Annotated in this window: 59 protein-coding genes, 1 other RNA gene and 1 riboswitch (2 of these 61 cut by a window edge); of the genes, 27 read left to right on the top strand and 33 right to left on the bottom strand. The window is 62.5% G+C overall.

The window, feature by feature from the left end:
* The 4 genes in view from AC1DOG_RS21595 to AC1DOG_RS21580 are tightly spaced (at most 26 nt apart) and all read left to right on the top strand, a layout consistent with a single transcriptional unit that may run on beyond the window.
* Positions 1-953, top strand: the 3' portion of a protein-coding gene (locus AC1DOG_RS21595) for a methyl-accepting chemotaxis protein (protein WP_477930941.1). It extends 856 nt beyond the left edge of the window; the window shows 953 of its 1,809 coding nt (coding positions 857-1,809); its start codon lies beyond the left edge, outside the window; the stop codon is at positions 951-953.
* A 1-nt stretch (position 954) separates the two neighbouring features.
* Complete coding sequence (locus AC1DOG_RS21590; protein WP_111563342.1) at positions 955-1,431, top strand: chemotaxis protein CheW; 477 nt, start codon at positions 955-957, stop codon at positions 1,429-1,431.
* Positions 1,432-1,457: 26 nt separating this feature from the next.
* Positions 1,458-2,312 (top strand): CheR family methyltransferase, encoded by an 855-nt coding sequence (locus AC1DOG_RS21585; RefSeq protein ID WP_477930938.1) that lies wholly within the window; start codon positions 1,458-1,460, stop codon positions 2,310-2,312.
* A 12-nt stretch (positions 2,313-2,324) separates the two neighbouring features.
* The gene (locus tag AC1DOG_RS21580) at positions 2,325-3,419 is read left to right on the top strand and encodes a protein-glutamate methylesterase/protein-glutamine glutaminase (protein ID WP_477930936.1); all 1,095 of its coding nucleotides are present in this window, start codon (positions 2,325-2,327) and stop codon (positions 3,417-3,419) included.
* A 58-nt stretch (positions 3,420-3,477) separates the two neighbouring features.
* Here the strand turns inward: AC1DOG_RS21580 and AC1DOG_RS21575 are convergent, their stop codons facing one another.
* Positions 3,478-4,218, bottom strand: coding sequence for a 3-oxoacyl-ACP reductase family protein (locus tag AC1DOG_RS21575; RefSeq protein ID WP_477930934.1), 741 nt, complete (start codon positions 4,216-4,218; stop codon positions 3,478-3,480).
* 77 nt (positions 4,219-4,295) lie between these two features.
* The gene (locus AC1DOG_RS21570) at positions 4,296-4,874 is read right to left on the bottom strand and encodes a TetR/AcrR family transcriptional regulator (RefSeq protein WP_477930932.1); all 579 of its coding nucleotides are present in this window, start codon (positions 4,872-4,874) and stop codon (positions 4,296-4,298) included.
* Between the two features lie 211 nt (positions 4,875-5,085).
* Here AC1DOG_RS21570 and AC1DOG_RS21565 point away from each other — a divergent pair, with 211 nt between their 5' ends.
* The 3 genes from AC1DOG_RS21565 to AC1DOG_RS21555 all read left to right on the top strand — a co-directional run bounded on the left by AC1DOG_RS21565 (position 5,086) and on the right by AC1DOG_RS21555 (position 8,119).
* Entirely contained in the window at positions 5,086-5,886 is an 801-nt protein-coding gene (locus AC1DOG_RS21565) for an inositol monophosphatase family protein (protein ID WP_289729805.1), read from the top strand.
* 100 nt (positions 5,887-5,986) lie between these two features.
* Positions 5,987-7,084: a flagellar motor protein MotA gene (locus tag AC1DOG_RS21560; protein WP_477930930.1), complete on the top strand. Its 1,098-nt coding sequence runs from the start codon at positions 5,987-5,989 to the stop codon at positions 7,082-7,084.
* A 3-nt stretch (positions 7,085-7,087) separates the two neighbouring features.
* Positions 7,088-8,119: a peptidoglycan -binding protein gene (locus tag AC1DOG_RS21555; RefSeq protein ID WP_113011464.1), complete on the top strand. Its 1,032-nt coding sequence runs from the start codon at positions 7,088-7,090 to the stop codon at positions 8,117-8,119.
* 104 nt (positions 8,120-8,223) lie between these two features.
* Here AC1DOG_RS21555 and AC1DOG_RS21550 read toward each other — a convergent pair whose 3' ends face one another.
* The 3 genes from AC1DOG_RS21550 to AC1DOG_RS21540 all read right to left on the bottom strand — a co-directional run bounded on the left by AC1DOG_RS21550 (position 8,224) and on the right by AC1DOG_RS21540 (position 10,910).
* Positions 8,224-8,415: a YegP family protein gene (locus AC1DOG_RS21550; protein ID WP_113200072.1), complete on the bottom strand. Its 192-nt coding sequence runs from the start codon at positions 8,413-8,415 to the stop codon at positions 8,224-8,226.
* A gap of 113 nt (positions 8,416-8,528) precedes the next feature.
* Positions 8,529-8,972, bottom strand: a complete 444-nt coding sequence (locus AC1DOG_RS21545; protein ID WP_477930927.1) for a hypothetical protein — start codon at positions 8,970-8,972, stop codon at positions 8,529-8,531.
* 147 nt (positions 8,973-9,119) lie between these two features.
* Positions 9,120-10,910 carry an ABC transporter transmembrane domain-containing protein gene (locus AC1DOG_RS21540; RefSeq protein ID WP_477930978.1) on the bottom strand — a complete coding sequence of 597 codons (1,791 nt, stop codon included), beginning with the start codon at positions 10,908-10,910 and terminating at the stop codon, positions 9,120-9,122.
* A 203-nt stretch (positions 10,911-11,113) separates the two neighbouring features.
* On the opposite strand from AC1DOG_RS21540, the gene rpmE reads away from it, so the two are divergent.
* A complete protein-coding gene (gene rpmE, locus AC1DOG_RS21535; RefSeq protein WP_018899681.1) occupies positions 11,114-11,335 on the top strand; it encodes a 50S ribosomal protein L31 in 222 nt (73 codons plus the stop codon).
* Between the two features lie 66 nt (positions 11,336-11,401).
* Here the strand turns inward: rpmE and AC1DOG_RS21530 are convergent, their stop codons facing one another.
* The 4 genes from AC1DOG_RS21530 to AC1DOG_RS21515 form a co-directional block, all read right to left on the bottom strand.
* The gene (locus AC1DOG_RS21530; RefSeq protein WP_477930924.1) at positions 11,402-12,034 is read right to left on the bottom strand and encodes a hypothetical protein; all 633 of its coding nucleotides are present in this window, start codon (positions 12,032-12,034) and stop codon (positions 11,402-11,404) included.
* A gap of 80 nt (positions 12,035-12,114) precedes the next feature.
* Entirely contained in the window at positions 12,115-12,630 is a 516-nt protein-coding gene (gene rcdA / locus AC1DOG_RS21525; RefSeq protein WP_026283232.1) for a protease adaptor protein RcdA, read from the bottom strand.
* 380 nt (positions 12,631-13,010) lie between these two features.
* Complete coding sequence (locus AC1DOG_RS21520; RefSeq protein ID WP_018899679.1) at positions 13,011-13,202, bottom strand: DUF1192 domain-containing protein; 192 nt, start codon at positions 13,200-13,202, stop codon at positions 13,011-13,013.
* A 59-nt stretch (positions 13,203-13,261) separates the two neighbouring features.
* On the bottom strand, positions 13,262-14,539 hold the full coding sequence (locus AC1DOG_RS21515) for an MFS transporter (protein WP_018899678.1): 1,278 nt from the start codon (positions 14,537-14,539) through the stop codon (positions 13,262-13,264).
* A gap of 175 nt (positions 14,540-14,714) precedes the next feature.
* Here AC1DOG_RS21515 and AC1DOG_RS21510 point away from each other — a divergent pair, with 175 nt between their 5' ends.
* On the top strand, positions 14,715-14,879 hold the full coding sequence (locus tag AC1DOG_RS21510) for a hypothetical protein (protein ID WP_018899677.1): 165 nt from the start codon (positions 14,715-14,717) through the stop codon (positions 14,877-14,879).
* Between the two features lie 114 nt (positions 14,880-14,993).
* Positions 14,994-15,392: a VOC family protein gene (locus AC1DOG_RS21505; RefSeq protein WP_477930921.1), complete on the top strand. Its 399-nt coding sequence runs from the start codon at positions 14,994-14,996 to the stop codon at positions 15,390-15,392.
* Between the two features lie 27 nt (positions 15,393-15,419).
* Here AC1DOG_RS21505 and AC1DOG_RS21500 read toward each other — a convergent pair whose 3' ends face one another.
* The gene (locus AC1DOG_RS21500) at positions 15,420-15,863 is read right to left on the bottom strand and encodes a MarR family winged helix-turn-helix transcriptional regulator (protein ID WP_289729809.1); all 444 of its coding nucleotides are present in this window, start codon (positions 15,861-15,863) and stop codon (positions 15,420-15,422) included.
* Between the two features lie 156 nt (positions 15,864-16,019).
* Between AC1DOG_RS21500 and AC1DOG_RS21495 the strand changes: the two genes are divergently transcribed.
* The gene (locus AC1DOG_RS21495) at positions 16,020-17,822 is read left to right on the top strand and encodes a chloride channel protein (RefSeq protein ID WP_477930919.1); all 1,803 of its coding nucleotides are present in this window, start codon (positions 16,020-16,022) and stop codon (positions 17,820-17,822) included.
* 55 nt (positions 17,823-17,877) lie between these two features.
* Here AC1DOG_RS21495 and AC1DOG_RS21490 read toward each other — a convergent pair whose 3' ends face one another.
* From AC1DOG_RS21490 to tkt, 9 genes are all read right to left on the bottom strand, one after another.
* Positions 17,878-19,236, bottom strand: a complete 1,359-nt coding sequence (locus AC1DOG_RS21490) for a voltage-gated chloride channel family protein (protein ID WP_477930917.1) — start codon at positions 19,234-19,236, stop codon at positions 17,878-17,880.
* Between the two features lie 90 nt (positions 19,237-19,326).
* Positions 19,327-19,407: riboswitch (Fluoride riboswitch) on the bottom strand.
* Positions 19,408-19,478: 71 nt separating this feature from the next.
* The gene (locus AC1DOG_RS21485; RefSeq protein WP_477930915.1) at positions 19,479-20,396 is read right to left on the bottom strand and encodes a PhzF family phenazine biosynthesis protein; all 918 of its coding nucleotides are present in this window, start codon (positions 20,394-20,396) and stop codon (positions 19,479-19,481) included.
* 158 nt (positions 20,397-20,554) lie between these two features.
* Positions 20,555-21,451 (bottom strand): fructose bisphosphate aldolase, encoded by an 897-nt coding sequence (locus AC1DOG_RS21480; protein ID WP_477930913.1) that lies wholly within the window; start codon positions 21,449-21,451, stop codon positions 20,555-20,557.
* Positions 21,452-21,703: 252 nt separating this feature from the next.
* Positions 21,704-22,906, bottom strand: coding sequence for a phosphoglycerate kinase (locus tag AC1DOG_RS21475; RefSeq protein WP_112944902.1), 1,203 nt, complete (start codon positions 22,904-22,906; stop codon positions 21,704-21,706).
* A gap of 72 nt (positions 22,907-22,978) precedes the next feature.
* Entirely contained in the window at positions 22,979-24,829 is a 1,851-nt protein-coding gene (locus AC1DOG_RS21470; protein ID WP_477930911.1) for a potassium/proton antiporter, read from the bottom strand.
* Positions 24,830-25,146: 317 nt separating this feature from the next.
* The gene (locus AC1DOG_RS21465) at positions 25,147-25,461 is read right to left on the bottom strand and encodes a hypothetical protein (RefSeq protein ID WP_112944904.1); all 315 of its coding nucleotides are present in this window, start codon (positions 25,459-25,461) and stop codon (positions 25,147-25,149) included.
* Positions 25,462-25,543: 82 nt separating this feature from the next.
* A complete protein-coding gene (locus AC1DOG_RS21460; protein WP_477930908.1) occupies positions 25,544-25,672 on the bottom strand; it encodes a hypothetical protein in 129 nt (42 codons plus the stop codon).
* Positions 25,673-25,860: 188 nt separating this feature from the next.
* Positions 25,861-26,871, bottom strand: a complete 1,011-nt coding sequence (gap, locus tag AC1DOG_RS21455) for a type I glyceraldehyde-3-phosphate dehydrogenase (protein ID WP_111563323.1) — start codon at positions 26,869-26,871, stop codon at positions 25,861-25,863.
* Between the two features lie 72 nt (positions 26,872-26,943).
* Positions 26,944-28,917 carry a transketolase gene (gene tkt / locus AC1DOG_RS21450; protein ID WP_477930906.1) on the bottom strand — a complete coding sequence of 658 codons (1,974 nt, stop codon included), beginning with the start codon at positions 28,915-28,917 and terminating at the stop codon, positions 26,944-26,946.
* A gap of 360 nt (positions 28,918-29,277) precedes the next feature.
* Here tkt and AC1DOG_RS21445 point away from each other — a divergent pair, with 360 nt between their 5' ends.
* From AC1DOG_RS21445 to ssrS, 3 genes are all read left to right on the top strand, one after another.
* The gene (locus AC1DOG_RS21445; protein WP_018899664.1) at positions 29,278-29,553 is read left to right on the top strand and encodes a DUF4164 domain-containing protein; all 276 of its coding nucleotides are present in this window, start codon (positions 29,278-29,280) and stop codon (positions 29,551-29,553) included.
* 15 nt (positions 29,554-29,568) lie between these two features.
* Complete coding sequence (locus tag AC1DOG_RS21440; RefSeq protein ID WP_477930903.1) at positions 29,569-29,946, top strand: cell division protein ZapA; 378 nt, start codon at positions 29,569-29,571, stop codon at positions 29,944-29,946.
* A gap of 85 nt (positions 29,947-30,031) precedes the next feature.
* Positions 30,032-30,190, top strand: a non-coding RNA gene (gene ssrS, locus AC1DOG_RS21435) — 6S RNA.
* A gap of 56 nt (positions 30,191-30,246) precedes the next feature.
* Here ssrS and AC1DOG_RS21430 read toward each other — a convergent pair.
* Complete coding sequence (locus tag AC1DOG_RS21430) at positions 30,247-30,705, bottom strand: hypothetical protein (protein WP_477930901.1); 459 nt, start codon at positions 30,703-30,705, stop codon at positions 30,247-30,249.
* Positions 30,706-31,003: 298 nt separating this feature from the next.
* On the opposite strand from AC1DOG_RS21430, the gene AC1DOG_RS21425 reads away from it, so the two are divergent.
* From AC1DOG_RS21425 to AC1DOG_RS21390, 8 genes are all read left to right on the top strand, one after another.
* Positions 31,004-31,237 carry a hypothetical protein gene (locus tag AC1DOG_RS21425; RefSeq protein ID WP_113008788.1) on the top strand — a complete coding sequence of 78 codons (234 nt, stop codon included), beginning with the start codon at positions 31,004-31,006 and terminating at the stop codon, positions 31,235-31,237.
* Positions 31,238-31,248: 11 nt separating this feature from the next.
* A complete protein-coding gene (locus AC1DOG_RS21420; protein ID WP_477930899.1) occupies positions 31,249-31,734 on the top strand; it encodes a hypothetical protein in 486 nt (161 codons plus the stop codon).
* On the top strand, positions 31,709-31,852 hold the full coding sequence (locus tag AC1DOG_RS21415; protein ID WP_018899661.1) for a DUF1127 domain-containing protein: 144 nt from the start codon (positions 31,709-31,711) through the stop codon (positions 31,850-31,852). The genes AC1DOG_RS21420 and AC1DOG_RS21415 overlap by 26 nt, the downstream gene beginning before the upstream one ends.
* Positions 31,853-32,029: 177 nt before the next feature.
* Positions 32,030-32,617, top strand: coding sequence for an IMPACT family protein (locus AC1DOG_RS21410; protein WP_477930976.1), 588 nt, complete (start codon positions 32,030-32,032; stop codon positions 32,615-32,617).
* 221 nt (positions 32,618-32,838) lie between these two features.
* Positions 32,839-33,858 carry a phosphogluconate dehydrogenase (NAD(+)-dependent, decarboxylating) gene (gnd, locus tag AC1DOG_RS21405; protein WP_018899659.1) on the top strand — a complete coding sequence of 340 codons (1,020 nt, stop codon included), beginning with the start codon at positions 32,839-32,841 and terminating at the stop codon, positions 33,856-33,858.
* Between the two features lie 107 nt (positions 33,859-33,965).
* Entirely contained in the window at positions 33,966-36,161 is a 2,196-nt protein-coding gene (locus AC1DOG_RS21400) for a mechanosensitive ion channel family protein (protein ID WP_477930896.1), read from the top strand.
* Between the two features lie 247 nt (positions 36,162-36,408).
* Positions 36,409-39,012, top strand: coding sequence for a bifunctional lysylphosphatidylglycerol flippase/synthetase MprF (gene mprF, locus AC1DOG_RS21395; protein WP_477930894.1), 2,604 nt, complete (start codon positions 36,409-36,411; stop codon positions 39,010-39,012).
* Complete coding sequence (locus AC1DOG_RS21390) at positions 39,009-40,391, top strand: virulence factor family protein (RefSeq protein ID WP_477930892.1); 1,383 nt, start codon at positions 39,009-39,011, stop codon at positions 40,389-40,391. Before mprF ends, AC1DOG_RS21390 begins: the two co-directional genes overlap by 4 nt.
* Positions 40,392-40,488: 97 nt before the next feature.
* Here the strand turns inward: AC1DOG_RS21390 and AC1DOG_RS21385 are convergent, their stop codons facing one another.
* From AC1DOG_RS21385 to ruvC, 9 genes are all read right to left on the bottom strand, one after another.
* Positions 40,489-41,052 (bottom strand): DinB family protein, encoded by a 564-nt coding sequence (locus tag AC1DOG_RS21385; protein WP_477930890.1) that lies wholly within the window; start codon positions 41,050-41,052, stop codon positions 40,489-40,491.
* A 53-nt stretch (positions 41,053-41,105) separates the two neighbouring features.
* Positions 41,106-41,324 carry a hypervirulence associated TUDOR domain-containing protein gene (locus tag AC1DOG_RS21380; protein WP_477930888.1) on the bottom strand — a complete coding sequence of 73 codons (219 nt, stop codon included), beginning with the start codon at positions 41,322-41,324 and terminating at the stop codon, positions 41,106-41,108.
* Between the two features lie 48 nt (positions 41,325-41,372).
* Positions 41,373-42,413, bottom strand: a complete 1,041-nt coding sequence (gene ruvB / locus AC1DOG_RS21375; protein ID WP_018899653.1) for a Holliday junction branch migration DNA helicase RuvB — start codon at positions 42,411-42,413, stop codon at positions 41,373-41,375.
* Entirely contained in the window at positions 42,410-42,808 is a 399-nt protein-coding gene (locus tag AC1DOG_RS21370) for a PIN domain-containing protein (RefSeq protein ID WP_477930885.1), read from the bottom strand. The genes ruvB and AC1DOG_RS21370 overlap by 4 nt, the downstream gene beginning before the upstream one ends.
* A gap of 2 nt (positions 42,809-42,810) precedes the next feature.
* Entirely contained in the window at positions 42,811-43,101 is a 291-nt protein-coding gene (locus AC1DOG_RS21365) for an AbrB/MazE/SpoVT family DNA-binding domain-containing protein (protein WP_477930883.1), read from the bottom strand.
* Between the two features lie 66 nt (positions 43,102-43,167).
* Positions 43,168-43,785, bottom strand: a complete 618-nt coding sequence (gene ruvA, locus AC1DOG_RS21360) for a Holliday junction branch migration protein RuvA (protein WP_112944919.1) — start codon at positions 43,783-43,785, stop codon at positions 43,168-43,170.
* A gap of 25 nt (positions 43,786-43,810) precedes the next feature.
* Positions 43,811-44,233 carry a type II toxin-antitoxin system VapC family toxin gene (locus tag AC1DOG_RS21355; RefSeq protein WP_477930881.1) on the bottom strand — a complete coding sequence of 141 codons (423 nt, stop codon included), beginning with the start codon at positions 44,231-44,233 and terminating at the stop codon, positions 43,811-43,813.
* Positions 44,211-44,471: an AbrB/MazE/SpoVT family DNA-binding domain-containing protein gene (locus AC1DOG_RS21350; RefSeq protein ID WP_113200094.1), complete on the bottom strand. Its 261-nt coding sequence runs from the start codon at positions 44,469-44,471 to the stop codon at positions 44,211-44,213. Before AC1DOG_RS21350 ends, AC1DOG_RS21355 begins: the two co-directional genes overlap by 23 nt.
* A 54-nt stretch (positions 44,472-44,525) precedes the next feature.
* The gene (gene ruvC / locus AC1DOG_RS21345; protein WP_037182642.1) at positions 44,526-45,038 is read right to left on the bottom strand and encodes a crossover junction endodeoxyribonuclease RuvC; all 513 of its coding nucleotides are present in this window, start codon (positions 45,036-45,038) and stop codon (positions 44,526-44,528) included.
* 242 nt (positions 45,039-45,280) lie between these two features.
* Between ruvC and AC1DOG_RS21340 the strand changes: the two genes are divergently transcribed.
* The 4 genes from AC1DOG_RS21340 to AC1DOG_RS21325 all read left to right on the top strand — a co-directional run bounded on the left by AC1DOG_RS21340 (position 45,281) and on the right by AC1DOG_RS21325 (position 51,347).
* The gene (locus tag AC1DOG_RS21340; RefSeq protein ID WP_477930877.1) at positions 45,281-47,593 is read left to right on the top strand and encodes a methyl-accepting chemotaxis protein; all 2,313 of its coding nucleotides are present in this window, start codon (positions 45,281-45,283) and stop codon (positions 47,591-47,593) included.
* Positions 47,594-48,017: 424 nt separating this feature from the next.
* Positions 48,018-49,220: a TCR/Tet family MFS transporter gene (locus AC1DOG_RS21335; RefSeq protein WP_477930974.1), complete on the top strand. Its 1,203-nt coding sequence runs from the start codon at positions 48,018-48,020 to the stop codon at positions 49,218-49,220.
* 111 nt (positions 49,221-49,331) lie between these two features.
* A complete protein-coding gene (locus tag AC1DOG_RS21330) occupies positions 49,332-50,225 on the top strand; it encodes an aldo/keto reductase family oxidoreductase (protein ID WP_477930875.1) in 894 nt (297 codons plus the stop codon).
* A 126-nt stretch (positions 50,226-50,351) separates the two neighbouring features.
* A complete protein-coding gene (locus AC1DOG_RS21325; protein WP_477930873.1) occupies positions 50,352-51,347 on the top strand; it encodes an LLM class flavin-dependent oxidoreductase in 996 nt (331 codons plus the stop codon).
* Between the two features lie 81 nt (positions 51,348-51,428).
* Here the strand turns inward: AC1DOG_RS21325 and AC1DOG_RS21320 are convergent, their stop codons facing one another.
* The 4 genes from AC1DOG_RS21320 to AC1DOG_RS21305 form a co-directional block, all read right to left on the bottom strand.
* Entirely contained in the window at positions 51,429-52,046 is a 618-nt protein-coding gene (locus AC1DOG_RS21320; RefSeq protein ID WP_477930871.1) for an SH3 domain-containing protein, read from the bottom strand.
* A gap of 45 nt (positions 52,047-52,091) precedes the next feature.
* Positions 52,092-52,598: an invasion associated locus B family protein gene (locus tag AC1DOG_RS21315; protein ID WP_018899638.1), complete on the bottom strand. Its 507-nt coding sequence runs from the start codon at positions 52,596-52,598 to the stop codon at positions 52,092-52,094.
* Between the two features lie 234 nt (positions 52,599-52,832).
* Positions 52,833-53,579: a YebC/PmpR family DNA-binding transcriptional regulator gene (locus AC1DOG_RS21310; protein WP_047509355.1), complete on the bottom strand. Its 747-nt coding sequence runs from the start codon at positions 53,577-53,579 to the stop codon at positions 52,833-52,835.
* A 112-nt stretch (positions 53,580-53,691) separates the two neighbouring features.
* A complete protein-coding gene (locus AC1DOG_RS21305) occupies positions 53,692-54,135 on the bottom strand; it encodes a DUF6636 domain-containing protein (RefSeq protein WP_477930868.1) in 444 nt (147 codons plus the stop codon).
* Between the two features lie 115 nt (positions 54,136-54,250).
* On the opposite strand from AC1DOG_RS21305, the gene AC1DOG_RS21300 reads away from it, so the two are divergent.
* Positions 54,251-54,409: the 5' portion of a pyridoxamine 5'-phosphate oxidase family protein gene (locus tag AC1DOG_RS21300; protein ID WP_477930866.1), read on the top strand. It continues 345 nt past the right edge of the window; the window shows 159 of its 504 coding nt (coding positions 1-159); it begins with the start codon at positions 54,251-54,253; the stop codon falls past the right edge of the window.

Genomic DNA, 54,409 nt, shown 5'->3' with positions numbered 1-54,409 from the left:
TCGCGCTGGAGCAGATGGTCGAGCGCCTGCGTGGCGTCGTCGCCGATGCGATCGCGGCCGCTGAAAACGTGTCGGCTGGCAGCCAGGAACTGTCGGCGAGCTCCGAGCAGGTCTCGCAGGGCGCCACCGAACAGGCAGCGTCTGCCGAAGAAGCCTCGGCTTCGATGGAAGAGATGGCCGCCAACATCAAGCAGAACGCTGATAACGCGGCACAGACCGAGAAGATTGCTCGCCAGTCCGCCAAGGATGCCGAAGCTTCCGGTGACGCTGTAACCCGCGCTGTCGAAGCCATGCGCACGATCGCCGAGAAGATCGGCATCGTCCAGGAAATCGCTCGTCAGACCGACCTGCTTGCGCTGAACGCCGCCGTCGAAGCCGCGCGTGCCGGCGAGCATGGCAAGGGCTTTGCGGTCGTTGCTTCCGAAGTTCGCAAGCTTGCGGAACGCAGCCAGTCTGCCGCCGCCGAGATCAGCGCGATGTCTGGTGATACCGTGAAGGCCGCCAGCGAAGCCGGCGACATGCTCGGTCGTCTGGTTCCCGATATCCGCAAGACGGCGGAACTGGTGTCCGAGATCAGCGCCGCTTGCCGCGAGCAGGATATCGGTGCCTCGCAGATCAACGAAGCGATCCAGCAGCTCGACAAGGTGACCCAGCAGAACGCCGGCGCATCGGAAGAGATGTCGGCGACCTCGGAAGAACTGGCGAGCCAGGCGGAAGAACTGCAGACCTCGATCGCCTTCTTCAAGGTCGACATGGCCGGCAACCGCGACAGCCGCAAGCCTGCCGCCCGCATCAGCGTGCGCAGCCCGGCACCCGCAGCTAGCCGCAAGCCTGCTTCCAAGCCGGTGGCCAATTCGGTCACGGCGCAGCAGGCACGCGCCAAGGGCTTCGCACTCGACATGGCCATGGGCGGACCCGATGACGGTGACGCCGATTTCAAGGAAAGCGCATAATATGGCAACCACCTCCCAGGAAGCGCAGTTCGTCACCTTCAGCCTCGGCGAGGAAATCTTCGCCGTGCCTGTGGAGGTGGTTCGCGAAATCCTCGACTATGCCGAGGCCTTCAAGATCCCGAATGGTCCCGACTATCTCCTTGGCCTGCGCGACGTGCGCGGCCAGGGCGTCCCGACCATCGATCTCAGGCTGAAGCTCGGCATGTCGAAGACGGTTCCGACCTCGCATACGCGGGTGCTGGTGCTTGATATCCCGATGGAGAGCCGGCTTCTCACGCTCGGCCTTGTCGCCGACCGGGTCTTCGAGGTCACGCCATTCAGGCGCGACCAGATCGAGGCGGCGCCCGATATCGGCGTGCGCTGGCGCTCGGATTACATTTCCGGCGTCGTGCGCCGGGAAACCGGCTTCGTCGTCATCGTCGATCTCGCGCGGCTTCTGTCGCGCGAGGATGCCTCCGCCCTGCAATCGGCCGCCTGAGCGGACACGCTGGAGTATTTTGACTTATGAGCATGGCTGCCGTTGAGACCCAGATGGTGGGCGACAGGATCAGCAAGCGGAATTTCGAGAAGCTTGCACAGTTCATCTATGACTATAGCGGCATCAAGATGCCGCCGACGAAGCTGACGATGCTCGAAGGCCGGCTTCGCCGCCGTCTACGGGCAACGCAGCACGCGACCTTCGACGACTATTGCGACTTCCTGTTTCACGATGACGGGCTGGAGCAGGAGACGGTCTATCTGATCGACGCGGTGACGACGAACAAGACCGACTTCTTCCGCGAGGCGCGCCACTTCGAATACATGCAGCAGGTGGCGCTTCCCGCACTCGTCTCGAGCGGCGTCCGCACGATCCGCACCTGGAGTTCGGCCTGCTCCACGGGGGCCGAGCCCTATACGATGGCCATGGTGCTCGAAGAGTTCGTCGCCGACCGGCGCGACCTCAACTACAGCATTCTCGCGACCGATCTCAGCACCGACGTTCTGGCGACGGCGCGGCGCGGCATCTATTCCGAGGATCTAGTGCATCCGGTGCCGCGCGAGCTGCAGCGGAAATATGTGATGGTGGCCAAGCAGAGGGATCGCCGCGAGGTCCGCATCTCGGCCGATCTGCGCAGCCGCGTCGGCTTCGCCCGCATGAACCTGATGGACGAAAACTATCCCGTCGGCGAGGGGATGCACATGATCTTCTGCCGCAACGTGCTGATCTACTTCGACAAGCCGACGCAATCGGGCGTGTTGAAGCGCTTGTGCGCGCGGCTTCTGCCGGGTGGCTACATGTTCATCGGCCACTCCGAATCCATCACCGGTATCGACCTGCCCCTGAAGCAGGTTTCCAACACCGTGTTCCAGCGCATCTAGGTCAAAGAGCATATGGGCAAGAAGATCCGCGTTCTCGTCATCGACGATTCCGCAAGCGTTCGCCAGACGCTCGTTCGCGTGCTGCAGGAAGATCCCGATATCGAGATCATGGGGGTCGCGACCGATCCCTTCATGGCCGCGAAGAAGATCCAGGAAGAGATCCCTGACGTCATCACGCTCGATGTCGAGATGCCGCGCATGGATGGCATCACCTTCCTGCGCAAGCTGATGTCGCAGCGGCCGATCCCCGTCGTCATGTGCTCGTCGCTGACGGAGGCGGGCTCGGAAACGCTGATGCAGGCGCTGGAGGCCGGCGCCGTCGATGTGATCCTGAAGTCGAAGATCGGCGCTGCCGACAGTCTGGCCGACGATGCCGTCCGCATCCGCGAGGCCGTGAAAAGCGCCTCGCATGCACGTCTCGGCAATGTCAGGCGTAACGTCAACAGCCTGCGGCCCGGCGCGCCGATGCCGGCGCAGAAGCTGACGGCGGATGCGATGCTGCCGCCGCCGACGGGCAAGGCTATGGCGAAGACCACCGAGATGGTGGTCTGCGTCGGCGCGTCGACTGGTGGAACGGAGGCGCTGCGCGAGTTTCTGGAGGCGCTGCCGGCCAATTCGCCCGGTATCGTCATCGTCCAGCACATGCCGGAGAAATTCACCGCAGCCTTCGCCAAGCGGCTGAACAGCCTGTGCGAGGTCGAGGTCAAGGAAGCCGTCGATGGCGATCCCGTGCTGCGCGGCCATGTGCTGATCGCGCCCGGCGACAGCCACATGCTGCTCGAGCGGCGCGGCGCGCGCTATCACGTGGCGGTCAAGAGTGGGCCACTGGTGTCACGCCACCGTCCCTCGGTCGATGTGTTGTTTCGCTCGGCGGCGCGTTCGGCAGGCTCCAACGCCATGGGCATCATCATGACCGGAATGGGCGATGATGGCGCCAAGGGCATGCTGGAGATGCACCAGGCCGGCGCCTACACGGTGGCGCAGGACGAGGCGACCTCCGTGGTCTTCGGCATGCCGAAGGAAGCGATCGCCAAGGGCGGGGTGGACCGCATCCTGCCGTTGGAGCAGATCGCCCGCGAAGTTCTGATCACGCAGCAGAAATTCTGAGGTGCTGCAATAAACAGATGAGAGCCGGCGGTGTGCGAGCACCGCCGGCTCTTTGCGTTTAGGCGAGGTAGCCGCCGTCGATGGTGAGCGCGGAGCCGGTGACGAAGGATGCCTCGGGGCTGGCGAGATAGGCTGCAAGGCTGGCGATTTCGCTGTCTTCGCCCATGCGGCCCAAGGCCATCAGCGGGGCTAGGTGCTCCTCCGTGCCCGGCGCGCCGTTCATGTCGGTGGCCGTCGGGCCCGGCTGGATGGTGTTGACGGTGATCCCGCGCGGGCCGAGATCGCGCGCCAGGCCGCGGGTCATCGAGGCGATGGCGCCCTTGGTCATGCTGTAGACCGAGGATGTTGGAAAGCCGCTTCGGTCGGCAACGACGCTGCCGATATTGATGATGCGACCGCCTGCCTGCATGTGCCTTGCCGCCGCCTGGGTGCCGACGAAGACGGCGCGGACGTTGACCGCGAACATGTGGTCGAAATCTTCCAGCGCGAATTCATCGAGTGGGGCGAGCATCAGGATGCCGGCATTGTTGACGAGGATGTCGAGCGCGCCGAAGTGGCTGATGGTCGTGGCGACGGCATTGCGCACGGCCTCGGGATCGGCGCTATCGGCCTTGATCGCCAGCGCCTTGCCGCCCTTGGCTTCGATCTCGGCGGTCAGCGCCTTCGCCCGCTCATCGCTGCTGGCATAGGTGAAGGCCACGGCCGCGCCGTCTTGCGCCAGCCTGCGGACGATCGCCGCGCCGATGCCGCGCGAGCCGCCGGTGATGAGAGCGACCTTATTGGTGAGAGAGTGAGACATTTTAAGTTTCCTTTCTTGTTTCTGGATCATTCAGTCTAGAATTGAGCGCGAAAAGACGGTGCGGCCTTGTGGTGCGCTTAGCGCAGGCTGCGGATGGCCATGCGGGCGATGCCGCGAAGGGTTTCGGGGGAGGCGCCGTTGCGGGCGCTGACTTTCATGCCTGACAGGGTTGCCCCGAGGAAGTGGACGGCCTCGTCAGGGTCGATGTCGGATGCGATGCCGCCACTCTTGCGGCCGTTTTCGATAATCGTCTTCAGCGCCGTGGACAGAGTGCGCGACGCGCTATCGGTCAACTTGGCGATATCAAGGTCGGTGCGGCCGAACTCGCAGACGGCGCTGACGCCGAGGCAGCCGCGGCTGGCTTCCGACGCCGGCCGCGAGGCAAAGGCAACGAGCGCGCCTTCGAGCGCTTCGACCGGCGATGCCTGGCGCTTCAGGTCGTCGATCAGTCGCGCGGTACTGTCGGCGTTGTAGCGCTGCAAGGCTTCCAGATAGAGGCCGCGCTTGTCGCCGAAGGTATCGTACATGCTCTGGCGGCTGATCTTCATCGCCGTCAGCAGCTGATCCGTCGACGTGCCTTCATAGCCGTGCTCTGAGAACACGTTGATGGCGGCGCCAAGCGCCAGATCGCGGTCGAATTCCTTGTGTCTTGCCATGGGGGAGATATAGGAATTACAGACTGATCTGTCCAGAATTAATTGGCAGCCTTCCTGCGATTCAATGCAGCCATGCGGCGCCGCTCTTGAAATTTCCCTGATTTTGTGGTCTTGAAGCCGCCAATCTTATAAAGCGCAGCCTCTACCGGCGATCAGGGACCATCCCCGCCCTGACAACGCGCACCTATTTAGCCCAAGGAAAACCGCCCACATGGCCCGTTCAGCTCTTCTCAATGTCATGGTTCAGGCTGCCCTCAAGGCAGGAAAATCGCTGGGGCGTGATTTCGGCGAAGTGCAGAACCTGCAGGTCTCGGTCAAGGGACCGGGCGATTTCGTCTCGTCCGCCGATCGCAAGGCCGAGAAGATCGTGCGCGAAGAGCTTCTGAAGGCACGCCCGACCTATGGCTTCCTCGGCGAGGAAGGCGAAGAGATCAAGGGCACCGACGGCGCGCACCGCTGGATCGTCGATCCGCTCGACGGCACCACCAACTTCCTGCACGGCATTCCGATGTTCGCGGTCTCGATCGCGCTCGAGCGCAACAACGAGATCGTCGCCGGCGTCATCTTCAACCCGGCGACCGATGAGCTCTACACCACCGAGCGTGGCGGCGGCGCCTTCCTCAACGATCGCCGCCTTCGCGTCGGCGCGCGCCGCGTGCTCTCGGATTCGGTCGTCGCCTGCGGCGTTCCGCATCTTGGTCGTGGCAACCACGGCAAATTCCTCGTCGAACTCCGGCACGTCATGGGCGAAGTCGCCGGTGTGCGCGGCATGGGTTCGGCCTCGCTCGATCTCGCCTATGTCGCGGCCGGCCGTTTCGACGGCTTGTGGGAAACTGACCTTTCGGCCTGGGATATCGCGGCCGGCATCCTGCTCATTCGCGAAGCCGGCGGCTATGTCAGCGACTGGGATGGCGGCAACTCTATTCTGGAGACCGGCAACGTCGTGGCCGGCAACGAGTACATCCAGAAGGCGCTGATGGAAGTTGCCAAGCGTCCTGTGCCCAGCCGGTAAGTCTTTGTTATAAAGACAGGCTTTTTCGTTCCGCATACTTCAATTCGGCACAATGATGATCTAGTCTCCGGCTGTGATGAGGCCGGAGGCTGCGGAATCTATGGAAAATGTGAATGTGGCGGAGTTCGGCTCGACCGAAAAAACCACGGGAAATTACAGCTATAAGCTATCCAGCCCGATGCCCTTTCTGTGGACGATGGTGCTGTTCCTCGTCATCGTTGGGTTCATAGCATCCATCCTGTTCCGCCAGGCGCAGACGGCCTTCATGCACAATCCGGGGCTGAACGGCCTCATTCTCGGCGTTCTCGGCATCGGCATCATCCTTGTCTTCAGCCATGTGCTGTCGCTTCGGCCCGAGGTGCGCTGGTTCAATTCGTTCCGCGCCGCCGGCAGCGCCGACAAGGTGAACCGCAACCCGAAGCTCCTCGCGCCGATGCGCACGCTGATCGGCAGCCGTACCTCATCGGCCGCCGGCATCTCGACCACGGCCTTCCGCTCCATTCTCGATTCGATCGCCAACCGGCTGGACGAATCCCGCGACGTCTCGCGCTATCTGATCGGCCTCCTCGTCTTCCTCGGTCTGCTCGGCACCTTCTGGGGCCTGATCGGCACCATCGGCTCGATCAGTTCGGTCATCCAGTCGCTGGATGCCGGCACGAGCGGGTCTTCCGATGTTCTGACCTCGCTGAAAGAAGGGCTGTCGCAGCCGCTTTCGGGCATGGGACAGGCGTTCTCGTCGTCGCTGCTCGGTCTTTCCGGTTCGCTCATCCTCGGCTTCCTCGACCTGCAGGCCGGCCGCGCGCAGAACCGCTTCTATACCGAGCTGGAAAACTGGCTGTCGTCGGTGACCGATGTCGGCTCCGACCTTGCAGCCCCCGTGATCGACACCAAGGGCGGCGTTTCGCCGGAAGAGATCCGCGCGTTGTCGGAATACATGCAGAAGGTCTCGGAAGAGGGCGGCGGCAGCCAACGCTCGGTCGCGGCCATGGCCAATCTCGCCGAGGGTATCCAGGGGCTGGTCAAGAACATGCGCAACGAGCAGCAGATGTTGCGCGACTGGATCGAGGCGCAGCAGGACGAGGCGAAGGCGATGCGCCGCACGCTCGACCGGCTGGCTGAGCGGATCGGCGCGCAGGAAAAGCATGCGTCCTCCGACCGCCCGCGCGTGCCGCAGACCGAAAAGAGCGAGGGCAAGTAAGCCATGGCTCTTGCCCGCAACCGTCGCCGCGAACGCACGGTCGACTACTGGCCCGGCTTCGTCGACGCGCTGTCGACGCTTCTGATCGCGGTGATGTTCCTGCTCACGGTGTTCGTCGTCGGGCAGTTTATTCTCAGCCGCGAGATATCCGGCCGCGACGAGGTGATGAATCGGCTGAACAGCCAGATCAACGAGCTGACCCAGCTGCTCGCGCTCGAAAAGGGCAGCAAGCAGGACCTGGAGGACAGCGTCGCCAACCTGCAGGCGTCGCTCGCGACCGCCGAGGGCGAACGCTCGCGACTGCAGTCGCTGCTGTCGGCCGGCTCCGGCGGCCAGGACGCGGCGCAGCAGCGCATCGGCTCGCTCACCAAGGAGCTCGACGAGCAGAAGCAGATGAGCGACCGGGCGATGAGCCAGGTCGAGTTGCTCAACCAGCAGATCGCGGCGCTGCGCAACCAGATCGCCGCCGTCGAGGTGGCACTGCAGGCCTCCGAGCAGAAGGACCAGCAGTCGCAGACGAAGATCGCCGATCTCGGCCGCCGCCTCAACGTGGCGCTTGCCGCGCGCGTGCAGGAGCTCAACCGTTACCGCTCGGACTTCTTCGGACGGCTGCGTGAGATCTTGTCGGACCGCGAGAACATACGCATCGTTGGCGACCGCTTCGTGTTCCAGTCGGAAGTGCTCTTCCCCTCGGGCGGCGCCGATCTCAATCCCGACGGGCAGACGGAGATGGCGAAGCTCGCGGCAGCGTTGCTCGACGTCGCCAAGGAAATTCCGCCGGAGATCAACTGGGTGCTGCGTGTCGATGGTCATACCGACAACGTGCCGCTCGCCGGCACCGGCCGCTTCGCCGATAACTGGCAGCTGTCTTCGGCGCGCGCGATCTCGGTGGTCAAGTTCCTGATCTCACAGGGCGTGCCGGCCGACCGACTGGTTGCGGCCGGCTTCGGCGAGTATCAGCCGATCGCGCCGGGCGATACGCCCGAGGCGCGGGCGACGAACCGACGGATCGAGTTGAAGCTGACGGAGAAGTGACGGCGTAGCGTGCTTGCGCAAGTAACGGCGCGGCATACCGCACTATTCATGGCCCAGCAGCACAAAAGAAAAAGGCGGCGCCCTGAGGTGCCGCCTTTGATGTATCAGGCGTCTGCCGCCTTGGTGGTGTCGTCGATGACGGCGCCGGGAGCGTTTTTCTTGATGGATTCGATCGCGCTCAGCGCCGACGCCTTGGCCTTGTAGCCCTCGGAGCCGAACATCGCTTCGCCGTTCGATGCCTTGAAACGGAAACGGAACTCGCCTGCCTTGTCCTTATAAACTTCGAACTTATACATCGATTGTCTCCCGGAATCAGGATGTTGTTTAAATCTGCAAGCGCAGCCTAAAACAAAAAATCCAATTATTCCATCGGGATGTTTGGGTGGTTGTTGGCCGCTTGGCTTTGGTGTCACGGCTTGAAGAATGAAAATGCCGACGAGAATTTGTTGACGATGTACGGCGCGAAGAGGACGACGCCGGAGTAGAAGAAGTTCGCCCCCTTGGACATGTCGGGAATCTCCTGGCCACTCGCGAAGCGGTGGAGACAAGCAAGGCCGAAGCCGACATAGAGCACAAGGATCGCCACCGTTCCGATCATCGCGATGAAGCGGCTGGAGCTTGCCTTCATGAGCGTGACGGTTATCGGCGTCTGGCCCGACAGCAATGGATTGCCGACGGCGTCGACGGGGTTGCCTGCCGCGTCGGTCTTCGTCAGGGCAACATCTTCGGAAAGCGCGTCGGTCAGCGACCAGTTGCTGGCTTCATGCAGCGAGCGATAGAACAGCAACATCGACATGACGACGCCGAGAGCGACGACGGCAACCAGTATTTCGGAAAAGCTGATCCAACTCATCTGACGACATCCCAACATGAGAACGGACGGTTTCAATAAAACTCGAATGTAATCTATTGGTGTGTATTGTCAATATAATCGCAATAGTCGCAATTGCGGTTGTATTGGTTGTGGGGCGGGGCGGCGCATCGCCCCGCAGTCCCGTCGTCACTTCACCGCCGCAAGCAGCTCCTCGGCACCCGCATCGAACTGCAGCCGGGCCAGCTTGGCGTAGATGCCGCCGTGGCGCACGAGGCTCTGGTGGGTGCCTTCCTCGACGACGCGGCCCTGGTCGAGGACCAGGATGCGGTCGGCCTTCAGCACGGTTGCGAGGCGGTGGGCAATGATCAGAGTGGTGCGGCCTTCCATGAGGCCGTCAAGAGCGCGCTGGACGAGGGTTTCGCTTTCGGCATCGAGTGCCGAGGTGGCTTCGTCGAGGAGCAGGATCGGCGCGTTCTTCAGGATGGCGCGGGCAATGGCGATGCGCTGGCGCTGGCCGCCCGACAGCATGATGCCGCGTTCGCCGACCGTGGTGTCGTAGCCCTGCTCCAATCTTGCGATGAACTCGTCGGCCTGGGCGGCGATGGCGGCGGCGCGGACTTCCTCGCGCGTGGCGCTGGGGCGGCCGAAGGCGATGTTGTCATGGATGGAGGCGGCGAAGATGGTGACATCCTGGGGAACGATGGCGATGCGCTTGCGCAGGCCGTCGGTATCGGTCTGGCGGGCATCGACGCCGTCGATCATGACGGCGCCCTGCTGCGGATCGTAGAAGCGCAGCAGCAGCGAGAAAATGGTGGTCTTGCCGGCGCCCGACGGGCCGACGATGGCGACGGTCTCGCCCGGTTTGACCGCAAAGCTCAGGCCATGCAGAGCCGATGTGTCGGGGCGCGAGGGGTAGGCGAAGTGGACGTCGGCGAACTCGACGCGGCCGAGGCTCGGGTCGGGCAGAGCAACGGGGGAGGCCGGTGTGACGATCGGCGAGACTTCGTCGAGCAGTTCGGTCAGGCGGTCGGCGGCGCCGGCTGCCTGCGACAGCTCGCCCCAGACTTCCGAGAGCGCGCCGAGCGAGCCGGCGGCGATGACGGAGTAAAGCAGGAACTGGCCAAGCGTGCCGGCCGACAGCGTGCCCTCGAGCACATTGTGCGCGCCGACCCAAAGCACGGCGACGACGCTGCCGAAGATGAGCATGATGGCGATGCCCGTGAGAAGCGAGCGCGAGCGGATGGCAGCGCGGGCGGCGGTGAAGGCGGCTTCGACGGCTGCTCCATAGCGGTTTGCCGCGGCGGTCTCGCCGCCGAAGGCCTGGACGGTGCGGGTGGCGGCAATGGTTTCGTTGGCGAAGGCCGACGCCTCGGCCAGCGTATCCTGTGCCGCGCGCGAACGCTTGCGCACCGAGCGGCCGAAGGCGACCAGCGGGAAGACGATGAGCGGGATCGCCAACAGCACGAGGCTGGCGAGCTTCGGCGAGGTGACGACCATCATGACGATGGCGCCGAGACACAGGATCATGTTGCGTAGCGCGACCGAGGCGGTGGCGCCGACGGCGGACTTGATCTGCGTGGTATCGGCCGTCAGCCGCGAGACGATCTCGCCGGACTGGTTGACGTCGAAGAAGGAGGCGGACAGCCTTGTCACATGCGCGAAGACGTCGCGGCGAAGATCCGAGACGATGCGCTCGCCAAGCGTGATGACGAAGAAGTAGCGCAGCGCGCTCGATATGGCGAGAACGACCGCCATGACCATGAGCATGACGAAGTAGCTGTTGATGAAGCGGCCGTCGGAGTGGCTGAAGCCGTGGTCGATCATGCGGCGCACGGCAAGGGGAAGCGCCAGCGAGGTGACGGCGGCGAGCGCCAGCGAGAAGAGGGCGCCGGTGACGAGGCCGCGATAACGCATGACGTAAGGCGTCAGCCTGCCGAGAGGTTTCAGCGAGCGGGACTTTTTCTTCTCGGTCTGCATTGCGTCTGTCAATTCAATCTCCAGCAGCCTTCAACACCGTGCAACACGGTCGATGGCTCTTGTTATCCTAATGGCCTTCATGTATAGGCACCGCATCCTAATGGGAAGCCGTAGCCAGTAGCGACTGCGGCTTCATTTATTCAATCGGTCCTCTTGTCGCAACGTGGTGCGTCAAATGGACGTGACATCGCAGGAAGATTGTTATGAAGGCTGAAATCCATCCCGCTTATCACACCATCAAGGTAGTGATGACCGACGGCACCGAATACGAAACCCGCTCGACCTGGGGTTCTGAAGGCGCTGTGATGAACCTCGAAATCGATTCCAAGTCGCACCCGGCCTGGACGGGCGGCAACCAGCAGCTCATGGACCGCGGTGGCCGCGTTTCCAAGTTCAACAAGCGTTTCGGCGGCCTCGGCCTCTAATCGCTGCTGTTGCACTGATTTCGAAGGAGCCCTGCGAAAGCGGGGCTTTTTTGCGTTTGGGAGGTGCTACCGGATTTCCGGAAAATGGTCCTCAGGTCTGGTGCCGATTAGGTCCTCCGCCAATACGACGAACCGGACGTTGGGAGGTGCAAACGACCTGTAGTTACCGGTCTCTGTTCTCTCCATGATCCTTATCCGATGGCTGAGAGTTGCTACGGAGACTAAAGGCAGGTGATAAGCAAAGGCCCAATCATAGAAGCCATAGACGGACTCGCCAACCTTTAGATCGGGTAGGTTTGCTTGGATCTTTCGATTTAGAGCATTTACTCGTCCCAACAGGCATTCAATCGCGTCGGTTGTCACGCCATCTTCCCATCTAGCCTCGATGCCATGTGAGATGAACCTGAATAAGCCGTGCTTAAACTCCCAGGCGCCGAAGCTCTCGAGTGTCACCTGTCGGCCTCGCGATCTTATATGCTTTATAGAGTTTGCTATATCTTCGAGTTTTTGGTTGTTTTTAACTGGAACCTTGTTTCGTTCTTCAAAGTGATGTGCGTGGAGACAAAGTCCCTCAAATCTGTGAAGCAAACTGTTGGAATCGGGGTCCATAACCAATGGATGGGCTACAAGCTCATTGAGCAGCCCAAGCGTTGGCGCGTAAATTTGGTTTTGAAACTTGATCGCAATTTCCACCGTCACGCACCATCTCCGTTGCTCTAACAACAAAAAACCGGCCGCGCAGGGAACGCAGCCGGTTTATGCAGTCTACTTTGAATGGATCAGTTGTTGCCGAAGGCCGTCTGCAGCAGGCTGAGCTGAGCCTGGACGCTGTTCTGGTTGTCGGGAACGATCGCTGCCTCGTTCGGGCGATAGATTTCGCGGTCGAGCAGGGCAACGCGGTTCTGCAGGCGCAGCGAGCGTTCGATGAGATCGCGGAAGGCTTCCGGCAGGTCGCCCCAGCCCGGAGCGTTGCGGTCGACGTTGAAGCCGTCGAGGCGAACCTTGTTCTTTTCGGCCAGAACCTGATCGCGCGACATTTCGCCATTGTTGACGGCGCGCTGCAGGAGGAGCCAGGAGGCCATCTGCATCAGGCGGGTGGTGAGGCGCATGGACTCCGCTGCGTAGAGAACCGATGCCATGCGCGGCAGAACCTTGGATGCGGTGCGGCCATTGCCATCCAGATAGGCGGCGGTCTCTTCGACCAGCGACATGCCCTCGGAGTACAATGTCTTAAACTGCGACGATGCGGCAGCGCGTCCTGCAAAACTGATCGTGTTCAATCCAAGCTCTGACATTTAAAGGGTCCCTGTTGCACGCATCTACTTATTGATCAGGTAACGCAGGCCGGTCCCAAAAGGTTTCACCGGTCGGCCTTAATGACTTTAAAGATGGTAGTTTTAGCCTAATAGCGCAAGGCGTTTCTTAATAAAGGGTTAACTTCCACAGTTTCGTGGTTTTCGTCCCCAGCCAATGCGAAAAAGGAGAGCCGCAAAAGCGGCTCTCAAGGTAAAACAGGGAGAAAAATCAGACCAATTCACCGCATGGGAAACTGTCTGAGATCCAGAGCAAGTCCGGATGAGCACATCAATACATTAGAAAGCTTAACGCCTCATTAAGTGTGTGCCGAATTAACACTTGCGCGGCGGCTATAAATCAAATCCGGCCTTTTGCCGGGTCACGATTTGAAGAGGTTTTCTGCGGCCAATCTTCCCGATGCCTTGCGCGCCGCTTCCTGCTCAATGCGCGAAATCTCGGCTTTGAGCATGTCGATGCGCGCGTTCAGCTCGTCCACCGACATCATCGAGAGGTCCATGCCGATCTCGTGATTCGGTTTCTTCTGCGGCCGGTCGTCATCCATGAAGCTCATGTTCGGTCCTCCGTCCTCGTGTCGGCGGGCAAGCGCCCGGCCGTCTCCGCATTCCAAGTCTATCGGGTCGCCGGCTCCATCGGCGGCTCGGGCGTCTTGTTCTGCCCGCGATCGGCCAACGTCATGCCCTCGGGCGTCATCATTTGCGAGGTGGCCGTCGGGATAGTGGTGAAGGCGTCGCGGTCGCTTGCCGGGATGGCGGCGCGCGCGCGGCTGCGGATGATCGCGTAAGCCGTGATCAGCACATGCGCGAGTGCGGTCACCAGGAACAGTGCATGCGGGCTTGCCATCGACATGACGGGGCCGCCGATCGTCGGGCCGATGATGGTGCCGATGCCGTAGAGCAGCAGCAGGCCGCCGGAGACCTTCACGAAGTCTTCCGAGGAGGCGTAGTCGTTGGCGTGGGCGACGGCGATCGGATAGAGCGTGTTGGCAACCGCGCCGTAAAGCACCACGAGCGTGATGATGAAGGCGGGCGAAGAGGGGTGGAGGACGACGAGCATCAGACCGGCAAGGGCCGCGATCGCCGACATGGCGGCGAGCACATAGCGGCGGTCGATGCGGTCGGACAGTCGGCCGGCGGGAAGCTGCATGACCGCGCCGGCAAAGATGGTCGAGCTCATCATGATGGCGATCGAGGTATCCGAGAGACCGGCGCCGGCGCCGAAGACGGCGCCGAGCGTGCCATAGGCGCCATTGGCGATGCCAACCAGGAGAATGCCGAGGCAGGAGACCGGCGAATTGCGATAGAGCGCCTTGAGATCGAGCTTCACGGCCTTCAGCGGCTGCGGAGAGGCTGCAGTCGACAGCAGCGTCGGCAGCATGGCGATGCAATAGAAGATGCCGCAGATCATGAAGAGGATGGGTGTGCGGACATCCTCTAGCGGGATCATCATCTGGCCGGCGACGACGCCGATCAGGGTGATGGCGATATAGAGCGAGAAGATCGCGCCGCGGCTTTCATTGGTGGCGCGCTCGTTCAGCCAGCTCTCGATGATCATCGAGGTGCCGGCCGTGGCAAAGCCGGTGACGGCGCGCAAGAGCACCCACCAGACGGGATGAACGGCAATGCCGCTCACAAGCGCGATGATGGCGATGATCGAGATGAAGCCGGAGAAGGCGCGCACATGGCCGACGCGGCTGACCATCTTCGGCGCAACCAGGCAACCGATGACGAAGCCGGCGGCCCAGGATGTGCCGAGCAGGCCGAGCGTGGTGGTCGCATAACCTTCGAGATTGCCGCGGACGGGGAGGAGGATGCCCTGCAGGCCGTTGCCCATGAACAGAAAGAGCGTGCCGAACAGAAGTGCGGCGACGGATAGAAGATTTCGTTTCATTGGCCCCCCATGCAACTCAGCTTACATGCACAAAGACATATGGCAGCACACGATGCTGCCCAGTCTTTGCAATGTTGATTGTGTCCCCGAATGCCTTTACGGCGTATTTAGAGGCAGTCGTTGCGCGAAATAATGTCCGTCCTGTGACATCAAGAACATATGGAAAAATAAAGACATGACGAAGCTGATCGCGCTTCTCCTGATGCTTGCGATGGTGGTGCACCTGATCAAGCCGCTCGGTCTTCCGGGCCTCAGAAAGCGCGCGGATTTCTGGAAGATCGCGCTGTTTGCTTTCGCGATTTGGGCCGTCGCGCTGCTCGGGCGGGATCTGTTTGTCTAAGCGTAATTGGTTGTAAAGACGCCGGCCGCGGGAAGAGGCTCGCCCTCAGATGGTGTCAGGCTGCTGTTTCGGCTATTGTGATGGTTGCTTGGACGCTTCTTGGGGGGAGAGGACATGCTTGCCCTGCATCACGTGTCGATCATCACGGCTGATCTCGAGACATCTCTACCGTTTTACCGCGATGTCTTTGGTCTTTCCGAAATTCCTCGACCTGACTTTCCGGTGGGGGGAGCGTGGCTCGCCTGCGGCAGCTTGCAGGTCCACCTCGTCGTGCATCCCGAGGGCACCTTCCGGCAACGGCCGGTCATTGATCGTAACGACTGGCACTTCGCGTTTCGGACCGATGACTTCGAGGCCGTTCTCGAGCGCCTTGCCGCGCTCGGCTTCAGCGGGGATTTGCCCGAAGGCGATCCCAAGCACATGCTGGTTTTCCGCACGGGCCTGGCCGGGTTCCCGCAGCTTTATCTTCGCGACCCTGATCTCAACATCGTCGAGATCAATGGGGCGCCCTGAGGGGCTGTCTGCAGCCTCGTCGATATCTTATGCCGACCACGGATCATCCGGCAGCGGCGTTTCCTGCTGGATGCTCTGGAGGATGCCGATCAGGCGCGGCGCCATTTCTCGGATCTCCTTCAGGTGGATGGTCGTCAGCTGTTTGAGGACGGCCTCGGCCTGGTCTGTCAGGATGAGCGTCTGGCGTCGGCGGTCGTTGGGGTCGGGGCGGCGGCTGACGTAGCCGGCGGCTTCGAGACGGCCCACCAGTTCGGTCGCGGTGTGCGGCGCGATGATCAGGCGCTCTGCGAGCAGGCCGACGGTCATCGGATCGGGGGCGCGGTGCCCCTTGATGGCGAGCAGTGCCTGATGCTGCTGCGCGGGCAGGCCGGCTTCAAGCGCTGCCGAGGCGCTGAAATCCATGAAACGGCGCAGCGTGTGGCGAAGGTTCGCAAGCGCTTCGTAATCCTCCTCCGACAGATCGTCCCGCATCGTCACATCCTTCCGTCAACGCCCATGAAAGTCAGGGCGATCTCTAGCCGTTATCGACGCCATGCGCAAAGCCCGCAGCGCGAGAGATCGGTCTCTTGATTTATATCGTAATACGATATATTTGAGCGCGCAGATAAACACCAGACAGGAGCGACCATGCCCCCAAAATCTCTTCCGCCCGATACATCCCCCGATGCCGCTTCCCTGCTGCCGCGTCGCGCGGCGGGCGATTTCACCACCGACAGGCGCGTTCTGGCGTTGATCGCAATGGCCGTCGTCGTCGGCACCGGCGGCGCGTTTGCGGCGTGGCTGCTGGTCAGCCTGATCTCGCTCGTCTCGAATGTCGTCTGGTTCGGAAAGTTCAGCCTCGTTGCCGAGAGCCTGGCGCATGCGCGTCCGTCGCTATGGATGCTCGTCGTGCCTGTCATCGGCGGGCTGATCATCGGGCTGATGGCGCGCTTCGGCTCGGAGAAGATCCGGGGACACGGCATTCCCGAAGCCATCGAGGCGATCCTGATCGGCGGAAGCCGGATGTCGCCCAAGGTGGCGGTGCTCAAGCCGCTGTCGTCGGCGATCTCGATCGGCACCGGTGGGCCGTTCGGGGCTGAAGGGCCGATCATCATGACCGGCGGCGCGATCGGCTCGCTCTTCGCGCAGTGCTTCGAGATGAGCTCGGCGGAGCGCAAGTCTCTGCTGGTCGCGGGTGCGGCCGCCGGGATGACCGCGATCTTCGGCACGCCAATTGCAGCACTTCTCCTGGCGGTCGAGCTGCTTCTGTTCGAATGGAAGCCGAGAAGCTTCATTCCCGTTGCCGTGGCTGCCTGCGTGTCGGCTTGCTGGCGGCCGTTTCTGTTTGGCGCCGGTCCGCTGTTTCCCGCGCATTTCGACATGAGCCTCCCCTGGTGGGGAATTGCGCTGTGCGCCGGGCTCGGCATTCTCACCGGCTTCGCGTCCGGTCTTCTGACGGTGCTCCTCTACAAGGTCGAGGACCTGTTCGAGGCCTTGCCTGTTCACTGGATGTGGTGCCCGGCGATCGGCGGGTTGTTCATCGGGCTCGGTGGGCTGATCGAGCCGCGCGCGCTCGGTGTCGGCTACGATATCATCGAGGATCTGCTGCATAGCAACGTGCTTCCGGCCGCCGTCCTCACCATCCTCGCCGTGAAGGTGGCGATCTGGCTCATCGCGTTGTCATCCGGTACGTCGGGCGGCGTGTTGGCGCCGCTGCTCATCTTCGGTGGCGCGATCGGCTGGCTGGCAGGGCTGTTTCTGCCCGGAGACCAGGGCTTCTGGGCGCTGATCGGCATGGCCGCGATGATGGGCGGCACGATGCGCGCGCCGTTGACCGGAACCTTCTTCGCGGTGGAGCTGACGGGGGACCTCTCGGCGCTCCTGCCGCTGCTCGCCGCCACGGTGTCGGCCTATGCGGTGACGGTGCTCGTGCTGCGGCGCTCGATCCTCACGGAAAAGATCGCCCGGCGCGGCCAGCACATCACGCGCGAATACGGCATCGATCCGTTCGAGCTGACACGCGCCCGCGACATCATGATTGTCGACGTCGACGTGCTCTCTGCCCGGCAGACCGTGGGGGAGGTGAAGACCTTCTTCGAGACGGCCGAGAAGACGCATCGCGTCTATCCTGTGGTCGACGACCAGCGCGTGCTGCTCGGCCTGGTCTCCCGCGCCGATGTGCTGCGGTGGCATCAGGAGGGCGTGGCAGATGATGTCAGCATTGTCGACGCGACGTCGAACGCTGAGATCGCCTATGCGCTTGCGGATGATACGGTCGGGCATGTCACGGATATCATGCTGAACTCGGGAGAAGGGCGCATCCCCGTCATCGACCCGCAGACGAAGCGGCTGGTTGGGCTGATCGCGCGCAAGGATCTGCTGCATCTGCGGCATTCCTTCAAGACGAGCGAGACCGAGCGCCGGCCTTATCTGTTTTCAAGCGCTGCGTAAGCCGAATGCAGAACAAGTAGCCCGCCGCGTTCTCGTGGCGGGCGCTTTCATTTTGTCACTTCTCGACACCTTCGACAGCCGGCACCTTCCGCTCCTTGATATGGCGCAGCGAGACGCCTGGGGGGATTGTACCCATAGCGCGGCGTTTCGGGACGCCGAGGCGCTGGGCGAGATAGATGCTCGAATGGCCGCTGCAGAGATAGGCGAGGAAGCAGGCGACGGCGAGGTAGACGGCGTGAGTGGAGCCGAAGAGCTCGATGCCCATGATCATGCAGGCAAGCGGCGTGTTGGTGGCGCCGGCGAAGATCGCCACGAAGCCGAGCCCGGCGAAGAGATCAGACGGCGCGCCGAAGAGGGCCGCAAGCGCATTGCCGAGTGCGGCGCCGATGAAGAAGAGCGGCGTCACCTCGCCACCCTTGAAGCCGGCGCTGAGCGTGACGATGGTGAAGAGCGCTTTCCAGAACCAGCTCCAGTAATCGACGGCGCCGGGTGCGAAGAAGCCCGGTATCGTAGGATCAGCAGCGTCGGGCGACCAGACGCCGAGGCCGAGATAGGCACGGGTGCCGAGCAGATGGACGAGGCCGATCAGGATCAGCCCGGCCAGAACGGCGCGCAGCGGCGCGTAGGGCAGGAGCTTCTTGAAAAGTGCCGAGGCTGCGTGAGAGAGTTCGGCGAAGGATTTCGCGGCAAGACCGAAGATGACGCCGGCGATGGCGACTTTCGACAGCAGGATCGCATCGAGATGGAAGGAATTGGCTGGCGCGTCGGCGAGATAAGCGATGTGGTAGTGCGTGTGCTCGATGCCCCAGGCATGGCAGGCCCAGTCGCCGGTGACTGCGGCCATCAGGCAGGGGATCAGCGCTTCATACTGCATGCGGCCGATGGTCAGCACTTCGAGTGCGAAGATGGCGCCGGCGATCGGCGTGCCGAACACCGCGCCGAAGCCGGCCGCGATGCCCCCCATGAGGAGGATTTTCACATCGGCGGGCGACAGGCGGAAGAGCTTCGCCACGGCGCTGGCGATGCTGCCGCCAAGCTGCACCGCCGTGCCCTCGCGTCCGGCCGAGCCGCCAAAGAGATGGGTGGCGATGGTGGAGACGAGGATGAGCGGTGCCATGCGCAGGGGAACGCCGGCGCCGGGTTCGTGGATCTGGTCGACGATGAGGTTATTGCCGCCCTCGGCGGACTTTCCGAATGTCTGGTAGACCAAGACCATGAGGAAGCCGGCGGCCGGCAGGCCGTAGAGCAGCCAGGGATGATCGAAGCGGCTCCTGGTCGCAAGATCGAGTGCCCAGAGGAAGAATGCGCAGAGCGAGCCGACGACAACTGCCATCGGAACGATGACGGCGATCCACTTGCCGATGTCACGAAGCTGGCGAAGGCGGATGCCGAAAACGTCGGAAAAGGCGATCATAGTGCTGCCCCCTGATGATGGGCGGTATCGCCGGCGATGTGTGATGGAATGAAGACTTCGAACATGACTCTACCCTTTCGCGCGATGGCAAATGAAGTAGGAGTCATCGGCTTCGTCGGGGAAGCGGTTCAGCCTTTTCTGGCCTCGGCAGAATCCATTGCCGATAGCCAGTTTGATATCGCTTGCGCCGGATTGCTGTCAAGCGCGCCGGGGCGCGGATCCGTCCTGTTCAAGCGACATGATCAGCAGTCGATCACGCCGCGCATGACCTCGACGCAGGCGCCCGCGATCACAACGTCGGTGACCACGCCGCCGGTCTTCGTCACCTCGATGCCGATGAAGCTGCGGCGGCCCATTTCGACGCCCTGCTCGATGGTCAGCGATACCGTCATGTCGGGACCAGGCTCCAGCGAGACGAGGTAGGCGCCAAGGGCGGCCGAGGCGCTGCCGGTCGCGGGGTCTTCCGGGACGTTGTCGAGCGGTGCGAACATGCGGGCGCGGATGTGCCAGGGCTTGTCGGCCGAGCGGACGTATACGAAGAGCGAGAAGTCGTGATTTCCCTCAAGCGTCGGGGCCGCGGCATCGCGGAAGTAAGCGAGGTTGGGGCGGGCGCGGGCGAGTGTGTCGAGATCGGCGAGTTCGGCGACGACGAAGCTCAGGCCGACTGATGCCGTCAGTGGCTGGTGGATGCGGGTGCTGACTTTCGCGCTGTCGATGGCGATGCAGCGGGCGATGGTGTCTGTCGCGACGGTGTTGCCAGTCGATAGGGGCTTCGGTGCGCGGATCGCGGTCGAGGTCACGCGGCCTTCTTCGCGGCGCACGTCGACGGTGACCACGCCGGCCTTTTCCTCGAAGCGCATGACGTCGCCGACAGGCTTTCCGAAGATGTCGTCGAGATTGCCGAGCACATAGGCGGTGCCGACATTGGGGTGGCCGGCGAAGGGCACTTCCGTCGTCGGCGTGAAGATGCGCACGCGGGCGGTATTTTCGGGGTTCTCAGGCGGCAGAACGAAGGTCACTTCCGAATAACCGAACTCGGCGGCGATCTTCTGCATCTGATCATCGGAGAGGCCGCGCGCATCCGTCATGACAGCCAGCGGGTTGCCTTCGAAGCGGGTGGAAGTGAAGACATCGACGGTGGTGAAGGAAACGGCGGTCATTGCGTGCTCCGATGGTTCAGGAGCGCAATCAGTAGCTATCGCCGCCGGCTGGCAGAAGGGGAATTCTTGTCGCCGTGACAATCGACCGATGACGATGCATGGCAACAAAAAACCGGCCGCCAGAGTAGGCGACCGGTCGTTGAACTGCTGCGCGCGGATCAGGCCTTGTTGACGCTGGCGGCGTAGATCTCGTTGATCGTTTCGGCGAGGCTCGCGTCGAACTCCGCGTCGCTCATAGAAACGCGCAGGTTTTCCGTCAGCGCGCGCGAGAAGCTGGCGATCATGCCGTGGTTGTGGCTGAGCTTCTCGCAGGCGTCGGTGCGGCTGTAGCCGCCGGAGAGTGCGACGACGCGCACGACCTGCTTGTGGGCAACCAGAGGCGCGTAGAAATCGGCAACCGTCGGGATCGTCAGCTTCAGCACCACCTTTTCGCTCGCGGGAAGCAGGTCGAGCTGCTTGGCGATCTCGTCGCGAAGGATGGCCTCGGCCTCCTGCTTCGTCGGGCTCTTGATGGAGACTTCAGGTTCGACGATCGGAACGAGGCCGCTGCCGATGATCTGGCGGGCCACTTCGAACTGCTGCTTGACGACGGCTGCAATGCCTGACCGGTCGGCGCTTGCGATCACCGAGCGCATCTTGGTGCCGAAAATTCCCTTGTCGCGGCCGCGCGCGAGGAGCGTCTCCAGCTCAGGCATCGGCTTCATGATCTGGACGCCGTTTTCTTCAGCCGCCAGGCCCTTGTCGATCTTCAGAAGAGGAACGACGCCGCGCTTTTCCCAGAGATAGGAGGGAACCGGCTGGCCATCGACGTCGCCGTCCATGGTCCGCTCGAAGAGGATCGCGGCAATGATCTTTTCGCCGGTGAAGGCGGGCGCGGTCATGATGCGGACGCGCATGGCGTGCATCAGGCGGAACATCTCATCGTCGCCCTGGTAATCGCTGTCGGCAATGCCGTAGAGGCGCAACGCTGCGGGTGTCGAACCACCGCTCTGGTCCAGCGCTGCAATGAATCCTGGCGCCGAGCTGATCTTGTCCAACATCTTCGCGTCCACCATACTTCATTCCTTCTCTCGAACCGGCGCATCGCGTCCGGATTTTGCTCTTTGTCAAAGCCGATCGGCACTCGAATCTGCGATACCAGAAGAATTTTAAAAGGAAAATCCTGGGGTAAGCTATTGAAACGATTGAAATCGTTTCAAACGTTTGAAAGTTTAAAGTTGTTTTAGTTTCAACGGAAAGACCGCGAAAGCGCTGGCTCCCGCGGTCTTCAATGAAACAGTCCAAACAGGCCCAAAGCCCGGTTTGACTTACTTGGCCTTGGTGAGGACCTCTACACCAGGCAGAACCTTGCCTTCCATCCATTCCAGGAAGGCACCGCCCGCCGTCGAGACGTAGGTGAAGTCATCGGCAACGCCGGCGTGGTTCAGCGCCGAGACGGTATCGCCGCCACCGGCGACCGAGGTGAGCTTGCCGGCCTTGGTGCGCTCTGCCGCATATTGCGCGGCGGCAACAGTTGCCTTGTCGAAGGGCTCGATCTCGAAGGCGCCGAGCGGGCCGTTCCAGACCAGCGTGTTGGCGCGCTCGATCCAGGCCTTCACAGCTTCGACCGACTTCGGGCCGACGTCGAGCATCATGGCATCGTCAGGGATGGCGTCGATGGCGACGATCTCGTTGGCGGCGCCTGCCTTGAACTCGCGGGCGACGACGCCGTCTTCGGGCAGAACGATCGCGCAACCAGCGGTCGCGGCCTCGATCATGATCTGGCGGGCGGTGTCGGCAAGGTCATGCTCGCACAGCGACTTGCCGACGCTGGTGCCACGCGCGGCGATGAAGGTGTTGGCCATGCCGCCGCCGATGACGAGGGCGTCGACCTTCTTCACGAGGTTCATGAGGAGATCGATCTTGGTCGAGACCTTGGCGCCGCCGACGATGGCAACGACGGGACGAACCGGCTGGCCGAGGCCCTTTTCCAGCGCTTCCAGTTCAGCCTGCATGGTGCGGCCGGCGTATGCCGGGAGGTGACGGGCAAGACCTTCGGTCGAGGCATGGGCGCGGTGCGCGGCCGAGAAGGCGTCGTTGACGTAGATGTCGCCATTGGCGACCAGCGCCTTGACGAAATCGGGGTCGTTCTTTTCCTCGCCCTTGTGGAAGCGGGTGTTTTCGAGAAGCAGGATGTCGCCATCCTTCATGGCGGCCACGGCGCCGGCGGCTGCTTCGCCGATCACGTCGGTTGCCGTCTGCACGGGATGGCCGAGAACGGCCTCAACCGAGGGGGCGATCAGGGTGAGCGACAGGTCCGGCGAGGGGCCATCCTTGGGGCGGCCGAAGTGCGCGAGAAGGATAACCTTTGCGCCCTTCTTGGACAGTTCCTTGATGGTCGGGGCGACACGCTCGATGCGGGTCACGTCCGTCACCTTGCCGTCCTTTACCGGAACGTTGAGGTCGACGCGGACGAGAACGCGCTTTCCGGCAATGTCGTTAAGATCGTCGAGTGTCTTGAAGGAAGGCATTGGGAAATCCGTTCGTTTATTGCCTGAAAAGATGCGGGGACCATAGCAAGGATCATCGCGGACGCAAGGCGTTCAGCGCGGGTTTTCGTCGGCTTTTCCACCCGCCGCGGCGGCTGCCGCCTCCTTGTTCTTGCGGCTCTTGAAGCGCTCATGCACGCGGTCGATGATATCGCGCATATTGATGAAGATCGGCAGCGTCACGGCCGGCTCGACGGCCTCCAGCGACATGCCGATCGCGCTGATATGATCGTGGTCGTCGAGGTCGCGGACGATGAGGATGATGGAGCCGAGGCGCACGCGGTCGGCATATTCCGCCTTGCCGCCGAGACGCTGCTTCATCAGCTCCGCGATGGTCAGGCCCTTCTCGTTTTCGTTCAGCAGACCAGGGCCGTAGGCGGCGTCAAGATCGGTCGCCGGGCGACTCGGGGAGAGCGCGAAGGCGCCGAAGAAATCGGTGTCGTCTTCCTCCACCGGGACGCGGCTTGCGAAGAGCTTGTCGAGCAGGCGCGAATAGGAGGGAACGATGAAGAGATAGACGAGATCGTTCTCGCGCAGGCGGCCGGCATATTGATAGCGCATCGACTTGCCGTCGCGGATGACGAGCGAGGGTGTCGCCCAGCGCGGAATGCGCTCGCCGCGCAGCACGGGGCTATCCTTGACGACGCGGTAGGAGAGGAGTTCGTGGTTGGCAGCACCCGGCAGATCGACCTCCACCTTGTCGACGGCGCCGATGCGCGGCGGAATGATCAGGCCGAGTTTCTTGGCGACCGGCTTGATGGTCCAGCCCTGCACCAGCAGCGAGACGAGCACGATGATGAAGGCGGTGTTGAAGTAGACCTGGCCATTTTCCAGCCCACCGAGGATCGGCATGATGGCAAGCAGAATGGAGACGGCGCCGCGCAGGCCGACCCAGGCGACGAAGCCGATTTCCTGCTGCGTGTAGTCGAAGGGCAGCAGCGACAGCCAGATCGCCAGCGGGCGGGCGATGAAGATCAGGAAGAGCGCGAGCAGGACCGCCGGGATGGCGATCGCGCCGAACTGCGACGGCGTCGCCAGAAGGCCAAGCACCAGGAACATGATGATCTGCGCCAGCCAGGTCATGCCGTCCTGGAACCGCTTGATCGAGGCATAGCCAGGTAGCTTGCGGTTTCCGGCATAGATGCCGGCGACGTAGACCGCGAGGAAGCCGCTGCCGCCGACGGCGCCGGTGAACGAGAAGACCAGAAGCGCCAGCGCCAGAACGAAGATCGGCGTCAGGCCGCGATCGGTCTCGAGCCTGCCGACGATCAGCACGATCATCATGCCGCCGAGCAGGCCGAGGATGACGCCGAGGCCCATCTGCTGCACGAACATGGCGAGCATGCCGATGTTGATGCCGTGATAGCGCTCGCCCGATGCCAGGACCTCGACCAGCGCGATGGTGAGGAAGATCGCCATCGGGTCGTTGGTGCCGGATTCGACTTCGAGCGTCGAGCGCACCTTGTCGCGAATGTTGATGCCGCCGATGCGCAGCAGGAAGAAGACGGCGGCCGCGTCGGTGGAGGCGACGATGGAGCCGAGCAGCATGCCCTCGAGCCAGGTGAAGTTCAAAAGCCACATGGCGGCGACGGCAAACAAGGACGCCGTCATCAGCACGCCGACGGATGCCAGCGTTATCGAGGGTACCGCGGCGAGCTTGAAGGCCTGCACCGGTGTGCCGAAGCCGGAATCGAAGAGGATGATGGCAAGCGCGATCGAGCCGAGGATGTAGGCGAGGTAGTTGTTGGTGAATTCGATACCCAGGCCGTCGCTGCCGGCAAGCAGGCCGATGCCGAGAAACAAGAGCAGAAGGGGCGCGCCGAAGCGGAAGGCGAGCAGGCTGGAGAAGGCCGCAAGAAGCACGAGCGCCGTCGATACCAGTACGACGATGTAGAATGCTTCCATGCCCGAACCCCTTTATGCAAAATCAATCGCCGCAGTGTCGCCCCCCGTCGCATGCGGCTGTCTAAAACTATGGTATCGCGTCTCCAGTTCCCGTCCGATGCCTGCCAGTAAACGGCAAAATCCGAACGAAGGGTAGACCTAAAGGGCTATCCTTGCGCTTTGCTGCATCATGCTGCTGAGCGATCCGCCTAACGGCAAATCAAATGAACGGTTGGAGAGTGATCCTGAGTAAAGTGTAGGATCAAATCAGGCGAGAGCAGGGCAGAAATCGCTGCCCTGTCCTTTTCTTGGACAATCGTCCTGTATTTCTTTTGGCCTTACGCCTCTTCGTCGCCGTCGTCTTCATCCGCGTCCGAAATCGGGATGAGGAAGACAACGAATTCGTCGTCGATGGTGCGCGAGGGATCGTCGTCGAACTCGTAGGCGTGCTCGACTTCGCTCGCCTCATCCGGGGTCGCCTTGCGCAGGGTGAGCGGCGCCTTGCCATCCCATACCGGCTTGCCTTCCGTCTCGAGCACCGTCAGATCCTCGCGGAAATCCTCGGCCTCGATGAAGTGCTTGGCGTCTTCGGCGTTTTCCGAGCGGAAACTCGCGATGGCTTTGCCCGATATCTCGATGGTGAAATAATCCATTGAATTCTCTTTCGTTTCGCTGATGTCTAACATTATGGTGTTCGTTCGCGCCACGCCAGCCCCGCAGCCGCCGTGCGTGCAATTATCGCGGTCCCATCAGTCGCGAGGAGGAGGCGAGCAGCGGCTGGCCCTTGGCAAGCTGCTTGGAGCCGCCGCCGCCGACAGTCAGGCTGAGCACACCGGCGATCATGACAAGTAGGATTGCCAACATCAGGATTTTCATGGGTGGTTCGCTCGTTGTCGGTTCGGCGTCTCGTTGCGCGACCGCGTTGCAGCTGTGAGCGAATTTACCGCATTCGGCTGGATGTCGGCAAGCGCGTTTGGCCGCCTTGGTGCTTCCTAACAAACGAAAAGCGGCCCGGTTTCCCGAGCCGCTTTCCGAAATCGATATCGCTAACCTTAGATGGTCTTGGCGAAGGCGACAGCCGTGTCCGACATGCGGCTCGAGAAGCCCCACTCGTTGTCGTACCAGGACAGAACGCGCACGAAGTTGCCTTCCATGACCTTGGTCTGGTCGGAGGCGAAGATCGAGGAGTGGCTGTCGTGGTTGAAGTCGCGCGAAACCAGCGGCTCGTCGGTGTAGCCGAGGATGCCCTTCAGCTTGCCGTTCGAGGCAGCCTTGATGGCTTCGTTGATTTCGGCAACCGAGGTGGCCTTCTTGGCAACGAACTTGAAGTCGACGACCGAAACGTTCGGGGTCGGAACGCGGATCGAGGTGCCGTCGAGCTTGCCCTTGAGGTGCGGCATGACGAGGCCAACGGCCTTTGCTGCACCCGTCGAGGTCGGGATCATGGACAGGGCTGCGGCGCGGGCGCGGTACAGGTCCTTGTGCATGGTGTCGAGCGTCGGCTGGTCACCCGTGTAGGAGTGGATCGTGGTCATGAAGCCATGATCGATGCCGACGAGATCGTCGAGAACCTTGACGACCGGCACGAGGCAGTTCGTCGTGCAGGATGCGTTGGAGATGACCAGGTGTTCCTTGGTCAGCTGATCGTGGTTGACGCCGAAGACGACGGTCAGGTCGGCACCGTCGGCAGGAGCCGAAACGATGACGCGCTTGGCGCCAGCCGTCAGGTGAGCGGCAGCCTTGTCGCGCGAGGTGAAGATGCCGGTGCATTCCATGGCGATGTCGATGCCGAGTTCGGCGTGAGGCAGCTGTGCCGGGTCGCGAACAGCGGTAACCTTGATCGGCTTGCCGCCGCCGACGGTGATCGTGTCACCTTCGACCTTCACTTCGGCCGGGAACTTGCCGTGGATCGAGTCGTAACGCAGCAGGTGCGCGTTGGTCTCGACCGGGCCGAGGTCGTTGATGGCAACGACTTCGATGTCCGTGCGGCCGGATTCAACGATGGCGCGGAGAACATTGCGGCCGATACGACCGAAGCCGTTGATGGCAACCTTTACAGTCATGTGTGTCTCTCCCGAGAGTAGGGCTTGGTTTATAAGCAAAGAGGAGCGCCCTGAGGCGCTCCTTGTATCAGATCAAAGCTTGGCTTCAACTGCGGCGACGACGGCTTCCGTCGTGATGCCGAACTTCTTGAAGACATCCTTGGCAGGACCCGAAGCGCCGAAGCCCTTCATGCCGATGAAGGTGCCTTCCGGTCCGATGAACGCATCCCAGCCTTCGCGAACGGCGGCTTCGACGGCGATCTTGATCGGCGACTTGCCGAGGATCTCGGCGCGGTAGGCATCCGGCTGCTCGAAGAACAGTTCGGTCGAGGGGACCGAGACGACGCGGACGGTAACGCCCTTTTCTTCAAGCGTCTTGCGGGCGGCAACGGCCAGCTCGACTTCGGAGCCCGAAGCGAAGATCGTCACCTTGGCGTCGGCATTGCCCGCCAGCGTGTAGGCGCCGAGTTCGCAGAGGTTCTTCTCGCTGTATTCGGTACGAACCGTGGTGAGGTTCTGGCGGGTGAGCGCCAGGCCCGACGGACGGTCCTTGGTGTTCAGCGCGATCTGCCAGCACTCGGCGGTTTCGACGGCGTCGGCCGGGCGGAACATCATCAGGTTCGGGATGGCGCGCAGCGAGGCCATCTGCTCGACCGGCTGGTGGGTCGGGCCGTCTTCGCCGACGCCGATCGAATCGTGCGTGAGAACGTGGACGACACGGATGCCCATCAGCGAAGCGAGGCGGATCGGAGGACGGCAATAATCCGAGAAGATCATGAAGCCGCCGCCGTAGGGGATCAGACCGCCGTGCAGAGCGATACCGTTCATGGCCGACGCCATGCCGTGCTCGCGGATGCCCCAGTGCATGTAGCGGCCGGCGAAGTCCGTCGGCGTGATCGAATGCATCTGGCTGGTCTTGGTGTTGTTCGACGGCGTCAGGTCGGCGGAGCCGCCGATCGTCTCGGGCAGGAAGCCGTTGATGACTTCAAGCGCGTCTTCCGAAGCCTTGCGGGTCGCAACGGTCGGCTTGGTCTCGGCGAGCTTCTTCTTGTAGTCGCTGATGGCGGCGTCGAAGCCCTGGGGCAGGTCGCCCGCGAAGCGGCGGGTGAACTCGGCCTTGGTCGCTGCCTTTTCGAGGCGGCCTTCCCATGCCTTGACGGCTTCAGCCGAACGCGTGCCGGCGGCGCGCCAATCGGAGAGAACGTCGTTCGGGATGACGAAAGGTGCGTATTCCCAGTTCAGCGCCTTGCGGGTGGCGGCGATTTCCTCGGCGCCGAGCGGCGAACCGTGAACCTTGTGGCTGCCCTGCTTGTTCGGGGCGCCGAAGCCGATGACGGTCTTGCAGGCGATGAAGGTCGGCTTGTCGGACTTGTGGGCTTCTTCGATGGCTGCTGCAATCGCAGCCTGGTCGTGGCCGTCGACTTCGATCGTGTGCCAGTGAACAGACTTGAAGCGCATGATCTGGTCGGTCGAATCCGACAAGGAGACAGCGCCGTCGATGGTGATCGAGTTGTTGTCCCAGAAGAGGATGAGCTTGTTGAGCTTCAGGTGGCCGGCGAGCGCGATGGCTTCATGGCTGATGCCTTCCATCAGGCAGCCGTCGCCGTTGATCACGTAGGTGTAGTGATCCTGCAGGTCGGCGCCGAATTCCTCGCGCAGCTTGCGTTCGGCGATCGCCATGCCGACGGCATTGGCAATGCCCTGGCCGAGCGGGCCGGTGGTGGTTTCGATACCCGTGGCGTGGCCGTATTCCGGGTGGCCGGCGGTCTTGGAGCCGAGCTGGCGGAACTGCTGGAGGTCATCGACCGACATGTCAGGGTAGCCGGTTAGATAAAGCAGCGAGTAGAGCAGCATCGAGCCGTGGCCGGCCGACAGCACAAAGCGGTCGCGGTCTGGCCAATGCGGCTTCAACGGGTCGAACTTCAGATACTTCGAGAACAGGACGGTGGCGACATCGGCCATACCCATCGGCATGCCCGGATGGCCGGAATTCGCCTTCTCGACTGCATCCATTGAGAGGAAACGGATCGCGTTTGCCATCCGGTCGTGTTGTTCAGGAGAAATCATCGCTATTCCGCTTGTTCCGGGGTGTCGGGGGATGGCCTCAAGCCTGCGGAGACCATCAATGAGAGCGGGTGCACAAATAGCAGTTGGAGCAGGCAAGTCAATAAATCGAAGCCCTAATAGAGGGGTCGGAATGACGATTTTTGACATTTGACCAACGATTTTAACAAAAGTTGACAGGCGTGTGACAGAGGCGCTGAGGAGGCCGTCGACGGAGTTGCCGATTTCAGTCATCCACAACTAGCTCGCCTGCCGCCCTTAGGCCTTTATTGACGGGCAGTTGGCGAGCTGCATATCCTTTTGAAAACATCGCGTCGGGCCTCATTACCGATTCGCGGGTCTTGCGCGGGGAACCGGAAAGACATGACATCCACAGGCAACAGCATCGATGCAGCGCTCCTCGAGCTCCGGCAGGCGATTTCGGCGCTCGACAGCGCCGTCGACGCGCGGATCGAGCGGCAGCGCGAGACGGGCGAGATCGAGGGCGAGGTTCGCCGCGTGCATGCCGATCGCTCCAAGCTGGCGCAGGAACTCGATCAGGCGGAATTCCGCGCGAACCGGCTGGAAGAGGTCAATCGCGAGGTCTCGCGCCGTCTGGTGACGGCGATGGAGACGATCCGTGCGGTTCTCGACCGCTAATAAAGGGCTTAGGACATGGCGCAGGTAACGGTAACGATCGACGGCAAGGCCTATCGCATGGCCTGCGAAGAGGGGCAGGAAGACCACCTGACCGATCTCGCCACCCGTTTCGACCGCTATGTCGGCCATCTCAAGGATCAGTTCGGCGAAATCGGCGATCTCCGCATCACCGTCATGGCCGGCATCATGATCATGGACGAGATTTCGGAACTGACGCGGCGCGTCGCAAGCCTTGAAGATGAGCTGAAGAGCCTGCGCAGCAACCGCGACACGGTGCTCGCCGCAACCAGCCGCACCGAAGAGAGCATCGCTGCCGCCATCGTCGAGGTCAGCAGCCAGTTGCGCGGGATCACCGACAAGCTGAATGGCCGGGCGCCGGCTGCGCTGAACTAAGCGGGCTCAACTAGCGCCTTGAATTAAATCCGGGACGCTTGCGTCAGCCTCTGGCGCGCGTCATGGATCGGTCTTATATAGCAGTTGCGATCTGCGCCTCTCGACAGGAACCACAATCCCTGGGGCCATACTCGATCCAAAGGGAGCTGTCCCTGGCCAGGCCCGTGGGCTTGGACATATGGCGCCCACCTACGTTTGTAGGCACCCAGGATCGTAAACCTCCATCGGTTGCCGCGGATCGCACTCTTCCTTCCCATCTCCCGCAATCGTATCGCGCTTCGAGCGCCCTGGTATCAGGCGCTATTCAGCGCCGTTTTCCTTCATGCAGGTCGTCAGCGCGGCAAATGCCTCCTCCGTGCCCGTCAGCGGCAGGATGACGTCGATGCCGTTGGCGGTGACGGTCAGTTCCTTGCCCGAGGTCAAGGCGGTGACGGCCGCAGCATCGTTCGGAACGTCGATCGTCACGGTCTTGTCGCTGTCGGCCGTCGAGGAGAAATCCGCGGCGGCAGCCCCATCCACCGACCATGTCCCGTTGACGCGCTCACCCTTGGCGATCGCGAAGGCGTCGGCATTGGCAAACAGCGCCAGCTTGTCGCCGACGGCGAGGTAGCCGATGCCGGTGTGGTTGTTCTGGGCAAGGCAGCCGATGAACGTGTCGCCATCCGTCATCGGGGTGACGCCGAAATCGGCGGCTCGGGTGGCTGCGACCGGGAGCAGGGTGGTGGTTAAGAGCGTGGCCGCGGCGAGGATATGCTTCATGTGACGTCCTTGTTGCGTGGGTGCTGGCACGGCCGCCTGATGTCGCGCATTCGATCACGCCGGCGCGCTTCTACTGCCGTATGCCGGGTTTGCTGGCAATGGGGGAAAGGCTCGACACGACCGTTCGGATTGATTGGCACTAGCTTTCAGGCGCCAAAACGTCTTTCTGTCGACTCGACGCATGACCGCCACTCGTCATGCGCTTTAGCTTTGCCACTATCTGAACCAGAGGTCATCAGTGACACAATTACTATCCAACTCGATCGCCGCGCTTTCTGACGAATGCCGGAACAACGCCTTGACCGTACCATCCGAGGAGGGGGCGGCCGAGTACGCTGGTGCGGTCAACGGACTTTGCGACGCACTGGACAATTTGGCTGAAGAAGCACTTTCACGGCATGTCTATCTTTCGGAATTCACCGAGCTTCTGAACGAGCTTGTCGAGCTTTCGGCCGGCCCATCGCACGCTCTTCTCGCTGCCGTGCAAAGCGCTTTCGCTGAACAGGGGCCACCCGACGAACCCGCTCGGTAAACGCCGGCAATATGGCATGGTCGCTGCGGTTTCGTGGCGACCATGCGGCTCCTCGTGAGCCTCTCGCGGACCGTCTGGCGCAGCGTCGCAGGCCTGCGAATAAAGCATGCGCTGAGCGCACGGGATGCTTTTCGGATTTTTCTCACGCAGAAATCGGTGATTTTCCGAATCATGAAGCCCATATCCGTCGATTAAAACGGTTAAAACACTTTAACGATTGTGGTCGAGCCGATCGTCATGCCGCGAAATCGGGCGAAATCGCCGCAAAATGGCGTTTTCCTAAAACGTTTACGGCTTTTCTGAGGGCAAAAATATTAAGCAGCACGGTTTTAGTTATGCGCTTTATGCATGGGTGTTCTGATGCTTTAGCGCTGTTCGTTGTCGGCCTTCATGCATATATTCGCATCAACAGAGAGACACGGGCAGCAAACACGCTGCCAAGCGCTGAAAGCCCTAGGAAAGGGGATCATCATGAACGTAGCACGCTCCTTCAATAACTGGCGCAAGTATCGTCAGACCGTTAGCGAACTCGGCCGCATGTCCAACCGTGCGCTGAACGACCTCGGTATCGACCGCTCCGAGATCCAGCGCGTTGCTCGCGACGCCACTCGCTAACAAGCGATCGCTGCTCTTCACGAGCAGATAGATTTCAAACGCCCGTTGCTTCCAGCTGCGGGCGTTTTGCTTTTGTGGCCTTTGATTTGCAAGCGGGGCTGGGATTTGCGAGCGGGGCTTGGGCTTCAAGCCGGTTTTGCTTGCGAAGCGCGCGGTGCTGGCGATATGGCAATGGCCATGTTTTCACTCACCCGCACCGAGACCCTGGAGCAGATCGTCAAGAAGAGCCGGTTTCTGGCCGTCGCGGCGCCGATCGGCTCCGAAGACGATGCCCGGGCGTTTCTGGCGGAGCACGGCGATCCCGCCGCCAACCATAATTGTTGGGCGTGGCGGATCGGCCAGAATTATCGCTTCAACGATGACGGCGAGCCGAGCGGCACCGCCGGCAAGCCGATCCTGCAGGCGATCGACGGGCAGTCGCTCGATCGGGTAGCAGTCGTCGTTACCCGCTGGTTCGGCGGCGTGCTGCTTGGAACCGGTGGCCTGATCCGCGCCTATGGCGGTACGGCCGCCGCGTGCCTCAGGGCCGCGGCGACGATCGAGCTGGTCGCGACCGTCGAGGCCGAGATCGCGGTGAACTTCTCGGATCTGGCTTTGGTGAAGGCGCGGCTTGCGGGCTCTGCCGGCGTGCGCGTCGTGGCCGAGGTGTTCGTGGATGCGGGTGCGCTGCTGACGCTTTCCGTGCCGGAAGCGGTGTTCTCCGAGACCGCGCGGATGCTCAGCGATGCCACAAGCGGGCGCGTTATTCTTGCGGTGCAGCAATGAGCCGCAGCCTTATTGGCGGTTTGCGGTTGACATTCGAAATATTTTTTTAGTTTCCAGATTCGGCGGAAGGCCTTGCGGGCTCGCGGTTCTCGCGTTCAGCAGAGCGATATGCGGCGGCGTTCCCGCTATTGTGACGGAGACTTCGCTTGCGTGCTGCAGTGCGAGTGATAGGTATTCGCGCATAATATCGATTAGATTCTCAATTCTCAGGAGATTATGAGATGCAGCTTGGCATGGTTGGCTTGGGCCGTATGGGCAGCTTCATGGTCCAGCGCTTGATGCGTGATGGCCATGAATGCGTGGTCTATGATGCGAAGACGGAAAGCGTGAACGATCTGGTCGGCAAGGGCGCCATCGGCAGCGCCTCGCTGGAAGAGTTCGTTTCGAAGCTTTCGCGTCCGCGCGCCGTGTGGCTGATGCTGCCGGCGGCCATCACCGACAAGGTGATCGCGCAGATCACGCCGCTGCTCGACAGCGACGATATCATCATCGACGGCGGCAACTCCTACTATCATGACGACATTCGTCGCGGTGGCGAGCTGATCACCAAGGGCCTGCACTATGTCGACGTCGGCACCAGCGGTGGCGTCTTCGGTCTCGAGCGTGGCTATTGCCTGATGATCGGCGGCGAAAAGGCCGTGGTTGAATCGCTGTCGCCGATCTTCAAGTCGCTGGCGCCTGGCGTCGGCAATGTCGTTCCTTCGGCGCATCGTCCCGACCAGGCCGGCAGCACGGCTGAGCAGGGCTACCTGCATTGCGGCCCGCATGGCGCCGGCCACTTCGTCAAGATGGTGCATAACGGCATCGAATACGGCCTGATGGCGGCCTACGCCGAAGGCTTCAACATTCTGAAGCGCGCCAATATCGGTGCCGACAATCATGAAGTCGATGCCGAGACGGCGCCGATCGCGCATCCTGAGCACTACCAGTACGACTTTAATCTGCAGGACGTCGCCGAAGTGTGGCGTCGCGGCAGCGTCATCACCTCCTGGCTGCTCGACCTGACCTCGGATGCGCTGCATGCGGATCCCGCGCTCGGCGCCTATGCCGGCCGCGTTTCTGACTCTGGCGAAGGCCGCTGGACGATCATGGCCGCCATCGACGAAAGCGTTCCGACGCCGGTTCTGAGTGCCGCGCTCTACAGCCGCTTCTCCTCGCGCGACAATGATGAGTTCGCCAACAAGGTGCTCTCGGCCATGCGCGCCGGCTTCGGCGGCCACGTCGAAAAGCCGAAGGCGTAAACCATTCAGCAATAATGGTTATCCAAGCCCGCGCAGCCACAAGCTGCGCGGGCTTTTCTTTCCCGCGCTTCAATATAAGCTACGCTATATATATTGGAGGGGCTGGCATGGGTCTGGGGTTTGGTGCGCTCATCATGAGGCGGCTTCTGCCGCTCCTTGCATTTGGCATGATCGTTTCGAGTGCCGCGGCACAAACGCCGGCGGCAACACCCAGCCCGACACCGGCAGCGCCGCCGCCCGCCGAAGTGCGGCAGATGCTGCAGCTCATGGAGACGCCCGCCGTCAAGCAATGGATGGCGACGCAGGCGCAGACGCAAAGCCCAACGGCTCAGGCTCCGGCAGGGCGGGCCCCGGCGGCAGCGCAGCCGGCGAGCACCCCGGCACAACCGGCAGCACCCGGCGGCGAGATGTCCGGCGAGCAGATGTCGGTGCTTTCCGATTTTCTCGGCCATGCCCGCCGTCACTTCGATCTCGTCTCCGGTGCCGCGATGACGCTGCCGGATGAAGTCGAGAACGCATCTGAGATCGTCGAGCGCGAGGTCCGGCCGAGTGGTTGGGCATTCGTGACCATCGAGTTGCTGGCGCTGTTTCTGGCCGGGGTGGTGGCGGAACTCCTGTTCAGGATGATCGTGCCGCGCCCGCGCGTCAAACTCGAGGATGGCGCGGTCGTCACGGTCGCACACCATGCGGCGAACAATCTGAGCTACCGTATCGTGCCGGCGCTGGTGTTCTGCGTCGCCACGCTCGTACCGCTCGTGCTCTTCAACTGGCCGCCGATCACGCAATCGCTGGCGATCGCTGTCGCCATCGCGCTGATCGTCTCGCGCGTCACCATCTCGGTCGGCCGCCTCATCGTGGCGCTGGTAACGCTGCCGCATGTGGGTGGCGAAAGGGACGTCTCGCGCGCAACCGCGATGTTCTGGTTCAAGCGCAGCTGCGTCTTCATCATCTATTTCGTGTTCGGCTGGGTGCTGATCCAGCTGATGGCGCCGCTCGGTTTCTCGCCGGGGTCGCGCTATCTCGTCGGCTATACGCTGGGGCTCGGGCTGCTGGCCATCGCAACCGAAGCCGTGTGGTCGCGCCCGGCAGAGGAGGGGCAGAAGAGCACGACGGCCTCCTGGATGCTGACCATCTATTTCGCGGCGCTCTGGCTGCTATGGGTGGCGGGCTTCAATCTGATCTTGTGGATCGGCATCTATCTCGTGGCGTTGCCGCGCGTTTTGCAAGTCTCCACGCTTGCGGTGCGGGCGCTGCACAAGGCCGAGGCCGGGTTCCTTGCCAAGAAGCGGATCGCGGCGGTGCTGCTCGATCGCGGCGTGCGCGCCGTCATCATCACCATCGCGGCCCTCTGGCTTGGCCGTATTCTCGGTTTCGCGGCCGACCGGATGGCGGCGGGCGAGACGATGATCGACCGGATCGTGCGCGGTTCCGTCGGCGGCATCGTCATCCTGCTTGCCGCCGATCTGCTCTGGCATCTGGCGCGCGCCTATATCAACGGCAGGCTGGAGGACTCGCCTCTAGAGGGCTCGATCAACGATGAGGAGAAGGCAAGGCGGGCGCGGCTGCAGACGCTGCTGCCGATCTTCCGCAATATCCTCGCCGTCGTGATCGCCGTCATCGCCGTGCTGATGGTGCTCTCCGGCCTCGGCGTCGAGATCGGGCCGCTGATTGCCGGTGCCGGTGTTGTCGGCGTCGCGGTCGGCTTCGGGGCGCAGACCATCGTCAAGGATGTGATCAGCGGCATGTTCTATCTCTGGGACGATGCCTTCCGGGTCGGTGAGTATATCGAGAGCGGCAGCCACAAGGGCGTGGTGGAGGCGTTCAGCCTACGCTCCGTGAGATTGCGCCATCATCGCGGACCGTTGACGACGGTGCCGTTCGGCGAGCTCGGGGCGGTCAAGAACCTCAACCGTGACTGGACGATCGACAAGATCACCCTGAACGTCACCTACGACACCGATCTCGTGCTGGCGAAAAAGGTGATCAAGCAGATCGGCCAGAAGCTGCTCGAAAACCCCGATTACGCGCCTCATATCATCGAGACGATGAAGATGAAGGGCGTCGAGCAGTTCGGCGAGTTCGCGATCGTCATCCGGCTGGCGATGATGACGAAGCCGGGCGAGCAGTTCGTCATCCGCCGCAACGCGCTGGCGATGATCCGCACGGCCTTCAAGGAAAACGGCATCGAGTTCGCCGTGCCGACGCTGCAGGTGTCGAGCGAAACCCATGATGCCGACGCCAATGCGGCTGCTGCGCGCTACGCCGCGCAGAAGAACAACCCGGGCGCGGAGCCGGCGGCTTAGCCGGCATGCTGGCATCCCCGGATGCCGGTATCAGCCACCTAGGGCTTTAAGCTTACGAAAATACAATATTCAAACCCCTGTCCCCGCGCCAAAAATGCCCCAATTGGGGATGAAGCAGGCGTCGTTAAGCGGCATTGGGGTAGTGTTGGCATGTATTTGCGGGCTTGCGTCCAAGAACTTACATGCAGGTTATGTTAGATGTCCAAGACATGATTCCCGCTAATATGTAGGTTTACGACGGTTCGTAATGTCGAAGCACGCCAATTTGGAAGAGATTGAAGTTATAGAAGAATCGGGCATCTCGCGATTTTTCAGCCGGTACCGGACGCATCTGACGGCGCTTGCGACGCTGGCCGTGTTCTGCATGGTCGGTTTTGCGATCGAGCAGCTGACGACCGAGGTGCGCTACGACGACGTGGTGCAGGCGCTGGCCGACACCAAGATCAGCTCGATCGTGCTGGCGCTGTTCTTCACGGCGCTGAGCTTCCTCGCGCTGGTGTTCTACGACGTCAACGCCATCGATTACGTGGGCAAGAAGCTGCCGTTCCCGCAGGTCGCGCTGACCGCGTTCGCTGCCTATGCCGTCGGCAACACGGCGGGCTTCGGCGCTCTGAGCGGCGGCGCCATCCGCTACCGCGCCTATTCGAGGCTCGGATTGACGCCCGAGGATATCGGCCGCGTCATCGCTTTCGTTACCATCGCCTTCGGCCTCGGCCTGGCCGGCGTCGGCTCCATCGCGCTTCTCGCCATCGCCGACGAGATCGCGCCGCTCATCGATGTCAGCAGCTGGGTTTTGCGTCTCCTAGGCGGATCGATCGTGCTGGTGCTGGCGGCGGGCGTCGTGCTCGGCCGTGGCGGTCGCGCGGTCAGCATCGGGCGCTTCTCACTGCGGCTGCCTGATTCCGCCACATGGTCGCGTCAGTTCCTGGTCGCCGCCTTCGATATCGCGGCGTCTGCTACCGTTCTCTACGTTCTCCTGCCGCAGACGGCGATCAGCTGGCCGGTCTTTTTGGCCGTCTATGCGATTGCAGTCGGTCTCGGCGTGCTCAGCCATGTGCCGGCCGGTCTCGGCGTGTTCGAAACCGTCATCATCGCGGCCCTTGGCAGTGCGGTGAATATCGATGCCGTGCTCGGCTCGCTGGTGCTCTACCGCCTGATCTATCACGTCGTGCCGCTGCTGCTTGCGGTTCTGGCGGTCTCGGCGACCGAGCTTCGCCGCTTCGCCGACCATCCCGTCGCCTCCGGATTCCGCCGGATCGGCATCCGGCTGATGCCGCAGCTTCTTTCGGCGCTGTCGCTGCTGCTTGGCGTCATGCTGATCTTTTCGAGCGTCACGCCGACGCCGGACTCCAATCTCGAATTCCTTTCCAACTATCTGCCGCTGCCGATCGTGGAAGGCGCGCACTTCCTGGCGAGCCTTGCCGGACTGGCGCTGGTCGTTGCCGCGCGCGGTCTTGGCCAGAAGCTCGACGGCGCATGGTGGATCACCATCTTCTCGGCCGCCGCGGCACTGATGCTGTCGCTGCTGAAGGCCGTGGCGCTGGTCGAGGCCGCTTTCCTCGCCTTCCTGATCTTCGGCCTGTTCGTCAGCCGCCGCCTGTTCCGTCGCCGCGCCTCGCTGCTTAACCAGACGCTGACCGCGTCGTGGCTGACGGCGATCGCCGTCGTCTGCGTCGGCGCCGTTGTCATCCTGCTCTTCGTCTATCGCGACGTCGATTACAGCAACGAGCTATGGTGGCAGTTTGAATTCGCCGACGAGGCGCCGCGCGGTCTGCGCGCCGTGCTTGGCATTACCATCATCTCGACCGCCATCGCCGTATTCAGCCTGCTGCGGCCGGCAACGACCCGGCTTGAGCCGGCAACCGACGAGGCGCTGGAGCGCGCTGTCGATATCGTCGAGAACCAGCGCTACGCCGACGCCAATCTGGTGCGCATGGGCGACAAGAGCGTGATGTTCTCCGACAAGGGCGACGCCTTCATCATGTATGGCCGCCAGGGGCGTTCGTGGATCGCGCTCTTCGATCCGGTCGGCGACCGCAGCGCCATGCCGGAACTCGTGTGGCGTTTTGTCGAGACAGCGCGCGCCGCCGGCTGCCGCGCGGTGTTCTACCAGATCTCCCCGGCGCTGCTTTCGCACTGCGCCGATGCGGGCCTGCGCGCCTTCAAGCTCGGCGAGCTCGCTGTCTCCGATCTTTCGACCTTCGAGATGAAGGGCGGCAAATGGGCGAACCTACGCCAGACCGCAAGCCGCGCCCAGCGCGACGGGCTGACCTTCGAGGTGATCTCGGCGGAAGACGTGCCTGATGTGATGGACGAGCTGGCGGCGGTTTCCGATGCCTGGCTTGCCGACCATAACGCCAAGGAGAAGGGCTTTTCGCTCGGTGCGTTCACGCCCGACTACATCCTTGCGCAGCCGGTCGGCATCCTGAAGCTCGAGGGCAAGATCGTCGCCTTCGCCAATATCCTGATCACCGGCGCCAAGGACGAAGGGACGATCGACCTGATGCGCTTCTCGCCGGATGCGCCCAAGGGCTCCATGGACTTCCTGTTCGTGCAGATCATGGAATATCTGCGCGCCGAGGGTTTCTCGCACTTCAACCTCGGCATGGCGCCGCTTTCGGGCATGTCGAAGCGCGAGACGGCGCCCGTTTGGGACCGCATCGGCAGCACCGTGTTCGAGCACGGCGAGCGCTTCTACAACTTCAAGGGCCTCAGGGCCTTCAAATCCAAGTTTCATCCTCAATGGCATCCGCGCTATCTTGCGGTGTCCGGAGGAGGCAATCCGATGATCGCTTTGATGGACGCGACGCTCCTGATCGGTGGCGGATTGAAAGGGGTCGTGAGGAAATGATGAAAAGACACATTCTGGCCGCCGCCTGTGCGCTGGCGCTCTCCATTCCCGCCGCACATGCGGCCGACGAGACGACGCAGGAGTTCGAGACCGGGCTCATCCCGTCGCCGCACATCTTCCTGCCTGACGGAGACGTCAAGGGCGCCGTGATGCTGATCTCTGACGCTGGCGGTTGGGGCGACAAGGAGAAGACGGAAGCCGACCGGCTGGTGGGCGAGGGCGCCGTTGTCATCGGCGTCGATTTCCCATCCTACATCGATGCTCTGCGCAAATACGACGTCAGCGACAATGACGGCTGCATCTATCTGGTTTCCGATATCGAGTCGCTCAGCCAGCAGGTGCAGCGCGCCGCCGGCAACAGCCCTTATCACCTGCCGATCGTGGCTGGTATCGGCGAGGGCGGGGCGCTGGCGCTGGCAATCGCCGCGCAGACGCCGGATGCGACCATCGGCCAGACGTTGGCGATCGATCCGCTCGCGGGTATTCCGCTGACGCAGCAGCTTTGCACGCCGGCCAAGAAGAAGACCGTCGGCGACCGGATGATCTATGGCCTCAGCGACATCGCGCTGCCCGATCCGATCATCGTCGCCTTCACACCCAATGCCGACAAGGACGGCCGCGCGCATGCGGACGAGCTGAAGAAGGCGCATTCGGACATCGACATTCGCGAAGTCCAGGATGATGCGCAAACGACGCTGAGCAGCACGCTTGACGACCTGATCGCCGCATCCGGCAATGCCGACAATCCGCTTGGGTTGCCGCTGACGATCCTCGACGCCAAGCCCGCCTTCGACACGATGGCGATCATCTATTCCGGCGATGGCGGCTGGCGCGATATCGACAAGGAAGTGGGTGCGGCGCTGCAGAAGCAGGGTATTCCCGTGGTCGGCGTGGATTCGCTGCATTACTTCTGGTCCGAGCGTAAGCCTCAGGAAACCGCCGACGATCTCGGCAAGATCATCGAGCTCTACCGCAAGCAGTGGAAGGTCAAGCATGTTCTCTTGGTCGGCTATTCCTTCGGCGCCGACGTCGTCCCGGCCGCTTTCTCACGGCTGAAGCCGGCTGCCAAGAGCGCCGTTGCACAGATCTCACTTTTGTCGCTGTCGCACGAGGTGGATTACCAGATCTCCGTCATGGGCTGGCTCGGCGCCAAGACCGAAGGCGCCGGTGGCGACCCGGTGGCCGATCTGAAGGCCGTCGATCCGAAGATCGTCCAGTGCGTCTACGGCAAGGAAGATGACGACGAGGTTGCCTGCCCGGATCTGAAGGACAGCGGCGTCGATGTCATCGCGCTCGCCGGCGACCACCACTTCGACGAAAACTACGCGCTGCTCAGCAAGACGATCATCGACGGGCTGAAGGCGCGGCTGCAGGATTAAAGCAGTTCCGCTTTTCTTCGAATCGCGGACTGCTCTACTCTTTTGTTCTCACGCAATTCCGGACGGAAAACCGCTTCGCACTTTTCCTGGAATTGCTCTAGTCCATAATCCGTGCTTCGCTCCATCCGAGGGCGGCGATCTCGTCGCCCCGGAACCTGGCGTCGTCGGCGACGATGAATTCATCGAGCTGCGGCGGCTTCACGCTGGTGCCCGCCAGCATGGCATGCACCTGGCCGCGATGATGCGTCTGGTGCTGGAAGAGATGAGCGAGCACATCCTCCATCCGCTCCCGCTGGATACGTTCGCCGCGATGGATCTCGACGGTCGAGACCAGCTTCTGAGGAGAGAGCGCTTCGGCGAGCGTCACCAGTCTCGCATCGACGGATTTCTGCTCGGCAGCAAGGCTTGCGATATCAGGGCAGGGCTCCTCGACCGCCCAGGCTTTTGGCCCCAACGTGCCGCCCTCCAGCGCATCGACATAAAACCAGTCCACCGTCAGGATATGGTTCAGTGTCGCCTTGATGGACGGGAAGAAGCTGACGCGCGGCGCTTCGAACTCGCCGGGCTGCAACAGCGCGCAGGCCATGTGCAGGCGATGATTGGCGAGCGCGTTGTTATAGGCGAGCTTGCGGAAGGATCGGATGGGGTCGAAAGCCGTCACGGCATGTCCTCCTCGTTGCATGGGCTGGATCATGCAGGCGCTTTACGCCGCCGTCAGCCGGATTTCTTCAGCTCAGAATGGCTCTTCAGCACCTTGCCGCCGTCTTCCTGCTCGATCAGATAGGCCGGCTCTTCGCTGCTCGCCTTCCGCTTGACGACCGCACCTTCGATCGTGCGCTCGACGTCGTCGGTGAAGCTCTCTTTGATCTTGCCGGTCCCGGTGCCCTTGCCCCATTTCCATTCGACATCAGTGCCGATGCGGTACTTCTGCATGACGATCTCCTTTCGAGATGCCAATGCGCGAAGCGGGGTAGGGGTTCCTTAATCGTCCTGCTGGAACAAGCGGAACTGGGCGGCCTCGAGATCCTTCGGCGGCTGCATGCCGAGATGCTTCCAGGCGGTGGCTGTCAGCACGCGGCCGCGTGGGGTTCGCTGAATGAAGCCCTGCTGGATCATGTAGGGTTCGATGATATCCTCGATCGCGTCGCGCGGCTCGGACAGGCCGGCGGCGATCGTCTCGATGCCGACGGGGCCGCCGCCGAAATTCACCGCGATCATGTTGAGATAGCGCTTGTCGAGCTGATCGAGGCCGAGATTGTCGACCAGCAGGCGGGTCAACGCCTCGTCGGCGATCTCGCGGGTGACGGCTTCGGCTCTCGCGACCTCGGCGAAATCGCGGACGCGACGCAGCAGACGGCCGGCGATGCGGGGGGTGCCACGGGCGCGGCGCGCGATCTCGCGGGCGCCTTCGTCGGTCATCGGCAGGTTCATCAGCCGGGCGCCGCGGCGCACGATCAGCTCCAACTCGTCGACGGTGTAAAAGGACAGGCGCACCGGGATGCCGAAGCGGTCGCGCAACGGCGTCGTCAGAAGGCCGAGGCGGGTGGTGGCGGCGACCAGCGTGAACTTCGACAGGTCGATCTTCACAGAGCGGGCGGCAGGGCCTTCACCGATGATCAGATCGAGCTGAAAATCCTCCATCGCAGGATAGAGGATTTCCTCGACGGCGGGGCTCAAACGATGGATTTCGTCGATGAAGAGCACGTCGCGCTCCTCGAGATTGGTGAGCAACGCCGCCAGATCGCCGGCCTTGGCGATGACGGGGCCTGACGTCGAGCGGAAGTTGACGCCGAGTTCCTTGGCCATGATCTGCGCCAACGTCGTCTTGCCGAGGCCGGGTGGGCCGACGAAGAGGACATGATCGAGCGCCTCGCCACGGTTCTTCGCGGCCTCGATGAAGATCTTGAGATTGGCACGGGCTTCCGCCTGGCCGGTGAACTCGTCGAGCGACTGCGGCCGCAGCGTCGCGTCGAAATCCTCGCCGCGTTTTTCCGGGGTGATGAGGCGGGCGGTGTCGGTCATGCGAGAAGTTCCATTCCGGGGACGCGGGATGCGGCTTTTCTATCGAATGTTTTGATCGCTGCACATCCTTCCTGCAGCGAACGTGCGGCAATCAGCGCGTCGGCAAAGTCGGCATTCTCAGTCAACACCAGCCGTAGCGCTTTCACAACCAGATCATGATGTTCCACGACAAGTCCGCGTGTCCTGAGGAGGCTTTCGATTGCCTTGACGGTGTCCTGCTTGGAGAAGCCGAGCTTTGCCCAAAGCGCCCAATTGAGTTCGAGGACCGCGACCAACGGGAGAAATGCCATGTAGTCTCGGCCCAACCCGTCGGCGAGCTTCAGGGCGGCGCGGCGCTGCCGTGGATCGTCGTCGGTCAAAAGGCGGATGACGACGTTGGTGTCCAGTCCGATCATTTTCATGCTGCGACATCAGGCTTGCCGTCGGCGTCGGCTATGTCTAGCGCGTTGGCGCCGGCAGCGGCTGCGACCGCTGCATCTATCTCGGCAAGGGTCGCGGGGCCATTCGGCGCCGCTCCCAGCAGGCCGGCAAGGTCCTTGAAATCGATGTTCTTGGGCGTGACTATCACCTCGCCGTCAACCATGCTGTAGACGAGCTGATCTCCGGGGCGCAGATTGAGGGCTTCACGCATCTCCTTCGGGATGGTGACCTGTCCCTTGGCAGACAATGTTGCTTCCCAAACAGTCATAGATCGCTCCTTGTCTTGCGGTCGGACGATAGCAGGAATTTCCGACAAATTCAAAATCGTCGGAATTTACCGCGACAACTCCTTCAACCCCAGCCGGATCAGCTTGGCGCTGTCTGCGCCTTCTCCCGCCGTCTTCATTGCGGCGGCAACGGCGTTGGCGGCCTGGTCTCTGCTGTAGCCGAGGTTGGTGAGGGCCGAGACGGCGTCGGCGACAGGGGCGGAGGCGACGCCTTCGCCGAGTTCCTGCTTCAGGCCGATATTGGCGGATGCCTCGCCGGCGAAGGCGGGTGCCTTGTTCTTCAACTCGGTGACGATACGGACCGCGACCTTGGGCCCGACGCCGTTGGCGCGGGAGATCGACGTCTTGTCCTGCAGGGCGATGGCGTTGGCGAGTTCACCCGGCGTCAGCGTCGAAAGCACCGCAAGGGCGACCTTGGCGCCTACGCCCTGGACGCTCTGCAGCAGGTTGAACCATTCGCGCTCAAGCGCGGTCATGAAGCCGAAGAGCTTCAATTGGTCTTCGCGCACATAGGTCTCGATGAAGAGAATACAGGCCTCGCCCACCGAGCCGATGCGCGACAGGGTGCGCGCCGAGCAATGGGCGACGTAGCAGACGCCGTGCACGTCGACGAGCACATAGTCGTCGCCGATTTCGTCGATGGTGCCTTTGAGCTTGCCGATCATGTTTGGTGGTCCGCCGGTTAAGAGTTCAGATGGGATGGGTTTCGGGCGTGATGAGGTCGAGCGCCGGGAAGTAGGCCCTGTAGCGTCCAGGATCGCGGGTCAGCAGGCGATGGGAGCGAACGGACGCGTGCGCGCCGATCAGGAAATCGGGCAGGGTGCGTTCACGCGCGCCGCCGGCGCGGCGGTAGGAAAACTGCGCCTTACCTGCCTCGAAAGCAGCCTCATAGGAAAGCGCCTCGCGCTTCAGGCCCAGCCAGCCGAACGCCAGATTGATTTCCAGTTCGCTCAACGGCGATGCGGAAAGCTCCGACCAGATCACGGGATTGATGACCAGTTCGCCTTCTTCGTGGCAGCGCTTCAACGCGGACAGCGACCAGGTCCTGAAGACTGTTGCGGGGCCGAGCACGTCGATCAGCACGTTGGTGTCAATGACGGTCGAGATCTTCACGCGGTCCCCGCAGCCATTCCATATATTCGTCCGTGGTCATGCCTTGGGTGTCGAACGTGCCCTCGACGCTTTTCGCCCATTCCTCGAAGCTCTGGATTTCGGCCTTGCTGTCGCCGATCTTCACCAGCATCGCGCCCTGGTCGGAAATGACAAAATCCACCTCCGACCCCGGGCCGATGTTCAACCGGTCGCGGATCTCCTTGGGGATGGTCACCTGGCCTTTTTCGGTTACACGCATGGTAATACCTCTCAGGTATTACCTACCACAGAATGAGAACAAGTCAAGAACAAGCTAGCCGGCGAGCGCTGCCATGCGCATGCGGGCGCCGCCGCGGTTGTGGGCGTGACAGATGGCGATGGCGAGCGCGTCGGCGGCGTCGTCGCCCTTGAACTCGGCCTTCGGCATCAGGATCTTCAGCATCATGTGGATCTGCTTTTTCTCGGCGTGGCCGACGCCGATGACGGCTTTCTTCACCGCATTGGGCGCATACTCCGAGACCTGCAGGCCGGCGCGGGCAGGCACCAGCATGGCGATGCCGCGGGCCTGGCCGAGCTTCAGCGTGGCGACGGCGTCCTTGTTGACGAAGGTCTGCTCTACGGCGGCTTCGTCGGGTTGATGGACGTGTACGACGTCGGCAAGGCCGTCGTGCAGCTGGCAGAGGCGCGAGGCGAGGTCCATGTCGCCATCGGATGTGACCGTGCCGGAGGCTACGAAGCGCAGCGAATTGCCCAGCGTCTCGATGACGCCCCAGCCGGTGCGGCGCAGGCCGGGGTCGATGCCGATGATACGAATCGCGCTTTGCATGCGGTAATCCTATTGCAGATCAGCGATAACTGCCATCGATATGTGAACAAAACAAAAACATCCCGGCGTTTTTGTCAGGGCTCATTTACGGGAATTTAAATTCCCTCGGTAACTTATGATCCACAAGAGATGAGAGGAGCCAGCTTTTCGGGCGAAGGCTCCCCGTGTTCTGTTTTCAGGCCTGCCTGTGGGGCGCCAGCCCCGTCGGTATCAGCCGTTCCGGAAGGGGTTCGAGTTTTTCCATGGTTCAGAGATTCCAGTCGCTGTCCTTCAAGGTCATTGCTACTTTCATTCTGCTGACGGCGCTTTCCATCGCCGCCATCAACTGTCTCGCCTATTTCGCCAGCAGCCGGATTTCCGGCGAGCAGGCGCTGAAGGCCAAGGAGAGCGTGCTGATCTTTCGCGGCGACATGCTGCATGATCAGCTGGCGCAGCTGGAAAACCAGGCCAATTCGATCGCCCGCATCGAGGCGCTGCAGATGTCGATTACCAGCCTGAAGAGCGGCTGGAAGACGATCGAGAAGACCTCGGGCGATGTCCGCGCCGAGCTCAAGAAGGTGTTCATCACCGACAATCCGAACCCGGCCGGCGAGCGCGAGAAGCTGGTGAAGCCGGATGCGCCGAGCGGGTTCTATTATTCCAACCATGAGAAGACCCAGGGCGAAGTCGCGCGCGATCTGCAGAACACGCCGTTCAGCGACCTGCTGATCGCCGATCTCGATGGCTTCGTGCTCTATTCCTACAAGAAGAACGACGATTTCGCCGAAAACCTGAAGTCGGATGCGTGGAAATCGACCGGTGCCGGTCTGGCGTTTGCCAAGGCGATCGAAAACACCGCCAAGGCGACCGACGATGGTGCGCCTGCCGGCTTCTCCGGCCTGCGGGTGGATGCGAACGGTGCGTCGGCGATCTTTTATGCCGTGCCTGTGGTCAAGCTCGGCCAGCCGAAGGGCGTGATGCTGTTTAAGGTGCGCGACGATGTCGTCGCCAGCATCCTCTCCAAGGGTATCGTTGCCGGAAGCACTGCGCAGGCGGCGATCGTTTCCGAGGATGGATCGGCGGTCACGGTCAACGAGGCCGGCCGGTTGGCGACGCTCGATACCGCGGCCTTCACCTTCCTGAAGGATGCGTTTGCCAATCCCGCGATGTCGGTCAACGATTTTAGCCGCGCCGATGGCGCTGCGCGCGCCTATGTGAAGCCCGTCGATTATCAGGGTGCGCGCTATTTGGTGGTCGAGAGCATGCGCCTCAGCGAGATCAACGCCGGTTCGCTGGAAATCGCGATGCTGTTGACGATGATCGGCTGCGGTGTGCTCGTGGTCATGGCTATCGCGACCGGGATCATCACCAAGATGCTGTTTTCGCCGCTCGCCAAGCTTGCGGGCGTCACCCGTGCGGTGGCCGATGGCGATCTCGAGGTAGAGATCGGCAGCCAGAACCGCCACGACGAGATCGGCACGATGGCCAAGGCGCTTGCCCGCTTCAAACAGTCGCTCATCGACAGCCGCACGCTGGAAGCGGCAAGTGCGGAAACGCGCGAACGGGCCGACCGCGACCGCCAGCAGCACATGGCCGAGCGCGAGGCGGAGGCGAAGACGCTGCAGGAGGTGGTCGAGGCGATCGACGAAGGGCTGTTGCATCTGGCGAACGGCGATCTCGCCTATCAGATCGACCGTCGTTTCCCCAACGAGCTGGAGGGATTGCGCCACAATTTCAACCAGGCGCTGGGCACGCTCAGCGACACGATGACGGCGATCGGCGGCAATTCGGCGGCGGTGCGTTCGGGCTCGGAAGAGATGCGCGCCGGTTCGGACGATCTTGCCGGCCGCACCGAGCGGCAGGCGGCGTCGATCACCGAGACGGCAAGCGCCATCGACGCGATCACCCAGTCGGTCCGCTCGCAGCTTGCGCGCGCCGAAGAGGCCGAGCGGATCGCCCGCGACGCCAAGCGCGAGACATCGGGCTCCGGCCAGATCATGCGCGACACGATCGCGGCGATGGAGGCGATCCAGGCCTCGTCGCGGCAGATCAACTCGATCATCTCGGTCATCGATTCCATCGCCTTCCAGACCAATCTGCTGGCGCTGAATGCCGGCGTCGAGGCGGCGCGCGCCGGCGAGGCCGGCAAGGGCTTTGCGGTCGTTGCCCAGGAAGTGCGCGAGCTTGCGCAGCGTTCGTCGGGTGCAGCCAAGGAGATCTCGCATCTGCTGCAGAAATCCACGCATGAGGTGGAGGCCGGCGTATCGCTGGTCGAGCGGGCCGGTGTGGCGCTGACGGGCATTGGCGGTCATGTCGAGGCGATCAACGGCCAGATCAGCGAGATCATGGACGCCACCCGCGAGGAGGCGGAGACGCTGCGCCAGATCAACGCGGCGGTTGCCGAGCTAGATCAGATGACGCAGCAGAATGCGGCGATGGTCGAGGAAAGCACGGCCGCCATCCATCTGCTCGCCACCGAGGCTGTCGAGATGGACCGCCAGCTCGCCAATTTCACGTTGGCGCAGGGTGAGCATCAGCACAGCGCAGAGGTGCATGTGCTGCGGCGGCGTGGGTAAGATATGCATTGAGCCCGCCGCTTCACACGGTTGAAGCGGCGGTGACGGATCTGCGTATACTTAAGGTCGGCTGCGGGCGAAATCAGCTCCATCGCGAATGTTCTTCTCCGGTCAGCCAGCCGTCCGGCTCAAGCCACCAGCACGCCACTTGTCGCAAGCCCGCGATTGGCGTAAATAAGCGCATCGCGAAAAGCGACCGCTTTCCTTGATCCGCTCAGTGGCGGAGTAAAACAGGTGGACGAATTGTCGTCCATGCGGTCAAGCACACGCCATCCATGCCGCCTCAGGTATCGATCGGCCAGCGTTCCCAAACATCATGCCTGCCTCGTCAGGCCCTATCGTGAGCCATCGGCGCCGCGTGCGCTCGTGCGCTTGCGTTCGATCGGAACACGCCATGCCTACACAATCCATGACCACACCATCTGTGACCAGACCACTTCTCGTCATCTTCACCGCCATCGTCCTCGATGCCGTCGGCATCGGGCTCATCTTTCCCATCCTTCCCGCACTGCTGAAGGACGTCACCCACACCGACAACGTCGCCTCCACAATCGGCATCATGACTGCGCTTTACGCGACGATGCAGTTCATCTTCGCCCCTGTGCTCGGGTCGCTGAGCGACCGGCTTGGCCGGCGCCCGGTGCTTCTGATTTCGCTTGGCGGTGCCGCTATCAACTATCTGTTCCTCGCCTTTGCCCCCAGCCTGTGGATGTTGCTTCTCGGCCGCGCCATCGCCGGGCTCACCAGCGCCAATGTCTCCGTCGCATCGGCCTACATCACCGACATATCGCCGGAGGACAAACGCGCCCGCCGCTTCGGCCTCATCAATGCGATGTTCGGGGCCGGCTTCATTGTCGGCCCGGTGCTCGGCGGCGCGCTGGGCGATTATTGGCTGCGGCTGCCCTTCATCGCGGCGGCGGTGCTGAACGGCTGCAACTTGCTTCTCGCCTTCCTCATGCTGCCGGAATCGCGCAATCCCAGCCGGGAGAAGATCGATGTTGCTGCATTGAACCCGCTGCGGCCGCTTCATTGGCTCTTTTCCATGAAGAACCTGCTGCCCATCGTTCTCATCTTCTTCGTCTTCAGCGCCACGGGCGAGGTCTACGGCACCTGCTGGGCGCTATGGGGCGCGGACAGTTTCCAGTGGAACGGCCTTTGGGTCGGCCTCTCACTCGGCGCCTTCGGCGTCTGCCAGACGCTAGCCCAGGCCTTCCTTCCGGGTCCCGCCGTCAAGCTGCTCGGCGAACGCGGCGCCATCCTGACCGGTGTCGCCAGCGCCTGCCTTTCGCTCGTCGTCATGGCGTTTGCCACGCGGGGATGGATGATCTTCGCGATCATGCCGCTCTTCGCGCTCGGCGGCATCGGCGTTCCGGCGCTACAATCGCTGGCGACGCGCCAGGTCGACGAGAGCCAGCAGGGGCGGTTTCAGGGCGTATTGTCCTCGGCGGTGAGCCTTGCCTCGATCGTCACGCCGCTCGGCTTCTCCAGCATCTATTTTCTCGTCAGGGCGCAATGGCCCGGCGCGATCTGGCTGTCGGTCATCGTCGTCTACGCGGTCAGCGTGCCGCTCGTCTGCGGATTGCGGTTCGGCAAGCCCGAGGCGGTTCCTGTTCCGTCTCCGACATGAGCGGATACTAACTCACTGTCCGAAATGCCGAACAGCCCGTGCGGATTGTCCTGGCTTATCGCTGGAACCAGACTGACCTATTTCTCGTCTTGATCGAAACGGAGAAAGACCATGTCCAATCTTGAGAAGCCCAATCTTGAAAAGTCCGGAACATTCAAACTCGGCAACCGCACCGTCAAACGGCTCGGCTATGGCGCCATGCAGCTTGCCGGCAAGGGCGTCTTCGGGCCGCCGAGAGATCGCGCGGAAGCGGTGGCGGTACTGCGCGAGGCCGTCGAGAGCGGTGTCGATCATATCGACACCAGCGATTTCTACGGCCCGCACGTCACCAATCAGATCATCAAGGAGGCGCTGCATCCCTACAAGGACGACCTCGTGATCGTCACCAAAATCGGGGCGGTGCGCGGGGCGGATGCATCCTGGAACCCGGCCTTTTCGAAGGAGGCGCTGACGCAGGCGGTCCACGACAACCTCAAGAACCTCGGCCTCGATGCGATCGAGGTGGTCAATCTGCGCGCCATGTTCGACGTGCACGGCCCGGCCGAGGGCTCGCTGGAAGAGCCGCTGACCGTGCTTGCGGATCTGCAGCGCCAAGGCCTCGTCAAGCATATCGGCCTCTCCAACGTCACTGCCAAGCAGATCGCAGAAGGGCGCAAGATCGCCGAGATCGTCTGCGTGCAGAACCAGTACAATCTCGCCCATCGCGGCGACGATGCGCTGATCGACAAGCTTGCGGGCGAGGGGACGGCCTACGTGCCCTTCTTCCCGCTCGGCGGCTTCTCGCCGCYGCAGTCCTCGACGCTGTCGGATGTCGCGGCCGAGCTGGGTGCCTCGCCGTTGCAGGTGGCGCTGGCCTGGCTGCTGCAGCGCGCGCCGAACATCCTGCTGATCCCCGGCACCTCGTCGCGCGGGCATCTGCAGGAAAACCTCGCGGTTGCCGATCTCGTGCTGCCCGCCGATGCCGTCGCCAAGCTCGACGGTATCGGATCGGCAAAGGCTGGTTGATCCGTCGGCCTCAATCATAGGCCCGCGCTGGTTGCCGTGCGCGGGCCTTTTTCGCGGGGAAAGCTTTGGCCCTGCCGATTGGCTACCTACATACGGTGTCCAATCCAACCACCGACAGGCCGCGCCATGGTTCCCTTCTCGATCCTCGATCTCTCACCCGTTGCCGAAGGCAGCACCATCAGGCAGTCGCTGGAGAGTTCGGCGCGGATGGCGCAGCGGGCCGAGGCGTTCGGCTATAACCGCTTCTGGCTGGCCGAACATCACGGCATGCCGGGGATCGCGAGCGCCGCCACCGCCGTGGTCATCGGCCATGTGGGGGCGGCGACGAAAAGGATCAGGATCGGCTCGGGCGGCATCATGCTGCCGAACCACTCGCCGCTGGTGATTGCCGAGCAGTTCGGCACGCTGGAGGCGCTGTTTCCGGGGCGCGTCGATCTCGGGCTCGGGCGGGCGCCGGGGACCGACATGCGCACCGCGCAGGCGCTGCGCCGCAATCTCGATGCCAGCAGCTTTCCCAACGATGTCGTCGAATTGCAGCAGCTGCTCGGCGCGCCGGTCGAGAACCAGGCGATCCTTTCCGTTCCTGGGATGAACAGCAACGTGCCGATCTGGCTGCTCGGCTCCAGCCTCTACAGCGCGCAGCTCGCCGGCATGCTCGGCCTTCCCTATGCGTTCGCCTCGCACTTCGCGCCGGATTCGCTGATGGAGGCGCTCGATATCTATCGCGATCGGTTCCAGCCATCAGCCGTGCTCGACAAGCCCTATGCGATGGTCGGCGTCATGGGATCGGTGGCGGAGACCGACGAGGAGGCCGCGTATCATTTCACCTCGGCGCAGCAGCAATTCGTCAACCTGCGCCGCAACGTGCGCGGCCAGTTCCCGAGGCCGCTCCAGGATATGGAGAGCTTCTGGTCGCCGATGGAGAAGATGACCGTCGAGCATACGCTGCGCTACGCCGTGGTCGGGTCACCAAAGACGGCGGAGGCGAAGCTCGGAGAATTCCTGCGCGATACGCAGGCCGACGAGCTGATCATCTCGATGCCGATCCACGATATCGAGGCGCGGCTGAAGTCCGTCGAACTGTTCGCCGGGCTCAACACGTTGATGCAAGCCGCCGCCTGACGGCAGCGAGGGGGATGCAGGCTGCTGCCTGACGGCAGCAACCGGGATACAGGCCGCCACCTGAGGGCGGTGGCCTGGCCTCTACTTGACCGTCTCGTTGGGATAGACGCCCCAGAGCGCGGATTGCCTGACGAAGCCGTCCAGATCATGGCCGGTCACATCCACCTTGCACCAGCTGCCGTCGCAATCGCTGATCGCGACGCGAACGCGAGGGGTCAGCGAGGCCAACTTGCGGGCCGAACTGCTTGGTCCGTCGCGCAACGGAACGTGCGCCGATAGCCACGGCCCGACGATGGCGGTGCGGTTGCTCGACAGCAGCGCGCGGTGCATCCAGCCGGAAACGCCGTCGCTGTCGCGCACCTGGCGCCAGTTGCCGTATTCGGCGGTGATCTCCAGCGGCAGGCCGGAAACGCGGTAGATCCATGCGATGCCGTAATCGAGCGAGGGGCCGACGCGCATGCGGGCCTCGCGCGACCGCAGCGACACGAAGCGGGGAACCTTCAGCCCGGTCTCGCGGCCCTTGGGGCCGCTGTCTGCTTTGGCCGCGACGGGGGCTGGCTGCGACAGCAGCGGATTGGCGGCGATCGAGGTACAGGCCAGCGCCATGCCGGCAAGGCAGATCGCCGCCGTACGCTTCCAGCCGCGAGCAAGGCGGGCAGGGGACGGCACGCGGGCGCCGTCCTTTCGAGCGCGCCTCATGCCGAGATGCGCTTCGTCAGTTTTCTCTTACGCATTGCGATCGGCTCAGTTGCACTGGGCCATGCGCTTCAGCGCGGCGGTTACGCCGTTCAGCGAGTAGGTGTAGCTGGTGGCGGTGCCGCGGCGCGAGACGGCGTCGACGGTCATGTCGCTGCCGCCGCGCATGGAGTCGATCAGATCAGGCTCCTTGGTCTCTTCCAGCACCCAGGCTGACGAGCCCTTGGTGAACATGGTGAATTCCTTGCCGCCGATCTCGACCTTGGCGCGCGAGCCGGGCTTCAGATCGTAGCCCATGATCGCCTGCGGCTCGTAATTGGTGCCCCGGCCCGGCGCGCGGCCGACCACGAAATAGTTGCGGCCGTGATCGACGGCGGCGGGCTGCATGGTCTTCGGCACTGTCAGAATATAGCACACCGTCTTGCCCGAACGGTCGTAGGAATAGACACCCCAATCGTCGAACTGCTTGACCATGGATGGCTGCGCATGAGCCGTGACCGCGCCTGCGAGCGTGCCTGCAAGTGCGATGGAGAGCGAAAGGGATAGTCTTTTCATGGGTCGTTTTCCCGCCGAGAGTATGAAGTGAGGCTGGCCTTGAGGCAGACCGGCTGGAGCGAATGGGCGGCATTCAAAGCGGCCAGGGTTACCGAGGCCTTAACAAACACCGCGTGTTCACGGACGTGTTACTGCCTGGGGGCAGTATGTGAGGGCTCACGCGGATAGACCTGTGGACAACAAAAAACCGGCCGCGTTTCCGGGGCCGGTTTTTGGGATTGCGATCGGAAGCGATCAGGCCGAGAGTTTGGCCAACACTTCTTCCGAAACTTCGAAGTTCGAATAGACGTTCTGCACGTCGTCGTCGTCCTCGAGGCTGTCGATCAGCTTCAGCAGCGACTGGGCGCGCTCTTCGTCGACGGGCACGTTGTTCTGGGCGCGCCAGACGGCCTTGACGGTTTCAGCTTCGCCGAGCGAGGCTTCCAGCGCCTTGGCGACTTCGCCGAGGGCTTCGAAACCGCAGGTGATGTAGTGGCCTTCTTCGTCGGTCTCGACGTCGTCGGCGCCGGCTTCGATCGCCGCTTCCATCATCTTGTCGGCATCGCCGGCTGCGAGCTTGTAGGTGATCTCGCCGACATGGTCGAAGGAGAAGGATACCGAGCCGGTTTCGCCCAGTGCGCCGCCGGCCTTGGTGAAGATCGAGCGGACGTTGGAGGCGGTGCGGTTGCGGTTGTCGGTCAGCGCTTCGACGATGATCGCGGTGCCGCCGGGGCCATAGCCCTCGTAGCGCACTTCATCGTAGTTCTCGCCGTCGGCGCCGGCAGCCTTCTTGATGGCGCGGTCGATGTTGTCCTTCGGCATCGACTGGGCCTTGGCGTTCTGGATCGCCAGACGCAGGCGGGCGTTCATCGTCGGGTCGGGCAGACCGGCCTTGGCGGCAACGGTGATTTCGCGCGCGAGCTTGGAGAACATTTTCGACCGCACGGCATCCTGACGGCCCTTGCGATGCATGATGTTTTTAAACTGTGAATGGCCAGCCATGGCACCCCTGTTCACGTCTTATTGTTGGGAATGGGCCGCCTTATAAGAGTGAAACGGGGCGCGTTCAAGGGAAAACAGGCGTGCCGGATGGCCGCGACGCTGGGGCGCAGCGTCAATCGACCGTGTATTTGTTGCGGCTCGCGAAGAAGCCATGGCCGTCCTTGCGGCGGCAGGTGAGGCCGCTCTCATCGGACATGCAGGTAAACGGTCCCGCCTTCCAGCGATCGCCGTAGTTCAGCACGTTGACATCGTCGCAGCAGGCGGTGTCGCCCTCCATCTCGAAGATGAAGGCCTTGCCGGAGGCCGAGAGGATCAGCCGGATGTATTTCGGCTCGATGCGGTCGCATCCGAGCTCGGGGCCACCGTCATCGGGCTTGTACATCTCCGTCCCGCCCTTCGGGATGTAGGTGCAGCCGATGTTTCTCGATGGGGTGACGAAGACGATCTGGCCGTTCTCGTCGGGCATGAAGCTGCGGTCGGCGGCGTCGGCGGGCGAGACCGATGCCAGAGACAATGCCGAGGCGAAGCCCAGCGTGACCAATGCCGCTATGCGCATGACGATCCCCCATATCCCCACGATACCAGGAGCGTAGCATCTGTTTTCACTTTGGGGAACAAAGCCCGCGAGATGACGTTTCAAACACGGACCATTCGAAACGGAAGGAAGCGCTATGGCTAGTTTCAACGAGGCTCGGGAACACCCGGCACGCCAGCTCTGGGATCAGGTCAACGACATTCATGCCGGCATGCTCGGCGTCGATGGCGCCGCCATGCACATGCAGCCCATGGCGCCGAACGCCGATCCCAAGACCAACACCATCTGGTTCTAC

The organism is Rhizobium sp. 01N48 (assembly GCF_056399145.1).
The sequence above is the reverse complement of the archived record's forward strand: the minus strand, read 5'-3'. Positions and strand labels throughout refer to the sequence as shown.

Excerpts from the sequence above, each read along its gene's own strand:
- ruvA (WP_112944919.1), bottom strand. The coding sequence starts at position 43,785 with ATGATCGGCAAGCTCAAAGGCACCATCGACGAAATCGGCGACGACTAT.
- AC1DOG_RS21500 (WP_289729809.1), bottom strand. The coding sequence starts at position 15,863 with ATGCGGGACGATCTGTCGGAGGAGGATTACGAAGCGCTTGCGAACCTT.
- AC1DOG_RS21555 (WP_113011464.1), top strand. The coding sequence starts at position 7,088 with ATGGCTCTTGCCCGCAACCGTCGCCGCGAACGCACGGTCGACTACTGG.
- AC1DOG_RS21365 (WP_477930883.1), bottom strand. The coding sequence starts at position 43,101 with ATGACTGTTTGGGAAGCAACATTGTCTGCCAAGGGACAGGTCACCATC.
- AC1DOG_RS21430 (WP_477930901.1), bottom strand. The coding sequence starts at position 30,705 with ATGAAGCATATCCTCGCCGCGGCCACGCTCTTAACCACCACCCTGCTC.
- AC1DOG_RS21315 (WP_018899638.1), bottom strand. The coding sequence starts at position 52,598 with ATGAAAAGACTATCCCTTTCGCTCTCCATCGCACTTGCAGGCACGCTC.
- AC1DOG_RS21380 (WP_477930888.1), bottom strand. The coding sequence starts at position 41,324 with ATGCAGAAGTACCGCATCGGCACTGATGTCGAATGGAAATGGGGCAAG.
- gnd (WP_018899659.1), top strand. The coding sequence starts at position 32,839 with ATGCAGCTTGGCATGGTTGGCTTGGGCCGTATGGGCAGCTTCATGGTC.
- AC1DOG_RS21560 (WP_477930930.1), top strand. The coding sequence starts at position 5,987 with ATGGAAAATGTGAATGTGGCGGAGTTCGGCTCGACCGAAAAAACCACG.
- AC1DOG_RS21545 (WP_477930927.1), bottom strand. The coding sequence starts at position 8,972 with ATGAGTTGGATCAGCTTTTCCGAAATACTGGTTGCCGTCGTCGCTCTC.
- tkt (WP_477930906.1), bottom strand. The coding sequence starts at position 28,917 with ATGATTTCTCCTGAACAACACGACCGGATGGCAAACGCGATCCGTTTC.
- AC1DOG_RS21350 (WP_113200094.1), bottom strand. The coding sequence starts at position 44,471 with ATGCGTGTAACCGAAAAAGGCCAGGTGACCATCCCCAAGGAGATCCGC.
- AC1DOG_RS21505 (WP_477930921.1), top strand. The coding sequence starts at position 14,994 with ATGCTTGCCCTGCATCACGTGTCGATCATCACGGCTGATCTCGAGACA.
- AC1DOG_RS21390 (WP_477930892.1), top strand. The coding sequence starts at position 39,009 with ATGATGAAAAGACACATTCTGGCCGCCGCCTGTGCGCTGGCGCTCTCC.
- gap (WP_111563323.1), bottom strand. The coding sequence starts at position 26,871 with ATGACTGTAAAGGTTGCCATCAACGGCTTCGGTCGTATCGGCCGCAAT.
- ruvB (WP_018899653.1), bottom strand. The coding sequence starts at position 42,413 with ATGACCGACACCGCCCGCCTCATCACCCCGGAAAAACGCGGCGAGGAT.
- rcdA (WP_026283232.1), bottom strand. The coding sequence starts at position 12,630 with ATGTCAGAGCTTGGATTGAACACGATCAGTTTTGCAGGACGCGCTGCC.
- AC1DOG_RS21590 (WP_111563342.1), top strand. The coding sequence starts at position 955 with ATGGCAACCACCTCCCAGGAAGCGCAGTTCGTCACCTTCAGCCTCGGC.
- AC1DOG_RS21510 (WP_018899677.1), top strand. The coding sequence starts at position 14,715 with ATGACGAAGCTGATCGCGCTTCTCCTGATGCTTGCGATGGTGGTGCAC.
- AC1DOG_RS21460 (WP_477930908.1), bottom strand. The coding sequence starts at position 25,672 with ATGTTGGCAATCCTACTTGTCATGATCGCCGGTGTGCTCAGCCTGACT.
- AC1DOG_RS21490 (WP_477930917.1), bottom strand. The coding sequence starts at position 19,236 with ATGATCGCCTTTTCCGACGTTTTCGGCATCCGCCTTCGCCAGCTTCGT.
- AC1DOG_RS21310 (WP_047509355.1), bottom strand. The coding sequence starts at position 53,579 with ATGGCTGGCCATTCACAGTTTAAAAACATCATGCATCGCAAGGGCCGT.
- AC1DOG_RS21340 (WP_477930877.1), top strand. The coding sequence starts at position 45,281 with ATGGTTCAGAGATTCCAGTCGCTGTCCTTCAAGGTCATTGCTACTTTC.
- AC1DOG_RS21580 (WP_477930936.1), top strand. The coding sequence starts at position 2,325 with ATGGGCAAGAAGATCCGCGTTCTCGTCATCGACGATTCCGCAAGCGTT.
- AC1DOG_RS21570 (WP_477930932.1), bottom strand. The coding sequence starts at position 4,874 with ATGGCAAGACACAAGGAATTCGACCGCGATCTGGCGCTTGGCGCCGCC.
- AC1DOG_RS21370 (WP_477930885.1), bottom strand. The coding sequence starts at position 42,808 with ATGATCGGACTGGACACCAACGTCGTCATCCGCCTTTTGACCGACGAC.
- AC1DOG_RS21400 (WP_477930896.1), top strand. The coding sequence starts at position 33,966 with ATGGGTCTGGGGTTTGGTGCGCTCATCATGAGGCGGCTTCTGCCGCTC.
- AC1DOG_RS21320 (WP_477930871.1), bottom strand. The coding sequence starts at position 52,046 with ATGAGGCGCGCTCGAAAGGACGGCGCCCGCGTGCCGTCCCCTGCCCGC.
- AC1DOG_RS21485 (WP_477930915.1), bottom strand. The coding sequence starts at position 20,396 with ATGACCGCCGTTTCCTTCACCACCGTCGATGTCTTCACTTCCACCCGC.
- mprF (WP_477930894.1), top strand. The coding sequence starts at position 36,409 with ATGTCGAAGCACGCCAATTTGGAAGAGATTGAAGTTATAGAAGAATCG.
- AC1DOG_RS21475 (WP_112944902.1), bottom strand. The coding sequence starts at position 22,906 with ATGCCTTCCTTCAAGACACTCGACGATCTTAACGACATTGCCGGAAAG.
- AC1DOG_RS21520 (WP_018899679.1), bottom strand. The coding sequence starts at position 13,202 with ATGAGCTTCATGGATGACGACCGGCCGCAGAAGAAACCGAATCACGAG.
- AC1DOG_RS21495 (WP_477930919.1), top strand. The coding sequence starts at position 16,020 with ATGCCCCCAAAATCTCTTCCGCCCGATACATCCCCCGATGCCGCTTCC.
- AC1DOG_RS21550 (WP_113200072.1), bottom strand. The coding sequence starts at position 8,415 with ATGTATAAGTTCGAAGTTTATAAGGACAAGGCAGGCGAGTTCCGTTTC.
- AC1DOG_RS21470 (WP_477930911.1), bottom strand. The coding sequence starts at position 24,829 with ATGGAAGCATTCTACATCGTCGTACTGGTATCGACGGCGCTCGTGCTT.
- AC1DOG_RS21445 (WP_018899664.1), top strand. The coding sequence starts at position 29,278 with ATGACATCCACAGGCAACAGCATCGATGCAGCGCTCCTCGAGCTCCGG.
- AC1DOG_RS21325 (WP_477930873.1), top strand. The coding sequence starts at position 50,352 with ATGGTTCCCTTCTCGATCCTCGATCTCTCACCCGTTGCCGAAGGCAGC.
- AC1DOG_RS21410 (WP_477930976.1), top strand. The coding sequence starts at position 32,030 with ATGTTTTCACTCACCCGCACCGAGACCCTGGAGCAGATCGTCAAGAAG.
- AC1DOG_RS21540 (WP_477930978.1), bottom strand. The coding sequence starts at position 10,910 with ATGCAGACCGAGAAGAAAAAGTCCCGCTCGCTGAAACCTCTCGGCAGG.
- AC1DOG_RS21415 (WP_018899661.1), top strand. The coding sequence starts at position 31,709 with ATGAACGTAGCACGCTCCTTCAATAACTGGCGCAAGTATCGTCAGACC.
- ruvC (WP_037182642.1), bottom strand. The coding sequence starts at position 45,038 with ATGCAAAGCGCGATTCGTATCATCGGCATCGACCCCGGCCTGCGCCGC.
- AC1DOG_RS21480 (WP_477930913.1), bottom strand. The coding sequence starts at position 21,451 with ATGGTGGACGCGAAGATGTTGGACAAGATCAGCTCGGCGCCAGGATTC.
- AC1DOG_RS21420 (WP_477930899.1), top strand. The coding sequence starts at position 31,249 with ATGGCATGGTCGCTGCGGTTTCGTGGCGACCATGCGGCTCCTCGTGAG.
- AC1DOG_RS21515 (WP_018899678.1), bottom strand. The coding sequence starts at position 14,539 with ATGAAACGAAATCTTCTATCCGTCGCCGCACTTCTGTTCGGCACGCTC.
- AC1DOG_RS21565 (WP_289729805.1), top strand. The coding sequence starts at position 5,086 with ATGGCCCGTTCAGCTCTTCTCAATGTCATGGTTCAGGCTGCCCTCAAG.
- AC1DOG_RS21585 (WP_477930938.1), top strand. The coding sequence starts at position 1,458 with ATGAGCATGGCTGCCGTTGAGACCCAGATGGTGGGCGACAGGATCAGC.
- AC1DOG_RS21465 (WP_112944904.1), bottom strand. The coding sequence starts at position 25,461 with ATGGATTATTTCACCATCGAGATATCGGGCAAAGCCATCGCGAGTTTC.
- rpmE (WP_018899681.1), top strand. The coding sequence starts at position 11,114 with ATGAAGGCTGAAATCCATCCCGCTTATCACACCATCAAGGTAGTGATG.
- AC1DOG_RS21305 (WP_477930868.1), bottom strand. The coding sequence starts at position 54,135 with ATGCGCATAGCGGCATTGGTCACGCTGGGCTTCGCCTCGGCATTGTCT.
- AC1DOG_RS21575 (WP_477930934.1), bottom strand. The coding sequence starts at position 4,218 with ATGTCTCACTCTCTCACCAATAAGGTCGCTCTCATCACCGGCGGCTCG.
- AC1DOG_RS21440 (WP_477930903.1), top strand. The coding sequence starts at position 29,569 with ATGGCGCAGGTAACGGTAACGATCGACGGCAAGGCCTATCGCATGGCC.